The organism is Acinetobacter sp. YQ_14, from assembly GCF_043102985.1.
Lineage (GTDB): Bacteria > Pseudomonadota > Gammaproteobacteria > Pseudomonadales > Moraxellaceae > Acinetobacter > Acinetobacter venetianus.
Genome location: NZ_JBICJJ010000022.1, coordinates 57672 through 115342, shown reverse-complemented (window position 1 = coordinate 115342; position 57671 = coordinate 57672). Strand labels below are relative to the sequence as shown.

48 protein-coding genes, 1 tRNA gene and 1 other RNA gene (2 of these 50 cut by a window edge) are annotated in these 57671 nt (G+C 39.9%); 35 read left to right on the top strand and 15 right to left on the bottom strand.

Features of this window, described 5'->3' with window-relative positions; translation table 11 throughout:
* A protein-coding gene (locus ACF8D3_RS11380) for a YggS family pyridoxal phosphate-dependent enzyme (RefSeq protein WP_392471591.1) crosses the window boundary here: on the top strand, positions 1-353 show its 3' portion. The gene continues 340 nt to the left of window position 1, outside the view; the window shows 353 of its 693 coding nt (coding positions 341-693); its start codon lies off the left edge, out of view; the stop codon is at positions 351-353.
* 35 nt (positions 354-388) lie between these two features.
* On the opposite strand, the gene ACF8D3_RS11375 is transcribed toward ACF8D3_RS11380, so the two are convergent.
* The 5 genes from ACF8D3_RS11375 to ACF8D3_RS11355 all read right to left on the bottom strand — a co-directional run bounded on the left by ACF8D3_RS11375 (position 389) and on the right by ACF8D3_RS11355 (position 8479).
* Positions 389-1054 carry an HAD family hydrolase gene (locus ACF8D3_RS11375; protein WP_392471590.1) on the bottom strand — a complete coding sequence of 222 codons (666 nt, stop codon included), beginning with the start codon at positions 1052-1054 and terminating at the stop codon, positions 389-391.
* Between the two features lie 71 nt (positions 1055-1125).
* A complete protein-coding gene (locus ACF8D3_RS11370) occupies positions 1126-1398 on the bottom strand; it encodes a hypothetical protein (protein WP_023013959.1) in 273 nt (90 codons plus the stop codon).
* Between the two features lie 28 nt (positions 1399-1426).
* Positions 1427-5023 (bottom strand): AAA family ATPase, encoded by a 3597-nt coding sequence (locus ACF8D3_RS11365; protein ID WP_392471588.1) that lies wholly within the window; start codon positions 5021-5023, stop codon positions 1427-1429.
* A 9-nt stretch (positions 5024-5032) separates the two neighbouring features.
* Entirely contained in the window at positions 5033-6283 is a 1251-nt protein-coding gene (locus tag ACF8D3_RS11360; protein WP_392471586.1) for an exonuclease SbcCD subunit D C-terminal domain-containing protein, read from the bottom strand.
* Positions 6284-6436: 153 nt separating this feature from the next.
* Entirely contained in the window at positions 6437-8479 is a 2043-nt protein-coding gene (locus ACF8D3_RS11355; protein WP_392471585.1) for a BCCT family transporter, read from the bottom strand.
* Between the two features lie 504 nt (positions 8480-8983).
* Between ACF8D3_RS11355 and ACF8D3_RS11350 the strand changes: the two genes are divergently transcribed.
* Entirely contained in the window at positions 8984-9766 is a 783-nt protein-coding gene (locus ACF8D3_RS11350) for a crotonase/enoyl-CoA hydratase family protein (protein WP_392471584.1), read from the top strand.
* A 47-nt stretch (positions 9767-9813) separates the two neighbouring features.
* On the opposite strand, the gene ACF8D3_RS11345 is transcribed toward ACF8D3_RS11350, so the two are convergent.
* A complete protein-coding gene (locus ACF8D3_RS11345; protein WP_023013964.1) occupies positions 9814-10191 on the bottom strand; it encodes a VOC family protein in 378 nt (125 codons plus the stop codon).
* Between the two features lie 304 nt (positions 10192-10495).
* Here ACF8D3_RS11345 and ACF8D3_RS11340 point away from each other — a divergent pair, with 304 nt between their 5' ends.
* The gene (locus ACF8D3_RS11340; protein ID WP_004881025.1) at positions 10496-10948 is read left to right on the top strand and encodes an ABZJ_00895 family protein; all 453 of its coding nucleotides are present in this window, start codon (positions 10496-10498) and stop codon (positions 10946-10948) included.
* Between the two features lie 71 nt (positions 10949-11019).
* Complete coding sequence (locus tag ACF8D3_RS11335) at positions 11020-11928, top strand: TIGR01777 family oxidoreductase (protein ID WP_392471583.1); 909 nt, start codon at positions 11020-11022, stop codon at positions 11926-11928.
* Here the strand turns inward: ACF8D3_RS11335 and thiO are convergent.
* Both thiO and hemB read right to left on the bottom strand, forming a co-directional pair.
* Positions 11911-13032, bottom strand: a complete 1122-nt coding sequence (thiO, locus tag ACF8D3_RS11330) for a glycine oxidase ThiO (RefSeq protein WP_392471611.1) — start codon at positions 13030-13032, stop codon at positions 11911-11913. The two genes, ACF8D3_RS11335 and thiO, sit on opposite strands and share 18 nt — an antisense overlap.
* Before the next feature lie 326 nt (positions 13033-13358).
* Positions 13359-14372: a porphobilinogen synthase gene (hemB, locus tag ACF8D3_RS11325; RefSeq protein ID WP_392471581.1), complete on the bottom strand. Its 1014-nt coding sequence runs from the start codon at positions 14370-14372 to the stop codon at positions 13359-13361.
* 174 nt (positions 14373-14546) lie between these two features.
* Here hemB and ACF8D3_RS11320 point away from each other — a divergent pair, with 174 nt between their 5' ends.
* From ACF8D3_RS11320 to ACF8D3_RS11295, 6 genes are all read left to right on the top strand, one after another.
* Positions 14547-15044, top strand: a complete 498-nt coding sequence (locus ACF8D3_RS11320; protein WP_007481271.1) for a thioesterase family protein — start codon at positions 14547-14549, stop codon at positions 15042-15044.
* Between the two features lie 266 nt (positions 15045-15310).
* The gene (locus tag ACF8D3_RS11315) at positions 15311-16459 is read left to right on the top strand and encodes an HlyD family efflux transporter periplasmic adaptor subunit (RefSeq protein WP_019384988.1); all 1149 of its coding nucleotides are present in this window, start codon (positions 15311-15313) and stop codon (positions 16457-16459) included.
* A gap of 6 nt (positions 16460-16465) precedes the next feature.
* The gene (locus ACF8D3_RS11310) at positions 16466-17992 is read left to right on the top strand and encodes a DHA2 family efflux MFS transporter permease subunit (RefSeq protein WP_392471579.1); all 1527 of its coding nucleotides are present in this window, start codon (positions 16466-16468) and stop codon (positions 17990-17992) included.
* 252 nt (positions 17993-18244) lie between these two features.
* Positions 18245-18321, top strand: a tRNA-Met gene (locus ACF8D3_RS11305).
* A 185-nt stretch (positions 18322-18506) separates the two neighbouring features.
* Complete coding sequence (locus ACF8D3_RS11300; RefSeq protein ID WP_004881015.1) at positions 18507-18740, top strand: hypothetical protein; 234 nt, start codon at positions 18507-18509, stop codon at positions 18738-18740.
* 106 nt (positions 18741-18846) lie between these two features.
* A complete protein-coding gene (locus ACF8D3_RS11295; RefSeq protein WP_392471578.1) occupies positions 18847-19056 on the top strand; it encodes a cold-shock protein in 210 nt (69 codons plus the stop codon).
* 218 nt (positions 19057-19274) lie between these two features.
* On the opposite strand, the gene ACF8D3_RS11290 is transcribed toward ACF8D3_RS11295, so the two are convergent.
* Positions 19275-19907, bottom strand: coding sequence for a TetR/AcrR family transcriptional regulator (locus ACF8D3_RS11290; protein WP_392471577.1), 633 nt, complete (start codon positions 19905-19907; stop codon positions 19275-19277).
* 76 nt (positions 19908-19983) lie between these two features.
* On the opposite strand from ACF8D3_RS11290, the gene ACF8D3_RS11285 reads away from it, so the two are divergent.
* Together ACF8D3_RS11285 and adeE are read left to right on the top strand one after the other, a co-directional pair.
* On the top strand, positions 19984-21108 hold the full coding sequence (locus ACF8D3_RS11285; RefSeq protein ID WP_392471576.1) for an efflux RND transporter periplasmic adaptor subunit: 1125 nt from the start codon (positions 19984-19986) through the stop codon (positions 21106-21108).
* Positions 21109-21119: 11 nt separating this feature from the next.
* A complete protein-coding gene (adeE, locus tag ACF8D3_RS11280; protein WP_392471575.1) occupies positions 21120-24233 on the top strand; it encodes a multidrug efflux RND transporter permease subunit AdeE in 3114 nt (1037 codons plus the stop codon).
* A 435-nt stretch (positions 24234-24668) separates the two neighbouring features.
* Here adeE and ssrA read toward each other — a convergent pair.
* Positions 24669-25028: a transfer-messenger RNA gene (ssrA, locus tag ACF8D3_RS11275) on the bottom strand.
* Between the two features lie 216 nt (positions 25029-25244).
* Here ssrA and kdpA point away from each other — a divergent pair.
* The 14 genes from kdpA (at position 25245) to madM (ending at position 40636) form a co-directional block, all read left to right on the top strand.
* Entirely contained in the window at positions 25245-26957 is a 1713-nt protein-coding gene (gene kdpA / locus ACF8D3_RS11270; RefSeq protein WP_392471574.1) for a potassium-transporting ATPase subunit KdpA, read from the top strand.
* A 16-nt stretch (positions 26958-26973) separates the two neighbouring features.
* Entirely contained in the window at positions 26974-28983 is a 2010-nt protein-coding gene (gene kdpB / locus ACF8D3_RS11265) for a potassium-transporting ATPase subunit KdpB (RefSeq protein ID WP_392471572.1), read from the top strand.
* Positions 28984-28992: 9 nt separating this feature from the next.
* A complete protein-coding gene (kdpC, locus tag ACF8D3_RS11260) occupies positions 28993-29604 on the top strand; it encodes a potassium-transporting ATPase subunit KdpC (RefSeq protein ID WP_392471569.1) in 612 nt (203 codons plus the stop codon).
* A gap of 13 nt (positions 29605-29617) precedes the next feature.
* Positions 29618-32266, top strand: coding sequence for an ATP-binding protein (locus ACF8D3_RS11255; RefSeq protein WP_392471566.1), 2649 nt, complete (start codon positions 29618-29620; stop codon positions 32264-32266).
* Between the two features lie 9 nt (positions 32267-32275).
* Positions 32276-32977, top strand: coding sequence for a response regulator (locus ACF8D3_RS11250; protein WP_392471564.1), 702 nt, complete (start codon positions 32276-32278; stop codon positions 32975-32977).
* A 343-nt stretch (positions 32978-33320) separates the two neighbouring features.
* Positions 33321-35000, top strand: coding sequence for a malonate decarboxylase subunit alpha (gene mdcA, locus ACF8D3_RS11245; protein ID WP_392471561.1), 1680 nt, complete (start codon positions 33321-33323; stop codon positions 34998-35000).
* Positions 35000-35866: a triphosphoribosyl-dephospho-CoA synthase gene (locus tag ACF8D3_RS11240; RefSeq protein WP_392471558.1), complete on the top strand. Its 867-nt coding sequence runs from the start codon at positions 35000-35002 to the stop codon at positions 35864-35866. Before mdcA ends, ACF8D3_RS11240 begins: the two co-directional genes overlap by 1 nt.
* A 23-nt stretch (positions 35867-35889) precedes the next feature.
* Positions 35890-36189 (top strand): malonate decarboxylase subunit delta, encoded by a 300-nt coding sequence (locus ACF8D3_RS11235; protein WP_392471556.1) that lies wholly within the window; start codon positions 35890-35892, stop codon positions 36187-36189.
* On the top strand, positions 36182-37033 hold the full coding sequence (locus ACF8D3_RS11230; protein WP_392471553.1) for a biotin-independent malonate decarboxylase subunit beta: 852 nt from the start codon (positions 36182-36184) through the stop codon (positions 37031-37033). Before ACF8D3_RS11235 ends, ACF8D3_RS11230 begins: the two co-directional genes overlap by 8 nt.
* Positions 37030-37857, top strand: coding sequence for a biotin-independent malonate decarboxylase subunit gamma (mdcE, locus tag ACF8D3_RS11225; RefSeq protein WP_392471551.1), 828 nt, complete (start codon positions 37030-37032; stop codon positions 37855-37857). The genes ACF8D3_RS11230 and mdcE overlap by 4 nt, the downstream gene beginning before the upstream one ends.
* Positions 37848-38453: a malonate decarboxylase holo-ACP synthase gene (locus ACF8D3_RS11220; RefSeq protein WP_392471549.1), complete on the top strand. Its 606-nt coding sequence runs from the start codon at positions 37848-37850 to the stop codon at positions 38451-38453. The genes mdcE and ACF8D3_RS11220 overlap by 10 nt, the downstream gene beginning before the upstream one ends.
* 12 nt (positions 38454-38465) lie before the next feature.
* The gene (mdcH, locus tag ACF8D3_RS11215) at positions 38466-39395 is read left to right on the top strand and encodes a malonate decarboxylase subunit epsilon (RefSeq protein ID WP_392471546.1); all 930 of its coding nucleotides are present in this window, start codon (positions 38466-38468) and stop codon (positions 39393-39395) included.
* 49 nt (positions 39396-39444) lie between these two features.
* Positions 39445-39846, top strand: a complete 402-nt coding sequence (gene madL / locus ACF8D3_RS11210; RefSeq protein ID WP_004880978.1) for a malonate transporter subunit MadL — start codon at positions 39445-39447, stop codon at positions 39844-39846.
* A 28-nt stretch (positions 39847-39874) separates the two neighbouring features.
* The gene (gene madM / locus ACF8D3_RS11205) at positions 39875-40636 is read left to right on the top strand and encodes a malonate transporter subunit MadM (RefSeq protein WP_392471544.1); all 762 of its coding nucleotides are present in this window, start codon (positions 39875-39877) and stop codon (positions 40634-40636) included.
* Positions 40637-40697: 61 nt separating this feature from the next.
* Here the strand turns inward: madM and ACF8D3_RS11200 are convergent, their stop codons facing one another.
* Positions 40698-41612, bottom strand: a complete 915-nt coding sequence (locus ACF8D3_RS11200) for a LysR substrate-binding domain-containing protein (protein WP_392471543.1) — start codon at positions 41610-41612, stop codon at positions 40698-40700.
* A 794-nt stretch (positions 41613-42406) separates the two neighbouring features.
* On the opposite strand from ACF8D3_RS11200, the gene ACF8D3_RS11195 reads away from it, so the two are divergent.
* Entirely contained in the window at positions 42407-42625 is a 219-nt protein-coding gene (locus ACF8D3_RS11195; protein WP_004880972.1) for a hypothetical protein, read from the top strand.
* A 198-nt stretch (positions 42626-42823) separates the two neighbouring features.
* Here ACF8D3_RS11195 and ACF8D3_RS11190 read toward each other — a convergent pair whose 3' ends face one another.
* The 3 genes from ACF8D3_RS11190 to ACF8D3_RS11180 are packed head-to-tail and all read right to left on the bottom strand — an operon-like array spanning position 42824 to position 48715.
* A complete protein-coding gene (locus ACF8D3_RS11190) occupies positions 42824-44293 on the bottom strand; it encodes an efflux transporter outer membrane subunit (protein ID WP_392471542.1) in 1470 nt (489 codons plus the stop codon).
* 12 nt (positions 44294-44305) lie between these two features.
* Positions 44306-47485 (bottom strand): multidrug efflux RND transporter permease subunit AdeG, encoded by a 3180-nt coding sequence (gene adeG / locus ACF8D3_RS11185; RefSeq protein ID WP_392471541.1) that lies wholly within the window; start codon positions 47483-47485, stop codon positions 44306-44308.
* Between the two features lie 6 nt (positions 47486-47491).
* The gene (locus tag ACF8D3_RS11180) at positions 47492-48715 is read right to left on the bottom strand and encodes an efflux RND transporter periplasmic adaptor subunit (RefSeq protein ID WP_392471540.1); all 1224 of its coding nucleotides are present in this window, start codon (positions 48713-48715) and stop codon (positions 47492-47494) included.
* A 196-nt stretch (positions 48716-48911) separates the two neighbouring features.
* Between ACF8D3_RS11180 and ACF8D3_RS11175 the strand changes: the two genes are divergently transcribed.
* From ACF8D3_RS11175 to ACF8D3_RS11160, 4 genes are all read left to right on the top strand, one after another.
* Complete coding sequence (locus tag ACF8D3_RS11175; protein WP_004880964.1) at positions 48912-49943, top strand: LysR family transcriptional regulator; 1032 nt, start codon at positions 48912-48914, stop codon at positions 49941-49943.
* Between the two features lie 322 nt (positions 49944-50265).
* A complete protein-coding gene (locus ACF8D3_RS11170; protein WP_392471537.1) occupies positions 50266-50952 on the top strand; it encodes a glutathione S-transferase family protein in 687 nt (228 codons plus the stop codon).
* Positions 50953-50957: 5 nt separating this feature from the next.
* The gene (locus ACF8D3_RS11165; protein WP_392471536.1) at positions 50958-51716 is read left to right on the top strand and encodes an SDR family NAD(P)-dependent oxidoreductase; all 759 of its coding nucleotides are present in this window, start codon (positions 50958-50960) and stop codon (positions 51714-51716) included.
* Positions 51717-51726: 10 nt separating this feature from the next.
* Positions 51727-52407, top strand: coding sequence for an SDR family NAD(P)-dependent oxidoreductase (locus ACF8D3_RS11160; protein ID WP_392471535.1), 681 nt, complete (start codon positions 51727-51729; stop codon positions 52405-52407).
* Between the two features lie 62 nt (positions 52408-52469).
* Here ACF8D3_RS11160 and ACF8D3_RS11155 read toward each other — a convergent pair whose 3' ends face one another.
* Entirely contained in the window at positions 52470-53102 is a 633-nt protein-coding gene (locus ACF8D3_RS11155; RefSeq protein ID WP_007481328.1) for a TetR/AcrR family transcriptional regulator, read from the bottom strand.
* 105 nt (positions 53103-53207) lie between these two features.
* Between ACF8D3_RS11155 and ACF8D3_RS11150 the strand changes: the two genes are divergently transcribed.
* The 4 genes in view from ACF8D3_RS11150 to ACF8D3_RS11135 are tightly spaced (at most 10 nt apart) and all read left to right on the top strand, a layout consistent with a single transcriptional unit that may run on beyond the window.
* On the top strand, positions 53208-54206 hold the full coding sequence (locus ACF8D3_RS11150) for an HlyD family efflux transporter periplasmic adaptor subunit (protein WP_392471534.1): 999 nt from the start codon (positions 53208-53210) through the stop codon (positions 54204-54206).
* A gap of 10 nt (positions 54207-54216) precedes the next feature.
* Positions 54217-55989, top strand: coding sequence for an ATP-binding cassette domain-containing protein (locus ACF8D3_RS11145; RefSeq protein WP_392471533.1), 1773 nt, complete (start codon positions 54217-54219; stop codon positions 55987-55989).
* On the top strand, positions 55989-57110 hold the full coding sequence (locus ACF8D3_RS11140; protein WP_392471532.1) for an ABC transporter permease: 1122 nt from the start codon (positions 55989-55991) through the stop codon (positions 57108-57110). Before ACF8D3_RS11145 ends, ACF8D3_RS11140 begins: the two co-directional genes overlap by 1 nt.
* A 4-nt stretch (positions 57111-57114) precedes the next feature.
* A protein-coding gene (locus tag ACF8D3_RS11135; protein ID WP_392471530.1) for an ABC transporter permease crosses the window boundary here: on the top strand, positions 57115-57671 show its 5' end (the start). The gene runs 559 nt beyond the window's last position; only the first 557 of its 1116 coding nucleotides appear in the window; the start codon lies at positions 57115-57117; its stop codon lies beyond the right edge, outside the window.

The following is a 57671-nucleotide window of genomic DNA, read 5'->3' as shown; positions in this document are numbered from 1 at the left end:
TAGAGTCGCAAACGCCATTAAATATTTGCCTACAAGTGAATATTGATGGGCAAGATTCCAAAGATGGTTGTCAGCCAGAAGAAGTTAGTGAGCTAGTTAAACAAATTAGCCGACTTCCAAATATCCGTTTACGTGGTTTGATGGTGATTCCTGCACCTGAAAATCATGCTGCATTTGCAGATGCTAAAGTCCTATTTGAGCAAGTAAAATCTCAACATGCACAGCCACAAGACTGGGATACTTTAAGTATGGGGATGTCTGCTGATTTAGATGCTGCAATTGCAGCTGGTTCAACGATGGTAAGAGTAGGGACGGCGCTATTTGGTACAAGAGATTATTCAACCAAAAGCTAAAATGATTATTTGCTGATATTCGCTTGAAAGTATGGTTAGAGATTTTCCAGAATTTCAACGAGTCTTACATAATCATGTAAGTTAGCATCAGCAATAAATGACTCAACTTCTGGAATAGGGTGAAAGAATATGGTTTTCATGCCAACGTCCTTTGCTCCTTGTATATCCGCTATTTGATTATCGCCTACAAAGATACAATTTTGTGGTGGTGTATCAAGCTGTGCAGAAGACAAGAGAAAAATTCTAGGATCAGGCTTCCGAAAGCCTATAGCCTCGGAAACAATGATACTAGAAAAGAATTCTGTCAGACCTAGGGTATAAAAATTATGTTCTTGAAAAGGTGTTCTACCATTAGAAATTAAGCCAATTAAATATCCTTGCTGTTTTAATTGGGTCATCGTTTTTTCAATATGTTCAAAGCAACATGAAAATTTATTAAAATCATTTATATAGCTTTCTAATAGGATATCTCTTGAAACATGATCAATTGAAAACTCGTGAGTGAGTTGTTTATAAACACGATCTTTCCAAACTTTGCCATTATCATCAAGTTCAAGAAATCGCTGAATGAATAGCTCCTTTTTCATAGTAGGAACTAATTGAAAAAAATTGATCTGCCAACTTAAGAATTTTATTAAGGAGGTTGTTCTATCCAGTATGGTTTGATCAAGATCAAAGATAACGGCTTTCTTTTGATTCATTAGAGTTCGGTATTGTGGTTATTCAAGCATCATAAAATTTACTCATAAATGATTTCAATCTGAAATAGTAACTAAATAAACTCTAAATCGTGTTCATCAATCGCTTCTTCAATTGAAGAGAACCATTTACAACGAATCTGAGGAGACTCTTCTAGTAATAACTCAATGGTCTGTTTCTTGAAATAAGCATGATCTTCATTTGAGGAAGAGGGACTGTAAAAGTTAGTGCATAGAACAGCATACTCTTTTGTTTCTAAGCAGTATAAGCAACCGTATTCCGCAATTTTTTGATTCGAAATACGGTTGAATATTGGTATTAATTGAAACGAATTATTTTGTTCCATCTTTTATTTTCCATATGAATTATTAAATCTATCCAATCACCTCAACCCGACTTGAACCTGAACCAATGGGTTGTACCTGAATCTGTACAGGAATCCGTTCATGCATTTCTTGAATATGGGAAATTAAAATCACTTTTCGGCCCTGACTTTGTAGTTGATCAAGCGCATTCATGACCATATGAAGCGAAGATGCATCGAGAGTCCCAAAGCCTTCATCAATAAATAAAGATTCGATTTTCATTGAACCAGAAGCCATATTGGCAATCGCTAAGGAAATTGCCAAGGCAGTCAGGAACGATTCACCACCAGACAATGAAGCCACAGAACGAGTTTCACCATCCATATCATGGTCGATAATGGCGAGACTCAGCGAATTATCCAAGCGCTTTAGTGTATAGCGTTGAGACAACATCGCTAATTGTTGGTTGGCATATTCAAGTAAAATATCGAGATTGTATTGTTGAGCTAAATCTCGGAACTGTTTGCCATCACGTTTTCCAATTAATTCTGATATTTTGCTCCAGCGATGTTCTTGCTGTTGAACCTGCTGGATTTGCTCGGCAAATTGTTTTTGTTTCTCAATGCTAAGCTGATGTAACTCAAGTTGAACTTTTAATTGATCTCGCTGATCTGTTGCTTGCTGCAAAACTTCTTGATTGGTATTTATCAATTCAGTGAGTTGTTCAACCTGAATATTCGGTTCTGATTGAAGATGTGTATTCAACTGTTCTTGGATAGTTCTTAGTGCAGAATTTGCTTCACTGAGCGTACGATCTGCTTGCTGTATTGCACTCCGAATCTGCTGTTCTTGGGCTGATGAAATCGAAACTAATTCGTTCAATTGATCTTCTATAAAATTCGGATGTTGAGCTAACCAACTGTTAATTTCAGTTTTACATTGCTCCAAAGACGCATGATTCTGTTGCTGTTGTGATTTGAGTGGTTCGAGTACATTTTTCTGTTGCTCAAAATTTTGGCGAGCCTGTTCAAAACTCTGCTTTAACTGCTGATATTGGTTTTGTAATTGCTGACGTTGTTGATCATGCTGTTGTAACCATTCATTGGCTTTGATTTTAGTTGAACCTGTCATGGCCAAGATTAGTTGATTGGCAGCATCAGTATTTTGTTTGCCTTTAATTTCGATGTCTTTTAGCTGCTGTGTACATTCAACTTGTTGAGTGGTAAGTCCTGCCAAATTGCTCTTTAATAAAATTAGCTGCTGATCGAATTGGTCTTTCTGTTTGGTGAGTGATTCCGCATGTTCTATTTGTTGGCTGCGTTGCTGCAATGCTTGTAAGACTTGTTGTGAGAATGACACGCCTTGCTTAGACCAAGCCGTTTTATCGTCTGTATTGAGACAGTCCACGATATGCTGAATCTGTTGTTGTAAGTGCTGTACGGTCTCAAGTTGATGACGGGTATTCTGAATATTTTGATTGAGCGTATGCTGATCTTTATTGGCTTGGTTAAATTGTTGTAATTCCTTTTCAAGCTGTTGTTGAGCCTGCGTAGATTCTAAAAACAATGTTTGCATCTTATTCGTGATGTCATGCTCACTGAGATCGAAATCGAGTTGAATATTCGTCTGTGATACATGCTGTTGTAACACCTGATCATGTGTTTTTAATTTTTCATTCAACTGCTGTAACTGTCGTTGCAATTGAGTTTGTTCAGTATGGCTTTGGGTGAATTGTTGTTGTGTTTTTTGCCAAAGCTGGAAAAGCTGTTGTTCTTGTTGAGTTGCTTGTTGTTCTTGTTGTTGCTGTAGTTCATACAGCGCTTTAGAGATTTGGCTTTCATCATCACGATAAGGATGCTCGGTACTGCCACAGACTAGACAGGCTTCGCCGTGTTTGAGTTCAGCACGTAGATGTTCAATATTTTCAGCATGCAGTATACGTTGTTGTTGCAAAACCTGTTGTAGTTTCTCACGTTCAGTTTTAGCAGCATGATAATCTTGCTCAGTTTTTTTGCTGCGTTGTTCTAGCTGTTGAGATTGTGTTTGTATAGCGTCAAATTTGTTTTGCGAGGTAAGCACCTCATTTTTTAATTCAAAATAATGATGAAGTTTTTGTTGAATTACATCCAATTGATTAAGGCGAAGCTGTTGAGCTTCTTTTAATTTCGACTGTTGCTCAATACGCTGTTCAATGTGTTGGGTTGAGCCAAATTGCGCGATTAAACTGTCGAATGTATTTCGATCTTGCTCAAGTTTCGCTTGTGCTTGTTGAATAGAACCGAGCGCATTTTCTACTTTTTGATATTGCTGAATAAATTGCTTGAGTTGTTGAATATGGGCATTTAAACCTTTATCTAAAGGCGCGTATTGAGCACTGTATTTTAACTGTTCTAAGCAAGTCGTATGTTGCGCACCCAAGTTTTGGATGCTTTGTTCAAGCTGTTGTTGTTGCTCAATGAGTGGCTGCTGCTGGCTTTCCAGTTGAGTCAGTCGAGTTTTAGTTTTTTTATATTCTTCAGCAATATAGTCACGTTCTTGCACAAACTTGCGTACTTGTGTCAGTTCAGTTTGATGCTTTTGCTCGAAATTTTGAAACTGATTGAGTGTTGTTTCTGCTTGGGTATAAAGCGTTTTTTGCTGCTCAAATTGAGTGGTTAAAACACTAAACTCATTCAGCTTTTGTTGAATCTGTGGTGTGAGTTGTTGTAGTTTTTTTTGGAGCTGTTGCTGTTGAAATACAATAGGGCGTATCTCAGCAAACTGTTCTAATTGACCCAGTAATTGGCGATCTTTGGCAATGGTTTCTTGTGCTTTAAGTTGCTGATCAAACTGTTGTTGTTTTAATCCAATTTCATTGTTGATTTTATCTCGTTGCTCAAACCATTGCTGTTGTTGTTTGAATTGATTTTTTTCATTTTCCAAACTTTTAGTTTGTTCTTGAAGGTGTTGGAATTGCTTTTGTAGCTCAGCAAGTTCTTCATCAGAACGAATTTCAATATGACCTAACACATTTTCCAATTGCTTTCGTTGATCAGCGATTTCTTTGGTTTTGATATAAGCGAGTTGTCCAATCTTGGCGAAAATACTGGAGTTGGTGAGATATTCTAATAATTCACCACGTTCATTATCACGAGCTTTTAAAAATGCGGTTACTTCGGATTGCGCGAGTAAAACGGCACGGGTGAATTGTTCAAAACTAAGTTGGGTAATGTGTTGAATATGGGTTTCTACAGCTTTGGTTTTATCTGCAATAACCACACCATCAGTCAGGCATTTTAATGACCGTTGTACACTTTGTAGTTTGCCATTTGGGTTTTCACGGGCACGTTTAATTTCCCAACGTGCTTGATAATGTTTTTGATCCTGAGCAACAAAACACAGTTCAGCAAAACCATGTCCCGTCCCACGACGTAATACCGTCAAAGGGGAATTGGTCAGTAGCTCTGAACCATCAACATCGACCAGTTTGCCATCGCTCGATTTAAGACGAGGAATTTGATTGAACAAAGCTAAACACATCGCATCAAGTAGTGTAGATTTACCTGCGCCCGTTTTGCCGACGATGGCAATTAAACCAGCACTTGCCAGTGGGTCGCTTTCAAAATCAATAAAATGTTCACCTGCAAGTGATGCCAAATTTTTAAGTCGAATCGATAAAATTTTCACGGCAAATCCTTAAACAGTCTGATCATCTTCAAGTTGTTTTTGTGCTTCAGCAACGAGGCTTATAAAGTCTTTGATCACTTCACTATCGTTGTCATATCCTTTTTTCTCCCAAATTTGTTGGAAAAGCTTTTCAGGTGTTGGCGGTTCTAAATTGACACTTTGCTTAGTTTCAGTTGAGTTTTCAGTAGACAAATACTGTCTTGAAATGCGTACCAAGCGATAACGATCTTTAGGTAGCGCATCTTCAAACTGTTGTCTTAAATTGGGTTGTGGTGGCGTAGCGGTGTGGTATTCGATATCGACATATTCACGATGGTCAATGTTTTCGATGGGGTCTTTGGGCAAGTTTTTAAGACGCTGCATGACTTCATTTAATTCGCCTTTGATTTTATGCAACTGAATTGATCGTGGAATCGCAATGGCGTCAAAAGAAAATTTATTTTCAACATTTGCTGAGTCAATTGTGACATCAACTACTTGGTGCTTGTAGTTGATTTCACTAAATGAAAGTGGGATCGGTGAGCCGCTATAGCGAATATGCGGATGTTGAACTTTCTGTGGTTTATGCAAATGCCCAAGTGCCACATAATCAATACTGTCGTCGAATAAAGTAGTCGAAAGTGCTTCTTCATTGCCAATAATAATTGGTCGCTCTGAATCAGAGGTTTCTCCACCTTGCATATGTGCATGTGACATTAAAATTAGTGCTTGGTCATCGGTTTTACGACGTTTAGCTTCTTCGATTAATTGTTGATGTAAATAAGCAATCGCATTTTGGCTGTTGGTGGTGTGTTCATTAAACCCAGTGATTTCTGCTGAACGCAAGAAAGGTAGGGCAATACACCATGCCACAATCTGTTTTTGCTCATCATAAATTGGTAAAATTAAACGCTCCAAGTCGAGGCTTTTGTCTTGATTCCAACGAATCACTCCGACGGTTTTGGCATTATATTTTTCTAATAAAGGCTCAACTTGTTCGATGCGATAACCTGAGTCATGATTACCTGCAATCATTAAAGTTTGCATTTGTGGCGCAAGATCATGCGCATCTGCGAGAAATTGATAAAGTTGTTTTTGTGCTTGTGAGCTGGGATTGATGACATCAAAAATATCACCCGCGATCAATAGCGCATGTGGTTGTTTTATTTTGATCTGTTCCAGTAACCATGCAAGAAATTGTTCATGTTCATATTGGCGTGAGTGGTTATAAAAAAACTGTCCCAAATGCCAGTCAGACGTATGAAAAAAACGCACAGTCATGAAATAGAAAATCCCTATTTTTGAATAGGGATAAGGTAGCATAAATTGGTACTTAAAATAGGATCGTATTATCTGAATGTGTGAGGGAAGATCAAAACCATAAAAGTAAAAGCCCCAAATTATTTACATAATTTAGGGCATTTTGCTGTCAGATTAATGATGCATATCACTTTCCATTTTCCACGGTAAAGTGCTTGGTGAAATATGCAAGAAGTGAAGATATTTCTCAAACTGATTTAAAATATCATTGATGAGAGAGCTTTGATCAAAACCATACACATCATATGCCCGACCACCACGAAGTAAGAAAACCTCAGCGCGATAATATTTTTCTTGATCAGCGTATTCCTTACGCTTCAAGTCTTTCATGTAGCTTGGAATCGTATATTCACACATCCTAATCTCGTAGATAAATTCAACATTATCGAGTTCGGATAGTCTGAGTTGTACTCGGGTATTGACTTCATCGTAAATCACTTCAAATGGCCAATCTTTGTCTTGGAAACCTTGTTTTACTGCTTCCATACTTTGATAAGCCGTCGTTGCGATAAATTGGCTCACTTGTTGCTGAGTTGGGAACGTTACAAGACAGTGTAGACGACGTTGAATTAAGGATTCTGTATCATCACTTTTTTCAGGGGCGTGTTGGGTTGGTTGATGGTGAGTTAAGCTTGCATTGCGATGTTGTTCAATCACCAAGGCTCGGCACATTCCAATAATTGCAATCAACATAATGATGGTAAAGGGCAGCGCACTGACAATAGAGGCCGTTTGTAAAGCCGTTAAACCACCAGCAAGTAGTAATGCTGAAGCAATTAATCCTTGTGTGGTCGACCAGAAGATACGTTGCCAAATCGGAGTATCTGTTACTCCGCCAGAGGCAAGGGAATCAATCACTAATGAGCCTGAATCTGCTGAGGTTACGAAGAACGTAATAATTAAAATAACACTGAGAAAGGATAATAAAGACGTGAGTGGCAAATGTTCATAGAGCTTAAATAAGGCAATTGCTTTATCTTGTTGAACATCTTGCACCAGTGAGCGATAACCCTCGACCATAATCATATGCAGAGCGGTATCACCGAAGACTGAAAACCATAAGAACGTGAAAAAGGTTGGAATGAGCATAATACCGACAATAAACTGTCGAATGGTTCGTCCACGACTAATTTTCGCAATAAAGATACCAACAAATGGTGCCCATGAAATCGTCCAGCCAAAGATGAATAAAGTCCAGTTTCCGATCCAGTCATTTGATGTATAAGCTTGTAAACTAAAAGTTCGTTCAACTAAATTACTGAGATAGCTTCCTGTATTTTCAACAAATGTTTGTAAAATAAATAAGGTTGGGCCAACAATAAATACAAACAACATGAGCGCAACAGCAAGTCCAATATTAATAATGGAGAGTCGCTTAATGCCTTTATCCATACCTGCAACAACGGAAAAAGTTGCCAACAGCGTGATAATTAAAATGGTTGCAATCTGCACAGGCGTGCTAATTGGAATAGAAGGGAATAAGTAATTCATCCCCGTATTAATTTGCGTTACAGATAATCCTAAGGTTGTAGCTATCCCGAATAAAGTTCCTAAAATTGCAAAGGTATCAACGGTATGTCCCATCCAGCCGTTAATGCGATTTCCAATTAAGGGAAATAGCGTTGAGCGCATTGCCAGTGGTAAACCATGACGAAAAGTGAAATAGGCAAGTGATAAGCCAACTACGCCATAGATTGCCCAGATATGGAAACCCCAATGGAAATAGGCGATTTGCATGGCTTGTTTGGCGGCATCTACGCTTTCTGGTGTCCCTTGAGGTGGCTGACTAAAATGCAAAACAGGTTCGGCCACCCCAAAGAATAAAAGCGCAATACCATAACCTGCTGAAAATAGCATCGCGAACCATGATAAAAAACTATATTCTGGCTCAGCGTGATCAGGGCCTAATCTGATATTTCCCCAGCTACTCATTGCGATCCCAACAATAAAAATAAGAAATGTTGCGACGGCTAACATGTAGAACCAGCCAAAAGTATGGGTTACATAGTTAAGAACTTCTGAGAAAAATTGACCTGCTAATTCTGGATTACTGATTGTTCCAAATAGCACGAAGACAATGACGATAACGGCTGGAATAAAAACAGGAAGTAAGATTGCTGTTTTAAAAAATCCTTTTGTTTCTGTTGTGGAAGTCATACAAAACCTTTCCTTTCGATATTTTTCTTAAATTTTTTAAGTCGATAGAGGGTTCGTATAACATCATTGATAGATGATAATGCGTTTGAATCTATAAGAATAAGTGTGTGCTTTGCTCGACATCATTTTCTTCATATTGACTATAATAACGTCAAAATGATGATGCGACAAATCAGTGCACATGGTTGAAATGGTCAGGCGAAGTTAAAAGTTGATCCGTTTAGTTTGAGAATTCAGACATATTTTTATATTGATTTTATCGAGCTAAATTTTGAAAAGCTAAATTAAATCAGTATTTAATCAAGTTTCTGATTAAAAAAATTCACTGTTTATTCATTTTTCTAATCAATGCAAAAATACCTAAAATATGATGATTGAAATACTTTTAATTAAATCAAAAAAAGAGTTGTGTTTAAGCCAAAAAATCTACAAGACATACATTGAAGATATTTAAACCATCAATTAGTTTATTACCGAGATGATGATTACAAAGAGGAAAATAAAATGAGCTTAGGAAAAGTAAGCCGAGAAATAATGGGACATATTATGTTGATCGGCTTAGATCGGGTCGCAAAGCGTAATGCTTTTGACAGTCATATGATTGCCGACTTATCCCTTGCCTTAACTGAATATGAAAATAATCCTGAATTGCGTTGCGCCGTGATTTTTGCACATGGTGATCATTTCACGGCGGGTTTAGATCTGGTCGAATTACAACCGAAAATTCCACAAGGAATTTTTAATTTTGAGGAAGGTCAAGTAAATCCTTGGGGTGTGAGTGGACGACATAGAACGAAACCTATTGTTGTCGCCGTACAAGGCTTTTGTTATACCGCAGGCGTTGAATTATTGCTCAATGCTGATGTAGTGATTGCAAGTGAAGACACCATATTTGGACAGCTTGAAGTATTACGTGGAATTATGCCATTTGGTGGCGCGACGGTAAGATTTGTACAAGCAGCAGGCTGGCAAAAAGCGATGCCATATTTGTTAACGGGTAAAACCTTTGATACCCAAACAGCAGATAAACTTAATTTACTTTCGGAGATCGTTGAAAAAGGTAAACAGCTAGATCGCGCTATCGAGGTTGCTCAAGAAATTTGTATTGCCGCACCATTGGCAGTACAGGCCTTATTGGCATCAGCAACCGATGCTGTAACCGAAGGACAGATGTCTGCATTTCAGAAAATGGATAGTTATCTCAAACCGTTATTTTCATCTCAAGATGCCAAAGAGGGTGTAAGGGCTATGCTTGAAAGACGACTACCTGATTTTAAAGGAAAATGAAGTTTAAGTTTTTCTGATTGGTCATATAACATATTGGGATGACAGGTTTATTTGGCATTTTCATCGACCTCGCAAATCCCAAATACATTGTGATCCAAATCGACAAAATAGCCTTGCCAGCAACGATTTGGAATCGCAAATTTTGGCATAGCAACAGTACCGCCTAAATTTAAGATTTTATTTGCCGTTTCATCAAAGTTTTCAACTTGAATGGAGCAAGTAAAGGCATTGGTACCACATTCCATAGGTGGTATGGCAACAGGACGTTGTAATAGACCACCGTGAATTCCAGATGTTTCGATACGGTAATATTCAATTGGAAGCCCCTCAGTTTTTTCGAAGTGCCAATCAAACACAGATTGATAAAAATGGATGTCACGCTTTGGATTTGAAGACTGAATTTCAAAATAAATAAGATGATTCATATTTTTATCCTTGTTATTTTTGTTGATGATAAAAAATAAAAACCGACGATTCGAGTGATGAGAAATCGTCGGTCAAAATCTTTATTAAAGGTTTTGGCTGCTAACAAAACCTTTGCCAAAGATGGAGAGTCATAATGAAAGGTCACCGAAAAATATTGCGGATGCCGTGCAATGAACATTCGGTTGCTGCGACCTTGTACCCTATATAACGCTGCTCGATGAGGATTGGTTGACATAAAAATGAAAAAAAAGAGAAAAAAATTTATAATTATTTTTCAAAGCCGATTCTATTAGGTTTATCTTTATGATTTCATTGCGTTTGTACTATATTTGGTTTTTTATTATTTGTCTGCTTGCAACTTTGATAGCTGGTATCTTGGCTGCAATTTTACCGAATAGTGTAGGCGGTGTGTTAACAGCGATTCCTTATTTGATCGCGATAATTTTTGTTTTATTCAGATTTCTAAAAAAACAGCGTCGTGCGCCAACACCTCAAGAGAAAAAACGATTAACACTGGGCTTTACTTTGATCTTTTGGGGGTATAACGCTTGTGGTTTATTGCTTGGTTTATTTATCTTTGCACGTAAAGACCCTGAAATTTGGCAGAACTTTTTATTGTATTTAAAACAACCTGCATTTTTATTGACAGTTTTAGCCATGTGGTTCGTCATTGCCGTTCCATTATTTCTGATTACTTTTTGGTTTTATGGTCCACAAGCCCAACGAATGGCGAACAAGATGTTTAATACGCACTAAAAAAGTTCACTTGTAATTCACTTTTATTTTGCTAAGACTACAAATACACATAATTTTTGATAGGTCGTGAGATGCAAAAATTGACTGTATTGGTAACGGGAGCAAGTGGTTTTATTGGTTCTCATCTTTTAGCTTATTTATTGGAAAGACAATATAAAGTCATCGCATTGACGCGACAAAGGAATAAATCATCGGATCATCCTGATCTGTATTGGGTGAATCATTTTGAGCAAATAGAGACGACACAAATTGATTATGTTGTAAATCTGGCAGGGGAGAATATAGGCGCTAAGCGTTGGACTGAAAGTCGTAAACAACAGCTGATTGAAAGCCGTGTTGCAATGACGCAAAATCTGTATGAATGGCTAGATGTACATCAAATCTTCCCCAAGTGCATTATTTCTGGTTCTGCAATTGGTTATTACGGCATTGATCCAAATGAACAATGGGCGGTAAGTTGCGATGAAAATACACCGCCCCAAGCTATATTTATGTCTGAACTTTGCCAAAAATGGGAGCAAATGGCGCTCAAATTCACTGCACAAAACACCAAAATCATTCGTTTGGGGGTTGTGTTTGGTCATGGTGGAATTCTGCCGCAAATGTTACTGCCCATTCGGTTAAATACCGTGGGGCGAATTGCATCTGGAAGACAGCCGATTGTATGGATTCATATCCAAGATGTGCTTAGCGCAATCGAATTTTTATTCACATCTGATCAAGCACAAAAAGTCTATAATTTGGTTGCACCTGAGCAATCAAATCAGCAGCAATTTGTAAAAGTTGCGGCAAAAATTTTAAAGCGTAAGCCGCTACTGCCAATGCCTAAATGTATTTTTGAATTGATGTTAGGTGAACAGTCTCAATTGATTTTAAATGGTCAATTTGTTGAACCCAAAGCTTTGGTTGAGTATGGTTTTCAATTCCAATATCCAACACTTGAATCAGCCCTCAAAGACATTTTAGCTCGTCATCAATAATGTTTTTTCTAAGCGGCTAGGTGAATAGGCGCTGGAATTGACAATGGTATTTTGTTCTAAAATCAATTGGCGTAGTAAAAGGGCAGAGCCAGAACCCATACATAGTCCGTTGCGAAAATGTCCAAAGTTTGCCCAAAGGTTTTCGATATCAGGCATTTGACCAATATAAGGAATACCTTTAGGCGAGCTTGGACGTAGACCAGCCCAACGTTTTACAATTGGAAACTGCGCAAGTTCGGGCACCATTTCTAAGCAAGCGTCTAAAATATTCTGTTGCGTTTGCCTATCGGTACTTGTATTGAAACCAACTTCCGCCATGCTTGAGCCACATACGATATGCCCATCTTGGCGAGGAATCAGATACATCACACGATTCATGCACATGGTAGGTAACCAGTTTTCGGGTGTTTTGAATAACAACATTTGCCCTTGAACTGGATGAACTGGAATTTCTCGTTGCAGTTGTTCTAGCCAATGCTGACTCCATGCGCCTGAAGCCAGTACCACATGGTCTGCATAAAAACGCTGTCCATCATTGAGTTGTATGCCTTGTGCTTTATGATTTTGAATCAGTAGCTTTTCAATTGGACAATGTTCAAAAAATTGAACGAGGGGATGTTGTTTTAAATAGTGAATCAGTGATTGCAATAATCGTGGATTGCGTACATTGGATAGTTGTGGGAAATAAATCGCTTGTTGAAATTGTGCCGAAATATGCGGATTAACATGTTCTAATTTTTCTCTATTTAATAAATGAGCCTGTTGCATAGGTTCATTAAATTGAGTTGCATAATCAAGACCAACGTTAAAGTCTTCCTGATCGAAAATCAGCATACCTGTATCGTGGATTTGAAAGTCGATTCCTGTAATCGGCAGCAACTTTTCATTCCACTTTTGGTAGAGGGATTTACCATATTGAGCAAGTTGATTGACCTCTGGTGCATATCGCCAAGGGTACATCGGAGAAAGGATTCCTCCACCTGCCCAAGAAGCAGCTTGCCCCGCTTGCTGTTGATCAAAAATGTCGACTGAACAGCCTTGTTCAACAAGTTCTAATGCGGTCATTAATCCGCTGATACCCGCACCAATGATGGCAATATGCATGTTAACCAGTTTTATTTGCTTAATTTGGGTGAGCGCCCAAATTTGATCTAAATTAATAAGAATAAATACGGCGGAGTCTTGCCGAGTTCTCAATCTATTTTCTATGCTTAGCCTTCAGCTAGACTTACTTTGGTTTGCCCTGAGAAGCGTTTGAAGCTTCGTAAGAGCAAAGGCATTGTCATCCGCAAAACTCGTTGTTTACCATCAACTCGTTTAGTTAATCGCAGAAACATCATTCTTTTAATGTTGTCCTGTCTCAAACAATTGCGGATGACGTTTCCGAGTATCCAATTTCAGTATAAGGTTTTATACCAAAATCAGATCAATCATTTCATCTCTTTCAGTTTACGCGCTGCATCTTCAGCGAAATACGTCCAAATCCCATCAGCACCAGCACGACGGCAGCACATTAACGACTCTAGAATGACACTTTCAGATAACCAGCCATTTTGAATCGCACCCGCAAGCATGGCGTACTCACCACTGACTTGATAGATGAAAGTTGGCACACTAAAAGTATCTTTCACTTCACGGACAATATCTAAATAAGGCATACCTGGTTTGACGATCACCATGTCTGCACCTTCTTGAATATCAAGGGCGATTTCATGCAGTGCTTCTGCACGGTTGCCGACATCCATTTGGTAATTATATTTATTGCCGCCTTTTAGATTGCTGGCAGAACCAACTGCATCACGGAATGGACCGTAGAAACTTGAGGCATATTTAGCCGAATACGCCATGATATTGGTATAAATAAAACTATTTTGTTCAAGCGCTTGGCGAATTGCACCAATACGACCGTCCATCATATCACTTGGTGCAACGACATCTGCACCCGCGGCTGCATGGCTAAGTGCTTGCTTCACGAGGCATTCAACTGTTTCGTCATTGAGCACATAACCTGTCTCATCAATGATACCGTCCTGACCATGTGTTGTATAAGGATCAAGTGCACCATCAGTAATGAGTACCATTTCTGGCAATTCTTTTTTTAGTAAGCGACAGGTTGTTTGTACTAAACCATTTTCATCCCATGCCGCTTCCGCTGTTAGGCTTTTGTCTTCTTGTGGCGTGACTGGAAATAATGCAAGCTTTGATACACCCAGTTCCAGTAAGCTTTCTGCTTTTTTTAACAGCAAGTCAGCTGATAAGCGTTGCACATTTGGCATGCTTGGAATGTCTTGCGTTTGTTGCTGTCCCGGTAATACAAATACTGGATAAATCAGATGATTTGCTGTGAGTTGTGTTTCGCTGACCATGGCACGAAGTTGGTCATTTTTACGGATACGGCGCATGCGCGTCGCTGGGAAAGCTGGGCGATTGAACGTATAAGTCATAACAATCTCGATGTTCAGTATTACACTATATGAATAATTGAATCATTTAAGTCATGCTAGGGGAGAAAACTTAGCGGCTTAGATCAATTGAAAAACCTAGCTATTGTAGCCCCATATTTTAAAGTTTGTGCAAAATAATGGGGCATTTATCGTTCCCTTGGATGTTAGCAGCGTATGAATGATGTAAAGAGAAACTGGACTGGAAATATTCAATTAGGTGCAAAGGCAGATCATGACGTGGTCTTGAAGCAGCTTTGTAAAGCATTTAATGCCTGTCCTTTTTTTAAGTACAGTGGCATGGTCATGCGTGTCGTTGATGATCAGATCGAAGGATATTTTGAAATGCAGCCTGAGCTGGTAGGAAATGTCGCATTTCAAATTTTACATGGTGGAGTTGCTGCAACAATGTTAGATAGCATTGGTGGTGTTGTTGCAATGGAACAGCTCTATCGCCGTGCAACGCCTGAGGATTTACCTGATACCATCAAAAAAGTGTCACGTTTGGCGACAGTTGATATGCGTGTGGATTATCTTGCGCCGGGTCGTGGAAAATATTTTATTGCTCGAGCAGAAACTTTACGTTTAGGACGTAAAGGTTGCACGATGAGAATGACGATGGTCAATGATGAAGGGAAACCGATTGCCACAGCAATTGCTTCATATGCATTTTAAAAAATAGACCAATAATTAAAGCGTCTCAGACGCTTTTTTTATATTTGTATATAAGTTTTACCGAAAATAATTATCAAAATATAAGAATTGAACGCACCAGTTATTTTTTTTATTCTCGCTATGTGATTTTTTGTCGTTAGAATGCTTTTAAATTTTTTGCTCGAATTTTGACCTATGCTTTTAACATTCGGTTAAGTTTTTAAAAAAAGACTGATCGGCTGATTAAACCAAAAGTTAAAATTTTCTTTAATTTTCAGGAATAACTTATGAGTGACGCCCAAGCGAATCAACAAGATGCTGCTTTAAATTCGGCATCAGATGATGCAATGAAAGCAAAACGTAAAAAGTTTTTAGGATTTTTTGCACTCATTCTTATTCTTGCAGCAATTTTGTATGGCATTTGGGCGATTTTCTTCAATCATTCTGTGACCACAGATAACGCTTATGTAGGGGCGGAAACTGCACAAATCACTTCGATGGTGAATGGTCAAGTTGCCGATGTTTTGGTTAAAGATACGCAACAAGTGAAACAGGGTGATGTACTGGTTCGCATTGACGAGCGTGATGCCAAAATTCAATTGGCACAAGCTCAAGCTGAATTGGCAAAAGCGCAACGTCAATATAAACAGAGTCAGGCAAATAGCAGCTCACTTAACTCGCAAGTTGTGGTTCGTAATGATGAAATTACCAGTGCCCAAGCGCAAGTAACTAAAGCACAAGCTGATTTTGATCGTGCAACGCTAGAATTAAAACGCCGTAATGAACTGGCAGCTTCTGGTGCAATTTCAAAAGAAGAATTAAGTAAAGCGCAAAGTGCTGTGTCAACGGCAAAAGCAAGTTTGGATTTAGCGCAGGCTGGATTGGCTCAGGCAACTTCAAGCCGTAAAGCAGCTGAAAGTACTTTGGCCGCAAATGAAGCATTGATTCAAGGAGTCAATGAATCATCTACGCCTGATGTTTTGGTTGCTCAAGCCCATGTTGAACAAGCCAAATTGGACTTAGATCGTACGGTGATCCGAGCACCAGTCGATGGTGTTGTAACACGTAAGAATATCCAGATTGGACAGCGTGTAGCACCTGGTACAGTGATAATGTCAGTTGTTCCTGTTGCTGCACTTTATGTTGATGCAAACTACAAAGAAAGCCAACTTGCGAAAGTAAAAGCAGGGCAGAAAGTTACACTCAAATCCGATTTATACGGTGATGATGTTGTTTACCATGGTGTAGTTCAAGGCTTCTCTGGCGGTACAGGCGCCGCATTTGCTTTGATTCCGGCTCAGAACGCAACTGGTAACTGGATTAAGGTGGTACAACGTTTACCTGTACGTATTTCTCTAGATCCAAAAGAGCTTGCTGAACATCCACTGCGTGTCGGCTTGTCGATGGAAGCGGATATTGACCTTGCATCGAAGTAATTAGCCATGAAAACGCAAACACCTTTTGCAGAACTGAGTGGTGGACGATTGCTGCTTGCAGCATTTGTTATTGCACTCTCAAACTTTATGGTGGTTTTAGATACCACCATTGCCAATGTATCTGTACCACATATCACAGGAAACTTAGCTGTTTCAAGTTCACAAGGGACTTGGGTTATTACGTCCTATGCTGTTGCCGAAGCAATTTGTGTTCCTTTAACTGGCTGGTTGGCTGGACGCTTTGGGACTGTTCGGGTCTTTGTCTTTGGACTGATTGGTTTCACTATTTTTTCATTCCTCTGTGGTTTAGCGACCTCACTGGAAACGTTGGTATTTTTCCGTATAGGTCAAGGTCTTTGTGGTGGTCCGCTGATGCCACTCAGTCAAACCTTGCTCATGCGTATTTTCCCTCCAGAAAAACATTCACAAGCCATGGGAATGTGGGCAATGACCACTGTCGTTGGCCCAATTTTAGGTCCGATTTTGGGCGGCTTAATCAGTGATAATTTGTCGTGGCACTGGATTTTCTTTATCAACATTCCTGTCGGTATTTTCTGTGTCTTAGCTGCGATACGCTTGCTATCTGTTGCTGAAACCAAAACTGAAAAATTACGTATTGATGCAATTGGCTTGGGCTTATTGGTGTTGTGGATTGGCGCATTGCAACTCATGCTTGATCTTGGGCATGAGCGGGATTGGTTCAATAGCAGCAGCATTATTATGCTTGCTCTGATCGCTGTTGTTGGCTTTGTCGTGTTTATGATATGGGAGCTGACTGAGAAGCATCCTGTGGTCAATCTCTATGTATTTAGGCATCGGGGATTTGCAGTTTCTGTGCTCGCACTGGCTTTTGGCTTTGGCTCATTCTTTGGCAGTATTGTCTTGATCCCGCAATGGTTACAGATCAATTTAGGCTATACCGCAACATGGGCAGGTTATCTCACCGCCACGATGGGATTTGGTAGTTTAACCATGTCGCCTATCGTTGCGAAACTGGCAACGAAATACGATCCACGAGCATTGGCAAGTTTTGGTTTAGCTTTGCTCGGTGTCGTTACCGTCATGCGTATGTTTTGGGTGACCGATGCAGACTTTATGGCCTTGGCATGGCCGCAGATTTTGCAGGGCTTTGCTGTACCGTTTTTCTTTATTCCGCTGTCGAATATTGCAATGGGATCGGTATTACCATCAGAAATGGCTTCTGCCGCAGGTTTGATGAACTTTTTACGGACAATGGCAGGGGCTATTGGTGCATCGATTGCGGTGACGATTTGGGATGATCATACCAAAGTGGCACGCAGTGAAATGGTTAATTCTTTACATCCGCAAGAAGTACAAAATAGCTTGCTTCAAAATGGATTCTCTCCAGATGCAACACTGGGTGTGATTGCGAATTTAGTCGATAAAGAGGCAATTACCATATCAGCCAACCATGTATTTATGCTTTTGGCATTGGTATTTATATTTGCGAGTGCATTCATTTGGTTGAGTCCAAAACCGAAACCGATCTCAGGTGGACCTGCACCACATTAACTTAGATGAAAATAGGTTGTTGACTATAAAAAAACTCGGATATTTAATCCGAGTTTTTTATTTTTCTACTTTTTATTTTCATTGTAATTTTTTTATCAAAAAGTACTTTTTGAGAGAGGAAAATCAAAAGACTTGGAAAGTGTTTTTTAGCGTCAATTTAAAGGTTTTGGATATAAAATATACTTAATTTGCAGTTTTTTAGTGAAAAGCTTGATTAATCGAAATTATAGGCGTATAAAGCATAACCTCTGGTGCGGGATGGAGCAGTCTGGTAGCTCGTCGGGCTCATAACCCGAAGGTCGTTGGTTCAAATCCAGCTCCCGCTACCAATTTATTTATTTGAATTTTGCTCTGTGATGTTTTAAATATTGCTGATGGTCATAATCACTTTGGCAATGAAATTAGCTTAAATAACCCTAAATAAAGCTAAAATTATTAGATTCTAGAAATGTTGTTATCCTCTCTCATTTGTCTAATCTTGTAGTAAATCAAAATCGATCACTTGAGCTCAGTAATGAGTGATTCTGTCGTGAAAATTATCAATGAATGGCGTATAGCCAAAGCCGTGAATGGCAATGAAATATCTGTACAAATTATCCCACTTAAACGTCAACAAAATACGTTGGAAGGTTTTAAATGGGTTGAAGTTGGGAAAAAAGTTCTACTAGAGTCTGGTCAAGAAATTGACTTTAATTTAGATGGAAATAGCTTCTATACTTCGGTGAATCAGCTTTATCGATTGACATAAAAATTTCACATAGCTGTAGTACTTATTAAATGAAAATAGGCTGATTGAAAGCATCACGGTCTAATTTTATTTATATTCAAACAAGATATTTGAAGGTACAGCAGGCATGAGTGAAACAATCAATGGTACAGTAAAATGGTTCAATGAAAAGAAAGGATTTGGATTTATTCAATCTGATTCTGGCCAAGAAGTGTTTGCCCATTTTAGTGAAATCCAAAGCAAAGGCTTTCGAGCACTGCAAGAAGGGCAACGCGTAACATTTACGTTAGGTGAGGGGCAGAAAGGGCCAGTAGCTAAAATGATTACGGTGATCTAAGACATTAGATCACAATAAAAAAGCTCACATTAGGTGGGCTTTTTTTATCGTCTGTAGTGTAAATATTTAGTCAATTTGGCGATTATTAAGTTGTGATACGAAGATAGCTGATCATAATAAAATATTTTTTCCAACTGATCATTGAGGTGTTCAATAGATTTAAGCTTTATATAGTGAACAATTAAATCTAATGAACTGTGAATATTAAAATTATGGCATTAGCTCTTAGTCTTATGTTCCCAAGCCTTTAAAAATGTTTCGCAGATTTCTTTGTTAAGTTGTCGAAACTCTTGTTGGGATGGTGTTGTACCACCTATTAGTGTTGCTGGATATGAGTATCCCATAACAGCACCCAAAAATACTTTTGCTGCTGCTTCAGGATTTAATACTTTGATGATCCCAGCATTGTTTGCTTTTTCTAGAATATTGATTAGAGATTTTTTAACACTTCCATGAGTCCGTTGTTGGACTTGCTCAAGAATTTCAGGCATTTCTACTAAAGCAATAATTAGAAGTCTTTGAATTCGAATTACATCGTGATCATAAAAGTGTTTTTGAACAGATTGGCAAATTTCTAACAATAACTTATCTAAATGATTGATCTTATCTAGGTTTTTATTATCAATGAAAGGAGCATCCATTTCAGCTTTGAAATCTTCAAATATTTCAATAAGTAGTGCTGTCTTTGTTGGGAAATGGTTATATAGCGTTTGTCTTGTAGTTCCTGCCTTAATTGCAATGTTATCTAAACTTACATCTAAACCATGCTCAAGAAATTGCTCACGTGCGGCTAAGATGATTTTTGGGCGAATATTTGAAGGCCTTCCTCTAGGTTTTTTTAATTTCAACATAATTACAATTTCTAACGGATTAATATTTATTTTACAGTAAAGTAAATAAATTATCTATAGGTCTAGGATTCTAGATATGTCTGATTTGAGATTTTCAAGTTATAAAATTTTTTTTTACTTTCTTTTACTCCCTTTTTTAAATGGATGTGATTCAGATCAACCTATAAAAAAAGCTATTCAACAGGTGAGCGTGATGACTATGACACCTGAAACTATTGAAACTAACAACCTATTAGCTGGAAGAACAGTTGCATCAGAAATTTCACAAGTCAGGCCTCAAGTAAATGGGGTAGTCATTGCACAGCTTTTTCAGGAAGGTTCATATGTAAAAAAGGGCCAACCACTTTATAAAATTGATTCAACACTTTATCGAGATAGTTTTGAGGAAGCGCGAGGAAATCTCGAATTGGCTCAAGCAACAGTAAACTCTACTCGTCTTCAAGCTGAACGTTACGAACAATTAATTAGTGTCAATGGTGTTAGTCGTCAGGAATTAGATGATGCACGGGCTGCTTATGCACAAGCAAAGGCTGCTGTAAATGTTAATAGAGCATTACTAAAAACTGCACAAACCAATCTTAATTACACTCAAATTACGGCTCCAATTTCGGGGCGAATTGGTCGATCAACGATTACACGTGGCGCTCTTGTAACGTCTAGTCAAGTAGATGCTCTAGTAACAATTCAGAATTTAGATCCTATGTATGTGGACTTAACACAATCCAGTGATGAGTTTATGGCACTTCGGAAACAACTCACAGAGGATGGAATACAGCCTGAAGAGTTAAGTGTTGATTTGCAGATGAATAATGGAATGAACTATCCAGAAAAGGGCACTTTTAAGTTTAGCGATATTACAGTAGATGAAGCGACTGATAGTGTTACGTTACGTTCTTCATTTGCTAACCCCAATCAATCTTTATTGCCAGGAATGTATGTGCGGGCACAACTTGGTACAGGACCACGTCCAAAAAGTTTATTAATTCCCCAAGGGATTGAAATGAGAAATGCTGATGGTGAAGCATTTGTGTGGGTTGTTGTACAGGGGAATAAAGTTGAACAAAGAGCGATTACTTTAGGCGAAGCCATAGATAATCGGTGGTTAGTATTATCTGGTTTGCGTTCTGGAGACAAAGTTGTTGTTGAAGGTCTGCAAGGGTTAAGTGCTGGTCTGGTCGTTGAACCTACACCAATTCGCTGAGGAATTTTCGTATGCTATCTAGTTTCTTTATCGCGCGTCCGATATTCGCTTGGGTATTGTCCATATGCATTATGGCGCTGGGTGCAATTTCTATTTTCACTTTATCTGTTGAGCAATATCCTGATATTGCACCTCCCGGTGTAAATGTAACAGCAAATTATCCTGGTGCTTCAGCCAGTACAGTTGAAGATAGTGTTACTCAAATATTAGAGCAACAAATTAAGGGTATTGATGGTCTACTTTATTTTTCTTCTACAAGTAGTTCAGCTGGTCAGGCTCGTATTAGTTTGAGTTTTGATCAAAATACGAATCCAGATACAGCTCAAGTTCAGGTACAGAACGCAGTAAATCAAGCCTTGAGCCGTTTACCACAAGAAGTTCAACAACAGGGCATAACCGTTACAAAGTCTCAAGGAGACAGTCTGTTGGTTTTTGCTCTTTATGATGAAAGTGGTGCAAGATCAGATGTTGATATATCAGATTACATGGTAAGTACACTTCAAGATCCATTAAGTCGGGTAGATGGGGTGGGTGAGATTACAGTATTTGGTGCGCAGTATGCGATGCGGATATGGCTTGATCCGCATAAGCTAAATAGTTATAGCTTAATGCCATCCGATGTCAGAGCAGCTATTGAAGCTCAAAATACTCAAATTACAGCAGGTGAGCTTGGAGCTTTACCAACTAAAGAAAACCAAGCTTTAAATGCAACTGTGACAGCACTTTCACGTTTACAAACGGTAAGTCAATTTGAAAATATCATTTTGCGGACTGAGCCAAATGGTAGTGTGGTGCTGCTAAAAGATGTTGCTCGAGTCGAACGAGGTGCAGAAAGTTATCAGACAACCACAAGATTGAATGGTAAATATGCTTCAGGTATGTCAATTCAGTTAGCTTCAGGTGCAAACGCTCTTGAAACTGCCGAACGTGTTAAAGCCGAAGTTTCCAGATTAACAGCATCGATGCCAGCAGGTTTAAAGGTGGCCTATCCACGTGATAGTACTCCATTTGTAGAGGCTTCTGTTCAAGGTGTGATTAAGACCCTCGCTGAGGCAATCGTACTTGTTACTATCGTGATGTTCATATTTTTGCAAAGTTGGCGTGCAACTTTAATTCCTGCTATCGCAGTTCCAGTAGTTTTGCTAGGTACATTTGGAGTTCTGAGTGTATTGGGTTATACCATTAATACGTTGACATTGTTCGCGATGGTCTTAGCAATTGGACTCTTGGTTGATGATGCCATTGTCGTTGTAGAAAATGTTGAGCGTGTGATGCATGAGCAAGGTCTTGACCCAAGAGAAGCCACACTTCTTTCTATGAAAGAAATTTCAGGTGCTTTAGTTGGTATCGCGATGGTCTTGTCTGCTGTATTTTTGCCGATGGCATTTTTTGGCGGCTCCGTAGGTATGATTTATCGGCAATTTTCTGTGACATTGGTCGCAGCGATGGTGCTTTCTGCAGTGGTTGCCTTAACGTTATCTCCAGCCTTATGTGCGACTTTACTTAGACCAACAAACCATCAGCATAAAAAGAGACGTTTCTTTACTTGGTTTAACCAAAAAGTAGATCAGAGTCAATCTAAATACCGCAATTTACTCACTAAGATCATCAGTAAACCTAAAATATTTATGGTTTTATTTGTAGTGATTACTGCTTTATTAGGATGGCAATATACACGAATGAATACTGGTTTCCTTCCGCAAGAAGATCAGGGTTCCGTCATGGTTCAGTTTAGTACGCCTGTGGGCACGACTTTAGCTGAAACTCAAAAGATAGGTAATCAAATTTCAGAGTATTTCATGACGAATGAGAAAGATAACTTGAACGTTATTTTTATGGTTATGGGGCGAAATAATGCTGGTAGTGGTCAGAATGTTGGTATGGCATTTGCCAGTCTAAAGCATTGGAATGATCGTAAGGGTGAAGATAATACTGCTGAGGCAATTATTTCTCGTGCAAATGCACATTTTCGATCAATGAAACAAGCGCGGGTTCAAGTTCTTTCTCCATCGGCGGTACGTGGACTTGGTCAATCTAGTGGTTTTGAATTATGGATGCAAGATGTGGAAGGTAAAGGGCGAGATGCTTTATTAGCCGCGCAAAATGCAGTTTTAAAAGAGGCAACCGCAGATTCTAGCCTTGCTGCAGTCCGATTAAATGGACTCGAAGATAAGTCTCAATTACAGGTTAATATTGATCAACGTAAGGCAAGTGCATTCGGTTTGGCGCAGACAGATATTAGTAGTACGTTATCCACTGCATGGGGCGGTTCTTATATCAATGACTTCATTGATAGAGGACGTGTTAAACGCGTTTATTTACAAGGTGATGCAGCATATCGGTCATTACCACAAGACATTAGCCAGTGGTATGTGAGAGGAACGACAGGAGAAATGACGCCATTTGCTAGTTTCTCATCTGTTAATTGGCAAATGGGACCGCAGATGTTGCAGCGTTTCAATGGCCTTTCATCTGTTCAGCTTCAAGGTTCTGCCGCAACTGGGGAAAGTTCAGGGGGGGCTATGAATAAAATGCAACAGTTAATTGATCAACAACAAGGCTTTAGCCTTCAATGGAGTGGTTTGTCTTATCAAGAAAAGTTAGCGAGTGGTCAGACGATCTGGTTATATCTGGCATCTATCATATTTATCTTTTTATGTTTGGCTGCATTATATGAAAGTTGGTCAATTCCATTCTCCGTTTTACTTGTTATTCCTCTTGGATTAATTGGTGCTGTTATTGCTGCAAGTATTGCAGGATATGTTAATGACATTTATTTTCAGGTTGCGATGCTCACGACTATTGGTCTTTCAGCTAAAAATGCGATTCTTATCGTGGAGTTTGCCGCAGCAAAACTAGCTGAAGGTCAGTCATTAATAGAGGCTGTTATTGAGGGTGCAGGCCAAAGGTTAAGGCCCATTATCATGACCTCATTGGCATTTGTTGCTGGTGTTTTACCTCTGGCAGTTTCAACAGGAGCTGGTGCTGCGAGTAGAAGAGAAATTGGTATCGCTGTGACAGGAGGGATGATATCTGGAACGTTGCTTTCAATTTTCTTTGTTCCTTTATTTTTCTTTTTGGTTCGTCATATCTTTACTAGAAGAAAAATGATGCCTAAAACATGAGTTGAATAAAAATTTCTAATCGAAACATCTAGAGTGATTTCGATTAGAGATTTCTAAACATGATGTTCCTGAAAACTATATACAGTGTCTTGGTATATTGCTATGAAATTTAAAAGAGAATCGGATTCATATTCCTGACTTATGTTAAGCATCAAAGTTTAATGACGATTTCATTACAATGAATGGCAAAAGATCTATGTTTTCCATTTGAAATACGGCGCATCTTTTTCTGTAGGTGGGCTGCTGCATTCCAAACTTGTAAATTATATTTGTTAATTATAAAGAATCGCCTTCGTTAGATTTTTATTGATCTTATCTACGTGAAGTAATAAAAAAGTCAAATGAGATTGTACATAATGAGTCAAATAAAAAAGCCTTTAAGTTCAATGCTTAAAGGCTTTTTTATATTTCATCGGATTGCTCCGAATCGAATTTTGGTGGAGATGGCGGGAGTTGAACCCGCGTCCGCCAGCACTACACTCGAGAATACTACATGCTTAGATATCGTCTATTGTTTTAACACCAAGTGACCCGACGAACAGGGTACAAAGTGCGATCCTCTAAGTTTGGTATAAAGCCCCGAGGCTTGACTCTATACGGACTTGTGTGCGTGCGCTTCGGTCGGGTTCCTAGACCACAAGTATTCTAGGAAGCGGACAAGCTGCCCTTAGGCAGCTAGAGCGTAAGTTTCGTCGTTTGCGACTATTTAAATGCAAATTTTATTTACGAGAGAAAATGCGCTCTCGGCATGCATCTATGAGCTTCATCACCAGCGTCGAAGCCAATAACATCCCCATATATGAACGAGCATCATAACACAAATATAGGAAATTTAAATCTAAATCTCTAATGGAATGTATTTGTGATTGAAAAGTAGGCATCCCAAACATACGGTAGTTAAATACAGAATAATTTACAGAAAATTTACGCCTTACTCTTATTTCAATATAGAGAATTTACGCAGTCAATTTCCATACTAGTACTGACTTATTTTTTTAAATGGCATGTGCTATGTGGGAATTTATTTCCGTATTTATCCTTGCATTGGTTTTAGCCTATCCATTAGGACGCTATCTTGCAGATGTGATGCAAGCTCAACCAATGAAAAGCGATCGTTTCTTTAAATGGATTGAGCAACCAATTTATTCCATTTTGAATGTGAAACAAGTGGGTATGAATTGGCGGCAATATCTTGCTGCTTTTGTCATCAGTAATCTTTTGTTATTAGGCATCAGCATCGCGATCTTGATGACGCAAGCTTGGTTACCGCTGAATCCTGATCATATTCCAAATATGAATTGGGATTTAGCAGTACACACAACGATTTCATTTCTAACCAATACCAATCAGCAGCATTATTCAGGCCAGGCTCAATTGTCTTATCTGTCGCAAATGACTGTGATTGTTGGTTTGCAATATTTATCTCCAATTATGGGTTTAGCTTTGTTAACAGCCATGTTAAGAGCTTTATTTTTACAGCCCAAAGATCAAGCTTTGGAAAATATTGAACCAAAAAATGCATCACAAATTAATCTTGGAAATTATTGGATGGATATGATCCGACCATTATTCCGATTCTTTATTCCTTTGGGTTTAGTTTTTTCTCTATTACTGACTTTTCAAGGTGTGCCATCAACACTTTCTGCTGGTCCAACTGCGCAAGTTTTAGATCGAAGCACTGAAGTTCAGACCCAGCATATTCCTCTTGGACCTGTTGCACCGATGGTGGCGATCAAGCAATTAGGCAGTAATGGTGGTGGTTGGTATGGTCCAAACAGTAGTGTGCCTTTAGAAAATCCAACGCCATTATCAAATGTGCTGGAGATGCTTGCGATCTTGCTGATCCCAATGTCGGTTGTATTTATGCTTGGTCGTTTTGTGCAACGCAAAAAATTAATGTGGATGATTTTGGGTACGATGTTGTTGATGTCATTGGCTTCCACTGTATTCACATTATGGACTGAAAAATCTTCATTGGTTCCAAATACGGCGCTAATGGAAGGTAAAGAAGTCCGTTTTGGTGCTGAAGCTTCTGCTTTATGGGGAAGTTTAACCACACAAGTGAATAATGGTTCGGTCAATATGATGCATGACTCAGCTTCACCATTAACGGGTTTGGTTGAGCTATGTAATATGCTGATTAATGCCATTTGGGGCGGAATCGGTTGTGGTTTATTACAGTTCTTTATTTATCTATTTTTAGCTGTATTTATTGCAGGTTTGATGACTGGTCGCACGCCTGAATTATTTGGACGAAAAATTGAAGTCACTGAAATTAAGTTATTGGCATTGGTCATTCTCTTACAACCAGTGGTAATTCTTGGTTTAACTGCAATCGCCATTGCTTTCCCATCTTTAACAGGTAATTCGAATCCTGCATCGCATGGTATTAGCCAAGTCTTTTATGAATATGTGTCTGCGTTTGCCAATAATGGTTCTGGTTTTGAAGGCTTAGCCGACAACACTATATGGTGGAATCTAAGTGCCAGTGTTGCGTTATTAGCAGGTCGTTATAGCGTGTTGATCATTCCCGTTTTAATTGCAGTCAGTCTAGCAACCAAACCTAAAGCAGATGAGACCAAGGGTTCTTTACAGATTGAGTCGCCTACATTTGCGCTGACTTTAATCGGAATTGTACTGATTTTAACGCTATTGCAATTTATGCCAGTGTTGGTGATTGGACCAATTGCCGATTATTTATCTGTGCTATCTGTGAAAGTTTAAGCGTGGAGCGACAACAATGAAACATTCAAATGCTACACATATGGATATCTTGAATAAAGAAATTATTCAGCAAACCTTTTATAAATTATTACCGCAGCATGCCTTTAAAAATCCCGTAATGGCATGTGTATGGATTGGAACAGTATTAACCATCGTGGCAACGTTGATGGGGAGTACCAGTTTTGGATTTGGTATTTTACTGAGCTTGATCTTATTGGTAACCGTTTTGTTTGCCAATTATGCAGAAGCAGTAGCAGAAGCCAAAGGACGTGGACAGGCATCTTCTTTACGCCAAGCTCGTGAAAACTTAATGGCAAATAAAATTGCTGATCTAAATGCTACTCCAATGGTGATTTCTGCAAATTTATTAAAAAAAGATGATTTGGTGATCATCAAAGCTGGTGAAATCGTGCCTGCAGATGGTGAAATCATTCAAGGTTTTGCCACCATTAATGAGTCGGCGGTGACAGGTGAGTCTGCACCTGTATTACGTGAAGCCAATACGGATCGGTCAGGTGTGATTGGGGGTACCAAAGTTTTATCAGATCAAATTATTGTTCGTGTCAGTAATGAGGCAGGCAATAGTTTTCTAGATCGCATGATTGCTTTGGTTGAGGGTGCAAACCGTCAAAAAACACCGAATGAAATTGCGTTAAGTATCCTACTCAATATCATGACCATTACTTTTATTGTTGTGGTTGTCACATTACCGTTTATTGGTTCTATGGTGGGCATCAAAATCAGTCTGGTGATGTTGATTGCATTATTGGTCTGTCTCATTCCAACTACTATTGGTGGTTTGTTGCCTGCGATTGGGATTGCAGGAATGAACAGAGCCTTAAAAGCCAATGTGTTGGCGAAGTCAGGTAAAGCTGTTGAGGTTGCTGGTGATATTGATGTATTGCTGTTGGATAAAACAGGAACGATTACCTACGGCGATCGCCAAGCAACAGCTTTTTACCCATTGGCTGGTGTGAGTCCAAGTGAATTACGCCAAGCAGCAATGCTCACGTCATTTGCTGACCCAACGCCTGAAGGTAAATCGATCGTGAGTTTAGGTAAAGAAATGGGTGAAAGTATCCGTGAACCTAAAGATGCAGAATTTATTCAGTTTAGTACTTCAACACGGTTATCTGGAGTTGATTTAGCGATAGGGCAAAAGATTCGCAAAGGCGCAGTGGATGCGATTCTAAAATTTACCCAACAAGAGATTAAAGACAATATTGAGCTGAAAGCCCGTGTAGAACAAGTCGCTTCTAAAGGCGCAACACCATTAGTTGTAGCATCGAATCATACAATTTTAGGTGTGATTGAACTTTCAGATGTGATTAAACAAGGAATTAAAGAACGCTTTGCATTGTTACGAGAGATGGGGATTAAAACCATCATGGTAACAGGGGATAATCCTTTGACCGCTGCCGCAATTGCCGCTGAAGCAGGTGTAGATGATTATATTGCTGAAGCTCGACCTGAAGATAAATTAGCTTGTATTCGTAAAGAGCAAGCCGCAGGAAAATTGGTCGCAATGGTTGGCGATGGAACCAATGATGCACCCGCTTTGGCACAAGCAGATATTGGTTTGGCGATGAACTCAGGTACGCAAGCTGCAAAAGAAGCAGGAAATATGGTCGATCTAGATTCTGATCCAACCAAACTGCTTGATGTAGTAGAAATTGGCAAGCAGCAGTTGATTACTCGAGGCGCTTTAACCACATTTTCTTTAGCAAACGATGTGTCTAAATACTTTGTGATTTTACCTGCATTGTTCGCCGTTGCGATTCCTCAGCTTGATGTCTTGAATATTTTACAGTTGAGTAGTCCAAGTAGTGCGGTGATTTCTGCATTGATTTTCAATGCACTGATCATTCCGATGTTGATTCCTTTAGCGCTGAAAGGGGTGCAGTTTAAACCTGCCAGTGCCTTACAGCTATTGCGTCGTAATATGCTGATTTATGGCGTAGGTGGTGTGGTTTTCCCTTTTATTGCGATCAAATTGATTGACCTTATTGTGTCGTTGTGGATTTAGGAGTACGTCATGAATACATTAGAAAATCTTCCCTTATCGACTGAAGCGCAATCCTTTTTTCGGTCTAGTCTGGGTTTAGTACTGGTTGGGTTCTTGGTCGCAGGTGTATTGTATTGCAGTGTGAGTGTATCTTTGGCTCAATTGTTATTTCCAAAACAGGCCAATGGTAGTGTCATCGAGTTAAATGGAAAAATTGTTGGGTCAAGCTTGGTGGGACAGAGCTTTGTGAGTGAACAATATTTCCATAGTCGTCCCAGTGCTGTGAATTATAATGTGGATGGTGTGGCTGGAAGTAACTTGGCAGTGTCTAATCCTGAATTGCAAAAACAAATTAAAGAAAGAACCTTGCAGTTTGCTCAAAACAATCAAATTGTTGAGCAACAAGTATCACCAGAAATGATCACTGCATCGGGTAGCGGGATTGATCCAGATATTTCACCTGAAAATGCGCTATTACAGGTGAAACGTGTGGCACAACAACGTGCTTTACCCGAGCAGAAAGTCAGAGATTTAGTGCAACAACAGATTCAACCTGTTCAATTGGGCTTGTATGGGCAGGCACGAGTCAATGTGCTTCAGCTCAACATCGCTTTAGATCAATTATCATCAACCTCACGTTGATAGAGCTTAACCTATGCAGATCGACCGAAATAACAAAGCAGATGCATGGTTGGCACATAGCCAACGTGAACAATCTGGACGTTTAACCATTTTCTTGGGGGCGGCACCTGGCGTGGGCAAAACCTTTGCCATGTTGTCGAGAGCACATGAGTTGATGCGACAAGGTCATCATGTGCTGGTGGGCGTGGTCGAAACGCATGGTCGAGCTGATACAGAAGCTTTGATTCAAGGGCTGAATGTTGTTCCTAAAAGGACTGTTGAATATCAAGATCGATTTTTAGATGAAATGGATCTTGATCAAATTCTGAAGTTAAAACCTGAAATTGTTTTGGTTGATGAACTCGCACATCGAAACGTGCCCAATAGTCGTCATGAGTATCGTTGGCAAGATGTGAATGAGTTATTAGATGCAGGTATTGATGTGTATAGCACATTGAATATTCAGCATCTGGAAAGTTTGAATGATGTGGTCTATCAAATTACGGGCATTCGGGTAACAGAAACCGTGCCAGATGCATTATTAAAAAGATTAAAAGATATTCGCTTGGTTGATCTGCCTGTACCTGAACTATTGGAGCGTATGAATCATGGCAAAATTTATTTAGCGGATGTTGCCCCACATGCCTTGCAAGGCTTTTTTAAGCCAGCCAATCTCACAGCTTTACGAGACCTTGCGATTCAAACGGTTGCAGGACAGGTGGATATTGATTATCGGGAGAAATTTGTAGCTCAAGGACAAATTATTCCGATTCAAAATCATGTGATGTTAGCCATTGATGGAACTGAGTTTTCAGAGGATTTAGTCAGACGAGCACATCGAATTGCCGAAAGGAGAAATGCGACTTGGAGTGTGATTTCAATTCAAAAAAGCAAAATTGAAAACAGGCAAACTTTTGCTGTTACTAAAGCATTTAATTTGGCACGTAAGTTGGGTGCAGATACCTATTTATTGTATAGCAATCAAATTGCAGCAACGATTTTACAGGCTGCTTATGATTATGGCGCATCTAATATTTTATTGGGCAAGAGCGCTAAAAAATCATTATGGCAACGCTTATCTTCAGATCATATTGCTGATCAGCTTTTAGAAAAACAACATCCTTTTGAGATTACTTTTGTTCAGCCGTTAAAAGCCAAAAATAATGAATCTAAAACGCGAATAGATAACTCAACCTCTGATTGGTTAACGCAAGGTTTTGGTTTCAATCCGCGTGAGATCACGGAAAGTATTTTAATTGTATTACTCGGTTTTCTTGTTGCACTGGTGAGTGATCACTTTATTGGTTATAGCGAACTGGCTTTGATTTTTGTGGTGACAGTGCTGATTGTTGCGATGCGGACAAGAATGCTGATTACGATTATGAGTGTCTTGATTTGCTTTCTACTTTATAACTATTTCTTTATTGAACCACGATTTACCTTTCGAATCAGTGCCGAGCGTGGCGTGATGACGATTATTATGTTTATCGTTTCTGCTTTATTAGTAGGACGATTGGCCAATCAACTACGCGCTCAAGTGCTGAGTTTGCGCGCTGCAAATTCGATGTCACTCCAATTGCAAGAGTTAGAGCGAAAGTTATCTACTTGTGTTGATGTTGAGCAAGTTTTAAACATATCCAAGCAGCATTTGGAAAGTTCGCTCAATGCTACTGTGTGGTTGAGAGTGAGTGGACAATCAGTAGGCGATACACTAATTTTGAATGAAAAAGATCAAATAGCAGCAGATTGGACACAAAAGAATGCTAAACCATGTGGGCGTTTTACCAATACTTTGACCCATTCAGAATGGTGGTTTAACCCAGTAAATTTAGTGGCAGATTTTGGTGTGGTTGCCATTCGATTTAACCGTAATTTGCAAAGTATTCACTTCGAGCAGCAACGTTTGGCTGAGTTAATGATTGATGATATTGCACAAACGCTTTCTAGGGTGCAGCTATCGTTGCAGTTGGAAAATTCTAGAGTCGTTGCTGAAACTGAAAAGCTTCGTTCTGCTTTATTGTCATCCGTATCACATGATTTGCGTTCGCCGTTGGCTGCGATGATTGGTTCAGCAGATACGCTTAAATATTATGGCGAACAAATGCCTGAGACAGATCGCCATGAATTATTAGATACCATTCATATAGAAGGTGAGCGCTTAGATCGCTATATTCAAAATCTTTTGGATATGACGCGTTTGGGCCATCAAGGATTAACGCTCAGTCGTGCTTGGATTGGTGTTGATGAGTTAATTGGTTCTGCTACTGAACGTTTAAAACGATATCAACCGCATGTGAGCATTAAGATTTCATTTGCTGAAGAGCTGCCTGCGTTATATGTACATCCCGCTTTAATTGAACAAGCTGTTTTTAATGTTTTAGAAAATGCAGCCAAATTTTCTCCAGAAAATGTGCCTATAGAAGTGAATATTCAGCAGATCGAAAGCTATTTACAGATCGAGATTGAAGATCAAGGTGTTGGTATTCCTGAAGATGAGCGTGAGCAGATTTTTGATATGTTCTATACCATGCAAAGGGGAGATCGAGGTAAAACAGGAACAGGGTTGGGTCTTTCAATTGTAAAAGCGATTATTGGCGCGCACATGGGGAGTATTGAAGCTTTTAGTGGGAAACATGGTCAAGGCACTTTAATTAGAATACGATTACCTTTACATCAGGATTAAAATGATTTCATGCCTCATACATTAAACGCCCAAGCTTCAATTCTTATTATTGATGATGAACCACAAATTCGAAAATTTTTGGACATTGCTTTGCGCGCGCAAGGCTATAAAGTGTATGTGGCTGAGAATGGTATGAAAGGACTTGAGACTTTGGCGAGTCGAGGTGCAGATTTATTGATTCTTGATTTGGGTTTACCTGATATGGATGGTCAAGAGGTTTTGACTGAGTTAAGGCAATGGTCTGACATTCCTGTAATCGTACTTTCTGCGCGTCCTGATGAAAATCAAAAAATTAAATTGCTTGATGCTGGCGCGAATGATTATGTCACGAAACCATTTAGCATTCAGGAATTGTGTGCACGCATTCGAGTGATATTTCGCAATAAACCGCAACAGGTTGAACAGAAAATTGTCTTTGATGATGGTCAATTATCTGTGAACGTGGCTGAACATATGGTTAAGTTAGCGAATGAAGAAATTGTTCTCACCAAAAAGGAATTCCAGCTTTTAGCACTACTGATTCGCCATCAGGGTAAGATAGTTACGCAGAAACAAATCATGACCGAGTTATGGGGTGTTAGCCATGAAGAAGATACCCATTATTTGCGAATTCTCGTCAAAAAACTCCGAACCAAAATCGGAGATTCAGCACTCACACCCGCTTATATTTTTACAATAGCAGGCGTTGGATTACGCTTTAAGGAAAGCTAAATAAGAACTCATAATATTTTAGAATAATAAAAAATTAGTCGAAGATAAACAAATGAATTTTATATATCTATTTAAATAATAAAGTATTTATTCAAATGAAACTCTTTTCAGATCATTTTTATTGCCTAATTTTTTAAATTTATTTTTTTTAATTTTTGCTGAATAAAAATTAACTAAAGAGAAAATTTGAGGAATCAGTAACCTCAAGCATAGGAATAGCCAATTCGGATTTTTACTAAATAACATTAACCTGAAGTTAATGAACTGCAATTGGGGTTGATTGATTGGAAACTTGAAAAAGCTTTTTATAAGAGAAGATCAAGACATAACCAAGGAAATACACATGGAAGGTTCTGTTCAGCATAAAGAACGACTTTGGACAAAGCGTCGACATAGTAAACAACTAAAATTGGAAATAGCAAGCAAATACACAGATGGTGTGGTCATTCCAACAGCAGATATTATCAAAGTGTTAGAAACGCTGATTGCTCCCGGAGATCGAGTTGTTTTAGAAGGGAATAATCAAAAACAAGCCGACTTTTTATCTCGTTCTTTGGCAAAGGCCAATCCTGAAGTTTTACATGACTTGCACATGATCATGCCAAGTGTGGGACGTGCCGAACATTTAGATTTATTTGAAAATGGAATTGCTCGAAAACTCGATTTTTCTTTTGCAGGTACACAAAGTTTACGTATTAGTCAGCTGCTAGAGGATGGACTGCTTGAGATCGGTGCGATCCATACTTATATCGAACTGTATTCACGTTTATTGGTTGATCTGATTCCCAATGTCGTGTTATCGGCAGGTTTTATGGCAGATCGACAAGGGAATATTTACACAGGCCCAAGTACGGAAGATTCACCAGCGTTAATTGAACCTGCGGCTTTTAGTGATGGCATTGTAATCGTGCAGGTTAATGAACTTGTAGATGATGTGACTGATTTGCCAAGAGTAGATATTCCTGCATCTTGGGTCGATTTTGTTGTGGTTTCCGATAAACCTTTTTATATCGAACCATTATTTACACGTGATCCTAAACACATTAAACCAGTGCATGTCTTAATGGCAATGATGGCAATCCGAGGTATTTATGAAAAGCATCAAGTGCAGTCATTGAATCATGGTATTGGTTTTAATACGGCTGCGATTGAGCTGATTCTACCAACTTATGGCGAGTCATTAGGCCTAAAAGGAAAAATCTGCCGAAACTGGACGCTTAATCCGCATCCAACCTTAATTCCAGCAATTGAAACGGGTTGGGTTGAAAGTGTGCACTGCTTTGGTACAGAACTCGGTATGGAGAAATATGTCGCTGCGCGCCCAGATATTTTCTTTACTGGTCGAGATGGTTCATTACGCTCCAACCGAATGATGTGTCAGCTTGCAGGTCAGTACGCCGTCGATTTATTTATTGGCGCGACTTTGCAAGTAGATGGTGATGGGCATTCATCAACTGTAACGAAAGGGCGCTTAGCGGGATTCGGTGGAGCACCGAATATGGGACATGATCCTCGTGGGCGTCGTCATGCAACGCCTGCTTGGATTGATATGCGAGTCGCAGGAAATACGGATACAGATACGTATTTAGCCCGTGGTAAAAAGTTAGTTGTTCAAATGGTTGAAACTTATCAAGAAGGTGGTAAGCCAACATTTGTTAAGACTTTGGATGCTGTGGATGTGGCTAAGAAATCAGGAATGAATTTAGCGCCAATCATGATTTATGGCGATGACGTTACGCATTTATTAACAGAAGAAGGTATCGCCTATTTATACAAGGCGCGCAGCTTAGAAGAGCGTCGAGACATGATCGCTGCGGTTGCTGGGGTGACTGAAATTGGACTAAGCCAAGATCCTAAAAAGACACAAAAACTACGTCAAGAAGGCCTAGTCGTGTTCCCTGAGGATTTAGGAATTCGACGAACAGATGCGACACGCGAGTTGTTAGCCGCAAAAAATATTGCTGATTTGGTGACTTGGTCAGATGGACTATATGAGCCTCCTGCAAAATTCAGGAGCTGGTAATGAATGCAATCCTAAAAACAACCAGTTTCTTCAGTACCTCAGAGCATCTTGCTGATATGGCAGTTGCGGCATTGTTAGATGAAGTGAATCTAACCCCAAAACCAGCACTGGTTGATCAACGTGGAAGCGGTGCTCACGATGACCTTACGCTTGAGCTAATGGAGCGATCTGCACGCAGTCTAGCACCTATGTTCAAAGCAATGGCAGAAGCAGCAGAGCATCATGGGCAGGTTTGTCAGGCGTTAAGAGAAGACATTGGGCAATTGGGGCGACAAGGCGAGCAACGTATGTTGCAAGTCACGCAAGGTGTAAATACTCATCGAGGGGCGATTTGGTCGATTGGACTTGTGGTGACTGCTACAGCACTCAGAGTTTTCAATAAACAACCATTTTTTATTGAAAATATTTGCACGACAGCGAGTGAAATTGCACTGATCGAAGATCGTTTCGTTCCTCAACAAAAGACGAGTCATGGTGAGAAAGTCAGACAGCAATTTGGTGTAAATGGTGCTAAACAACAGGCTCAACTTGGTTTTCCAATGATCATGCAACATGGTTTGCCTCAGTTAAGACATAGTCGCGATCAGGGGGGTACAGAGTCGGAAGCACGCTTAAATGCCCTCATTTCGATGATGGCACAGCTTACGGATACCTGTGTGATTCATCGTGCTGGACTGGATGGTTTGAACAAGATGCAAATAGGTGCTCAACAGATTTTAGCACTAGGTGGTTGTTCAACTGCTCAAGGAAAACAAAGGCTTGAAGAACTAGAGCACGACTTATTAGCCATTCGGGCATCAGCAGGCGGAGCGGCAGATTTATTGGCCACGCTTTTGTTTCTCGATGAAGTTGAACAATACAACTGAGTTCGATAACAGGGAATATATCAATGGAAATACTTAATTTTGAATTTGCAGCGAGCCATTCGCCAGAAAAATCAGCTTTAGTGGGCTGTGTTGGCTCTGGTGATTTAGAAATTTTGATGGAACCAAGTCATTCAGGAAAAACCACCATTCAAGTGATGACATCGGTTTATGGCAGTGAGCAACGGTGGAAAAATTTATTCGATCGCATTTTTTTAGAATCAAATACACCCGCAGTTCATATTGATATTCATGATTTTGGTGCGACACCTGGCGTGGTGAGATTACGTTTAGAGCAGGCTTTTGAGGAGGTGCAACGTGGTTGATATTGATTACTTACTCAGCAAGCAAAGTTTTATTGAGCTAGATGCACGTGAACGGGCTAACTCTTTGTTTGATCAAGGTAGTTTTAAAGAGTTACTTGATCCTTTTAGTCGCATGATGTCGCCGTGGCTACCGAAGCAAAATATTGTTCCTCAAGCCGATGATGGTGTTGTTGTTATTAAAGGAACGATTCAGCAAAAACCTGTGGTGGTGATTTCTATTGAAGGCATGTTCCAAGGCGGCAGTTTAGGCGAAGTTGGTGGCGCTAAGATCGCTGGTGCTTTGGAGTTGGCGATAGAAGATAGCCAAAATAATATTCCTACTACTGCGATTTTGTTACTTGAAACAGGTGGCGTTCGTTTGCAAGAAGCGAATTTAGGACTCGCCGCGATTGCTGAAATTCAATCCGCGATTGTGGAACTCAGACAATATCAACCTGTGATAGGCGTTGTTGCTGGCAGTGTAGGATGTTTCGGAGGAATGTCGATTGCAGCAGGTTTATGTAGTTACTTGATCATCACGCAAGAAGGCCGTTTAGGGCTGAATGGCCCCCAAGTAATTGAACAAGAAGCTGGTAGCAATGAATATAACGCCAAAGATCGACCATTTATTTGGAGTATCACGGGTGGCGAACAACGTTTTGCGAGTGGGCTTGTTGATGCATTTGTTGAAGATGATCGTGAGCAAATTAAGCAACAAATTATTAGTTTTATAGCGCAAGGTATTCCAGCTGTGCAACGCAGTACACAAGCTGAATTTTATCTATCTAAGCTGACTCAAGTGGATACCTCTCAACAGATTTCACCGACTGAAGTCCAAGAATTATATCGAGGAGAAAAAGCATGAACATGGATGTAAATGCAATTAAAAACTCATCAAGAGGACGACACTGGTTTGGTGCTTTAACAGATCAGTTTCAGGTAGTTGATAGCGGAATAGCATCGTTACTTATTGCTGATGGACAATTAAATGGTAAACCGACTCGTGTTTTTTGTGTCGTGAATAATGAACAGAACCTATATCCAAGAGCACGTCAAGGTGAGGTTGGATTATTAGAAGGATGGTCATTAGCTCGTGCGGTTGATCAGGTCATTGAAGTTGATCGAGATCGTGCAGAAAAACGCGGAATCCTATGTATTGTTGATGTACCAAGTCAGGCCTATGGTCGTAGAGAGGAAGTGCTCGGTATTCATCAAGCGCTTGCAGGAGCTGTAGATAGCTATGCGCGTGCCCGTTTAGCAGGTCATCCGATTGTTAGTTTGCTGGTTGGAAAATCAATGTCAGGTGCATTTTTAGCACATGGTTATCAAGCAAATCGTATTCTCGCCTTAAAAGATCAAGGTGTGATGGTACATGCGATGGGCAAAGAGTCTGCGGCACGCGTGACTTTACGGACCGTTGAGGAGTTAGAACGATTAGCAGCCAATATTCCACCAATGGCGTATGACATCGAGAGTTATAACTCTTTAGGATTGTTATCAGATATTTTAGACGTGAGTAATGCTGATCAACCTTCTGTTTTAGATATTCAGCAAATACAACAGGCATTAACAGCAGCTTTTGCGGATATTAAACAGCAAGGAACCCATGATCTAAAACATCGCTTGAATGCTGAAAACCGTAGTGCGTCCAAACGCGTGCGTGAACTGTTACGTGAGCAATGGTCATGACCACGTTCCAACCTCACGATTTGCTGTGGGGAATAACTCCAGAACTTTTGCCAGATGATGTGTCGCAATGGGTGGTTGAAGCTGTGTCTGAGCAAAGACCCGTGGTGGTTAGACGTGCAGTAACCAATCCTAGAAATATTGCGGTTGGGATACGCGGTAAGCAACGGAGCCATCGGTTGGCATTAGAAATGCCAGTAAACGCCATAAGCAAATGCGTGAAACCTGAAAGTTTAATTGATACAGATTTGAGCCAATTTCCACATCTTCAGGGGAAATTAGCCGCTGTTTATAACTTGATGCAAGGTTTAAATTTGTCATGGGGATATACGGGAAGCGTGGGGTTTGAACTGGCAACTGGGCTGAAAACGGTGAATGAAAATAGTGATATTGATTTATTAATTCGCGCTCATGAACCAGTTTCAAAGTTGGATGCTCAAAATATCTTAGGGCTATTAGATCAATTGAACTTGAAGCTCGATGTGCAGTTACAAACTCCACAAGGTGGTGTTGCCTTGAGAGAATGGGCAGGGACAACAGGGAATGTCTTACTAAAACGCAATGATAAGGCTGTTTTGGTAGACAATCCTTGGGGCTAAGGGAATAGCAAAATGAGCTCGATATGGGTATATCCAGGGCAAGGTGCTCAAAAGGTCAATATGTTGCACGATCTTCCGCAACATCCTTTGGTCAATCAGTACCTTGAACAGGCCTCTGATGTTTTAAAAGAAAACGTCATGTTATTAGATCAAGCTGAGGCTTTAAAGTCTACTTATTCAGTTCAACTTTGCTTATATATCGCGGGTGTTGTGAGTTCTGCATTGTTACAGGAACAAGGATTTCAACCCAAGTTTGTCGCTGGTTTATCCATTGGGGCTTGGGCAGCAGCAACAGTAGCCAATGTCATTCAGTTTGAAGATGGTGTGCGCTTAGTGGCGAAACGTGGTCAATTGATGCAGCAAGCTTATCCAAGTGGATATGGAATGACGGCCATCATTGGAGCTGATCGCTCTCAGGTTGAAAACTGGGTTTCAGAGGTTCATGAGCAAGATGCAGAAGTTTTTATCGCAAATCTAAATGCCGAAAATCAAATCGTAATTTCGGGATCATTGGATGCTATGCAACGGGTTGGATTATTGGCAAATCAACAAGGTGCCATAACGAAAAAAGTAGAGATCAGTGTGCCATCACATTGTGTGTTATTGGAAAAACAAGCACAGCAGCTCGCTGGCTTCGTGGAGGGAATCAATTCACAGCAACCTACAATTCAATATTTAAGTGGTACATCTGCACGGCTACTGAGAACAGATACTCAAATTATTGATGATCTTGTTTTTAATATGAGTCGGATGATTGATTGGCAAAACACTGTTCAAGCCGCTTGGGAACGAGGCGCACGCTTACAGATCGAGGCTTTACCAGGAACGGTCTTAACAGGTTTAGCACGTAAAGTATTTAAAGAAGGAACACTATTATCCTTTCAAAATACACAACTTGAAAATCTGATTATGGCAATGCAAAAGGATAACGATTTTGTATAACGCCTAATCAAAAAAAATGATGTCACTCAAAGGATAGAGGAAATTTAAAATGATTATATACGGAACAGCTATTTTAGCGATTTGTCATTTATTAGGTGATTACTTTGGTAATACGTTGGGTATGTTACTCGGCGTAAAAGCAAATGTCGGTGGTGTGGCGATTTCCATGCTTTTACTGATATTGGCCAAAGAACTATTGGCAAAAAAAGGTTATTTACCACAAGTCACTCAATTCGGAATTTTATATTGGTCTGGTATGTACATTCCAATCGTAGTGGCAATGTCAGCAGGTCAAAATGTCGTTGCTGCACTATCAGGTGGTTTACTTGGAATTATTGTATCCGTTGCATCGCTGATCGGAACAGTACTTGTAATTCGATATTTAAATCGTATTAGTGGCGACTATGAAACTTATGAATGGTCTATCGAAACAACGGAAAAAACAGCGTAAAACGATAAAATCATAAAGGAATTATGAGATGGAAACTTTAATAGCGGTTCTCAGTAAAAATGCACTTGTGACAGCACTTGCTGTAACTGGGCTAATGATGTTTGTTTCACACTTACTGTCTAAATATTTAACCAAAGGAAAATTACAGAGTTCAGCGATTGCGATCTCTTTGGGATTGGTGGTTGCCTATTTTGCAGGTGTTTATACAAACGGGACCAAGGGTATATCTGATATTGCAATTTTCTCGGGATTTGCATTATTGGGTGGGGCAATGATTCGTGATCTCGCGATTGCTTCAACAGCTTTCGAGGTTGATGTTAAAGAGGTAAAAAAGGCGGGTAAAGTTGGATTAGTTGCCTTGCTTTTAGGATGTGTAGTGCCCTTTGCAATCGGCGTTGTGGTTGCTTGGTTCTTGGGATACAAAGATCCTGTGTCAATGACAACGATTGGTGCGGGTGCCATGACCTATATCGTTGGGCCAATTACGGGTTCGGCTATTGGAGCGAGTTCAGATGTGATTGCATTATCTATCGCAATCGGTCTGATTAAATCGGTATTTTTTATGATTGGCACACCCTTGCTTGCAAAGTTTATGTATCTCAAAAGTCCGCGTTCTGCGATGGTCTTTGGAGGTTTGGCAGGTACAACCAGTGGTACAGCGGCAGGATTGGCGGGTACAGATGTTAGATTAGTTCCTTATGGTGCATTGGTTGCGACATTTTATACAGGACTCGGATGTTTGCTCGGACCGTCTATATTCTTCTTGACCGTAAATGCGATTTTCAGTTAAACAAATTTTGATTTAATCGATTAGGGGAGGTGGTTCAAACAGAATCATTTCCCCTCAATATTTATAGATACTGTCGCGCAAACATTCTGCATTCAGCAATTAATGCTAAGAGGTTCGGATCTCGCTCCTTACTCTTTAGAAAGACCAAGCCAATTTCTTGTTTGATTTGATACGGTGCTTGCAAAGGAATCAACTTGACTGAACTTTCATAAATGGTTGAGATACGACCGGGCAATAAAGCTAGCCCCACTCCTGTACTCACCATGCTGATTAAGGTGAAAATATCACTGACTTGTAAAAAAACTTTTGGATCTATACCTGCTTTTTCAAATACGACGTCACTGTCATGACGTGTTGCAAAGCCTTTGGATAGGGTTAAAAACGTTTCATCTTTTAATGTACTTAAGTCGATTTCTTTGAGACTCGCAAGCGGAGAATTCTTATTCACAGCTAAATAAATATCATCTTGAAACATTGCTAAACTTTCAAAATCAGCATCAGATGTTGTTTCATTTAAAGCAACGATAATGGCATCTAATTCAGTCGTTTTTAATTTTTTAACTAAATCGAGATTAGAGCTGAGCAAGAGTTGAATATCCAACTCACCACGCCTCAACTTCAGACCACTAATCACGTTGGGAATGGTATTGACCGTAAGTGAATATAACGAACCTAAATGCAATACTTTTGCCGCGAAACCTGCTGCTTCTCTGGTTTTATTTACAGCGGTAACAATGTCTTGAACAATTTTCTGTGAGTTCTCTTGTAAAACATATGCACTTTTTAGGGGAATTAAATTCCGTCCTTCATTTTTGAATAAAGGACACCGCAAGCTATTTTCTAAAGAGTGCAATGCTTTATGTACGCTGACATTACTGATTTGCATTTCGGCGGCTGTTTTTGAAAGGTTGCCATAACGCATAAATGCGAGGAATATTTGAATTTTCCGTAACGTTAAATCTTCATCGATTTCCATATCAATAATGCCTGTACCAGATGAGGTCTTAGAAAAAATATTTCTAAGTATTTGAACCTTTTTAGCTTCAGTTCATATTAAGGGTAAAATTTAGCTCAATGCTCCATGTTAGACTAAAATCTGTCAAAAAATTAGATGCTTTAATATTCAGGGTTTTAGCGTGCATTGACGATTAATCAGCAGCTTGATGATGGCATATAAATGAGTTAAACCGCCCATTAAAATCAAAAAGTTTAAAAATTCAGATTTCTTTAAGTTTAGTACATTAATTTAAAGATACGGCAAACACCGTAGCAAGCAAAGCAATACCCTTGGCCACATTCTCCAGATGTGGCTTTTTTTATATTTATCACTTAATCTCAGTCTTACTATTGTGAACATCTAAAAAGTGATTGAGATACTTTTAGCCACTATGATCAGATAAAAATTTAAAAAATCTATAAGTTTTTAGAATGAAAAACAGAGACATATAATTGAAAAATTTTATATTAATATGTGATCTAGTATGCATTTTAAAAAAGGTTGACGTCATGTGTTGAACTCATGAGTTCTTATTTAAGATTTTGTTTTTAATATATAAATTATTTTTAATATTTTTTGTTACAACCATTTTGTCGACAAGTTTAGCTGTAATTTGCCATATTTTCTTTGCAAAATTTAGCACAAGACTCCTTTATGGAATCAACTTAACCTTACATCGCACAGCTGCTTTTATTTTCACTTTATTGTCACTTTTTTCATTTAAACCTTAGTTCAGCTGTGTTTTTCAAATTTTTAAAATGGAAGTTTTTTCAATGAAAAATATACAAATCAAAGTAAAGGATCAGTTTGAAACCGAAAATGTTGCAATTGCTTTAATTAGCAAGGTAAATGATCTAGAGATTCCTTTATTTAAACGCATTGAGCATATTGAAATTGAAGGTGAGATTTTGCGACCGAATATGGAATTGCTCTATGAAAATCCAAAAGATGGCCGTATCTATCGTTTTATTGATATCGTTCATTCAAATTAATTTGAGTGTTGAGTGTGAAGAACTGAACTTTTGGGTTTGTTCTCGGTTTTGCACAATCGATTTGATACATTTATTTTGAGTAATTTAAAAGAAATTCCATAACTATAATTGTTGTGGGGTTTTCGTCGTTCAAGTAGGACGCTTTATAAAAAAGCACTAGACAAGTCCAAAACTTATCTAGTGCCATCGATCAAAAGATTATAACGCTGTTTTAGCAGATACAGATTCCCAACCACCGCCTAAAGCACGGATTAAATCTACGCTTGCAAGCATACGATCTCCATTCAGTTGTGCAGCGCGTTGTTGCTGTTGTAATAGATTTCGATCGGAATCAATCACATCTAAATAGCTCACAGCACCTTCACGATAACGTAAATGTGCCAGTTGATTGGCATGCTTACTCGATTTTAGTGCTAAATGTTGAGCCTGTATTTGTTGATCTAGGATGCGTTGATCAGACAAGCCATTTTCAACTTCACGAAAGGCATTTAAGACGGTTTGCCGATAACCAGCGGCGCTTTCTTCATAAGCTGCACGCGCTTGAGCAACGCCAGCCTTACGTTGTCCACCATCAAACAAAGGCAAAGATAAAATCGTGCCCGCAACAGGACCTAATAAAAAGGTGCGGCTTGACCAGTTCCCTAAGCTCCCTAAACTTGCTGACTCGTATCCGAGTGCACCTGTGAGATCTAATTTGGGGAAAAATGCAGCGCGGGCTATACCAATGCGTGCATTATTTGCTGCCATAGCTCGTTCCGCCGCAGCGATATCAGGGCGACGTTCAAGCAGAGAGGATGGAAGTCCAGCAGGCAAAACAACGAGATCCGAATTCACAGGTTGAGTTGTTAAACTGAATTCCGCTGGCGTTTTACCCAACAATACTGCGAGTGCATGTTCAACTGTCGCTCGACTACGCGCAATATTTAATGCGTCACTTTGCGCAGTTGATAATTCGGTTTGGGCACGAGAAAAGTCCAATTCACTGACTAAGCCATTGCGATAACGAAGTTGCATTAAATCACGTGTTTCAGTGAGCAGTTTGATATTCTGCTGATAAATCACTTGCTCGGTATCTAATTGTCGAATCAAAAAATAGGTTTGAGCAACATCTGCTTGAAGTGCAAGTAGAGCAGAGTGATACAACGCTTCTTGTTGCTGAACATCTGCTGTTGCAGCATTCACACTACTTGCGATCCGTCCGAATAAATCTAATTCGTATGAAACGTTTGCTTGTGCTCGCCATAGAGTACGTGCTGAGGTTGGTGCATTCGCATCCAGTCCTAATGATGCAGGAGATGGTTTCTGGCGCGTCGGTCCAAAACCTGCACCAATACTCGGTAAGCGCTCGGCTTGTGCTGCTGATCTTAGTGCACGCGATGATTGAATATTTGCTGCCGCTCTTTTTAGATTCTGATTACCTGAAATAGCTTGCTGTTCAAGTTCATTCAATTGAGGATCATTAAAGACACGCCACCATTCACCTCGAATGTGTTCATCGGCGGGTTGAGCAATTTTCCATTGTTCATTTTCAAGTGTTGAATTTGCTTCTTTGAATTTGATAGGAATAATCACTTGCGCTGGTTGGTATTCAGGCGCAAGGGAGCAGCCTGCGAGCAGCAGGCTTCCTATCAGTGAGGACAATAACCATTTTGGCGTAGATGCTTTCATCAAATGTCCTCCTTATCGATGATTCGAATTATGTAAAGGTGCTTCGTGTACCACAGCAGAATGCAATTTATGTTTGCTATTCAATGTACGAATCAGGACATAAAATGCTGGGGTGAGGAATAGACCGAACAACGTGACCCCGATCATGCCAAAGAATACCGCTACACCCATGGCATGGCGCATTTCTGAACCAGCACCTGTCGATGTTACGAGTGGAATTACACCCATAATGAAGGCAATCGAGGTCATCAAAATTGGGCGTAAACGTAAACGACTTGCTTCAACGGCTGCTTTAAATGCCGTAGCACCTTGCATTTCGAGTTCACGAGCAAACTCGACAATTAATATCGCATTCTTACATGCCAGTCCGACGAGTACCATGAGTCCAATTTGGGTAAAGATGTTATTATCGCCACCCGTGAACCAGACTCCAGCCAGTGCTGCCAAGATACCCATTGGAACAATCAAAATAACAGCCAAAGGAAGCGTAAGGCTTTCGTATTGTGCAGCTAAAACCAAAAACACGAGTAAGACGCTGATTGGAAATACCCACAATCCTGCATTACCCGCTAAGATTTTTTGATAGGTTAAATCTGTCCATTCAAATTTTACCCCACGCGGCAAGGTTTCTGCTGCAATGCGTTCAACAGCGGTCTCTGCTTGGCTTGAAGAATATCCCGGCGCAGGACCGCCGTTAATATCTGCCGCAGTGTAGCCGTTATATCGCACGACCATTTCTGGACCGTAGGTTTGTGTGACTTTCACCAATGAAGAGAGTGGAACCATTTGCCCAGCATCATTTCGTGTTTTGAGCTGTGAAATGTCTTCTGGATTGGCACGGAACGGTGCATCCGCTTGAGCACGCACTTGATAGACACGACCAAAACGGTTGAAATCATTGACGTATTGCGAACCCAAGTAGATTTGCATGGTATTAAATACATCGGTGATTGCAACACCTTGTTGTTTGGCTTTAACACGATCTAAATCTACATTTAATTGTGGGACATTGATCTGATAACTCGAGAACATTGGCCCTAATTCGGGTGCGGATTGTGCTGCTTTCATAAAGGATTGCGCTGCATCATTTAGGGCTGAGTAACCTAATGCACCACGATCCTCAAGTTGTAGTTTAAAGCCACCCATCGTACCTAAGCCCATCACAGGTGGTGGTGGGAATACCGCAATATAAGCATCTTGAATCGCAGCATATTTTTGATTTAATGCACCAGCAATCGCATTGGCTGAAAGATCAGCGCCTTTACGTTCATCAAATGGTTTTAAGGTGACAAAGACGATTCCTGCACTTGAGCTGTTGGTAAAGCCATTTATGGATAAACCGGGGAATGCCACGGCACTTTCGACGCCGGGTTGTTTGAGCGCGGCATCACTCATTTTTCGGATCACAGTTTCAGTGCGATCGAGTGAAGCACCATTTGGTAATTGGGCAAAACTAATCAGGTATTGTTTATCTTGAGCAGGAACAAATCCTCCGGGAACGATATATGAAATCCCAATGGTCAGACCAAGCAATGCAGCATAGACACCCATTGCTGAAGCTTTATGGGAAATGACGCGGTTCACGCCTCGACCGTATTTGTCCGAAGCACGAGAGAACACGCGATTGAATAATGCAAAGAAGCGTCCAAAGACACGATTCATAAAACGTGTTAATGCATCAGGTTTGGCATCGTGACCTTTCAGCAACATCGCTGCTAAGGCAGGCGAAAGGGTAAGTGAGTTGAATGCTGAAATGACAGTTGAAATAGCAATCGTCATTGCGAATTGCTTATAAAACTGACCTGTTAAACCTGTCATGAATGCAAGAGGGACGAACACGGCAACAAGAGTCAGGGCAATCGCAATAATCGGGCCGCTCACTTCACGCATGGCACGATAAGTCGCATCTCTTGGGCTTAAACCCGCTTCAATATTCCTCTCAACATTTTCCACCACGACGATCGCATCATCGACTACGATTCCGATAGCGAGAACCATCCCGAATAGCGAAAGTGCATTGATGGAATAACCAAACGCCAGCATCAGTGCAAATGTACCAATAATCGAAACAGGTACAGCGAGTAAAGGAATGATGGATGCTCGCCATGTTTGTAGAAATAGGATTACAACCACGACAACCAGAGCAATGGCTTCAAGTAAGGTATGAATAACTGCTTTGATGCTGGCACGTACGAACTGAGTTGGATCGTAAACAATGTCGTATTTAATCGAGGATGGAAAATCTTTAGAAAGTTCCTGCATGGTGCTACGCACTTGATCAGAAACTTGTAAGGCATTAGCACCCGGTGCTTGGAAAATTGGAATTGCGACTGCTTGCTTATTGTCCAGTAATGAACGTAAGCCATATTGAGATGCTGCAAGTTCAACGCGCGCGACATCGCCGAGTTTGGTCACAGCACCATCAGCAGCCGTTTTTAAAATAATATCGGAGAACTCTTGTTCAGTACTTAAACGACCTTGAGCATTCACAGAAAGTTGCAAGGGTGAATCATTTGGTGCAGCCCCGATAGTTCCCGCTGCAACTTGAATGTTTTGTTCACGAATTGCATTGACGACTTCAGTGGCGGTGAGATTTCGTTGAGCGACTTTCTGTGGATCTAGCCAAACTCGCATCGCATAATCGCCAGAACCAAACAGCCCAACTTCGCCAACACCCTGCAAACGAGCCAAACGATCTTTGACGTTGAGGACTGCATAGTTCCTCAGATAAGTCATATCGTAGCGGTTATCTGGAGATGTTAGATGCACAACCATGGTTAAAGTGGGCGAGCTTTTTAGTGTTGTAACACCTAAACGTTGCACATCTTCTGGGAGACGGGGCAACGCTTGCGAAACACGGTTCTGTACCAGTTGTTGTGCTTTATCAGGATCAACACCTAGTTTGAAGTTCACTGTAATCGTTAGATTGCCGTCACTGTTTGCTTGAGACTGCATGTACAGCATGTCTTCAACGCCGTTAATAGATTCTTCTAACGGAGAAGCCACGGTCTCTGCAATCACTTTAGGGTTTGCCCCTGGATATTGGGCACGTACCACAACTGAGGGCGGCACAACTTCGGGATATTCGGAAATTGGAAGTTTAAAGACAGAAAGTAGACCCGCCAGCAAAATCAATACTGACAGCACGCCAGCAAAGATCGGCCGATCAATGAAAAACTTAGATATATTCATATTGGATTAACCTTTGGCCGAAGTTGAGTTTTTGTCTGTAGGCTGAGGTTGTGAGGTGGTATTCTCTGCAATAATTTGCGCGTTTGGCATAGCAACAAGGTGTGGTGTAATTGGATCTCCGGGACGAATTCGTTGTAGACCATTGACCACGATACGTTCGCCAGCTTTTAAACCGCCATCAACGATTTGTAAGCCATCTTGTTGAGCACCCAGTTTAACTTCACGATATGCAGTTTGATTTTTTGCATCTACCACAACCACAAAGCGCTTGTCTTGATCTACGCCAATTGCAGTCGGATTGATGAGAATGGCTGAGCGAGGTTGTCCTCCACCAAGACGAATACGAGCGTAAAGTCCTGGGAGCATAACGTCTGTAGGATTTTCAAAAGTAGCGCGAACACGGATAGTGCCTGAAGTACTATCGAGGTTATTGTCGATGGAGCTGATATAACCTTCGCGAGAAAAACCAGACTCATTTGCAAGTCCCATATACACTGGCACTTGAGCTGAGTTTCTTTGGTTACTGATATATTTTAAGTAGGTTTGTTCATCTACATCAAAAGAGGCATATAAGCGCGAAACAGAGACCAGTCGAGTTAACACTTGTGCGCCATTTCCAGCTGAAACTACGTTTCCAACTGTCACTTCTGCTCTAGAAATTCGACCACTGACAGGTGCGGTAATTCGGGTATATTCCAGATTCAATCGAGCAGATTCTACGGCAGCTCTAGCCGCTTGTAAGTTCGCATTTGCTGAGCGAGCTTCATTTTGAGCTTGATCAAGCTCTTGACGAGCAATGGCATTGCTTTCGATTAAGCGTTGGTTACGGCTGAGGTTTGCAGAGCTATACGTTACTTGAGCCTCGGCTGAGGTAAGTTGAGCTTTGGCGCGGTTGAGTTCTGCTTCAAATGGTCGAGGATCGATGCTAAATAGCAAATCGCCTTTATTGACTAAACTACCATCTTTAAAGTGGACAGCAATTAGTTTGCCTGAAATTTGTGGGCGTATATCGACTTGATCAATCGCCTCTAAACGTCCTGAGTATTCTTGCCAATCGGTAATGGTTTTATTGACAACTGGGGCTACATCTACTGTGGTTGCGGGTTGAGAATTCGCTGCTGGGGTAGCTTTTGCATCTGCATTTTCTTGAAAGAGAAGAAAACTGCCACCTGTAGAAAAAATGGCAATAATGACAGCAGACAGCGTCAGCTGTTTGCGAGAAAGTGACATGAGGTGCTCCTAGTTATTTGGATCCCTGTTTTCAGACTTTTAGTTATGGTCTGTATGGGAGAAACAGGATTTATGGAATGAAAGGAGCATAAAAGTTTGTCAATAATGAATAAATACATTAAATTTGATAACACTATTCGTATTTTTATAATAATCGTTAGATAATTGTTTAGATTATTCGATTGGGAGTGGGCTTGTGGATTTATTTCATGCGATGAAAGTTTTTAATAAAGTTGTTGAAACCAACAGCTTTAGTTTGGCTGCCGATACGCTGGGTTTGCCACGAGCTTCTGTGACCACAACGATTCAATCTTTAGAAAAACATTTACAAGTTCGCTTGCTTAATCGAACAACGCGTAAGCTGAGTTTAACCCCAGATGGTGCTGTGTATTATGACCGTACCGTGAGAATCTTAGCAGATGTTGAAGATGTTGAATCTTCCTTTAATGATGCTGAAAGAGGGCCGCGCGGACGATTAAGGATTGATGTTCCTGTCTCGATTGGCAGATTGATCTTGATTCCTCGACTACGTGAGTTTCATGCACGTTATCCTGACATTGATCTTGTGATTGGGTTGAATGATCGTCCAGTTGATTTGGTCGGCGAAGCTGTCGATTGTGCAATTCGAGTTGGTGAGTTGCAAGACTCTAGTTTAATTGCAAGACGTATCGGAACTTTTCAATGTGCAACAGCTGCATCACCTTGTTATTTAAATAAAAAGGGTGTACCAACTTCTATTGAGGATTTACAGAAAAATCATCAAGCGATTCATTTCTTTTCAAGTCGTACAGGTCGTAATTTTGACTGGGATTTTATGGTTGATGATTTGATTAAAAGTGTCAGTGTCAATGGGAACGTATCGGTTAATGATGGAGATGCCTATATTGATTTGGCGTTACAGGGATTTGGGGTGATTCAAGGGCCTCGTTATATGCTTACTGATCATTTAGAGTCTGGAGCATTAACAGAAGTACTCCCGCAGTGGACACCTGCGCCGATGCCGATTTCAGCGGTATATTTACAAAGCCGCCATTTATCACACAAGGTTAGAGTCTTTGTTGATTGGGTTGCAGAGTTATTTGCTGCCTGTCCGTTATTGGGCGGCAGTGCGATGCCACTCGATCAGAAATGTAAATTTGCATGTGATCAAAAGACTAATCATGAATATACGATTCGTACTTTAGTGGAGCAGCATAATATTGCAGAAGCGAGAGCATTGAAAACTTAATTTAAAAACAATGTCACATTGTTTTTATCGATATTATTCTAAAGCTCAATAATTATATTGATCAATTTCTTCATTTATCTTTTAGGGGTAAATGCTGTCATTTCAGGACAACTTTAGATTTAAGCTTAGTCAATTGATTGACAGTTTTCTGATTCATCGCTACCTTGCTTAGGTTAGTTCTTTTTTGAGACTGACTAGCTTCCCATCATTTAAGATGTAAAGCATTTATGGGAAATAGTGAGGAGATGGAGTGAGCTAGTTATTGGCTAATCAAAAATCCATCAAATTTATTATTTAAATAGATATAAAAGAGAAACAAGAAATGAGTTCAGTTGTTCTGCATCAATGGGAAATTTCGCCGTTTTGTCAAAAAGCAGCGAGAATGCTTCGCTTCAAAGGAATTGATTTTGAGACCATAAACTACAATGGAATTTTAGGGGCAAAAGTGCCATTGCTGAGTAAGGTTGGCAAAGTTCCTGTGGTAGATATTCATCAGCAACGCATCCAAGATAGTACTCGGATTGCGCGCTACTTAGATGAGGCTTTTCCCGACCAAGCTTTACTTTATCCCAAAGATCCGATGCAAAGAGCTTTGGTTGAATTATGGGAAGATTGGGCTGATGAATCTCTGTATTTCTATGAAGTTTATTTACGTGTCAATGATTCAGAGGCTTTGGCGGAGGCTATTCGGATCAGTAGCGAAGGTCGTCCAGCTTATGAACGAGTGATGGTTAAAGGCTTTATTTTAGCGGAACTCAAAACTCAATTGTTTTTTCAGGGCACTGGTCGAATGAAAGCTGAAGATGTTCATGCAGAATTTAGACGGCACTTAGATCGAATCGAACAGGTGCTTTCAGCGACAGGTTGGTTAGTTGGGGATAGCCAAACAATTGCAGATATTGCTGTGGTCTCACAGTTAGGCGAAGTGATTCGCACGAGCCGTCAGTTTGGTAAAGAAATATTAAGCCGACCTGCAATTAAAGCTTGGTATGACAAGCAAGCTGAGTAATCGCTATGACCATTTCCCTTTCAGAAAAACAGCAATGTGTTGTGGTGGTTGGTGTCGGTGCATCGCAAGGTATTGGAGCTGCAGTGAGCCGCCGTTTTGCTCAAGAAGGTTTAAAAGTCTATGTTGTGGGTCGCACACTGGAGAAAGCAGAGCAGATAGCTATTGAGATCAAAAACAATCATGGTGACGCCGTGGCTTACTGTTTAGATGCTGAAGATCCAATACAGGTACAACAATTGTTTCAATCAATTTCGCTTAGCCAAGAGCAATTGGTCGCAGTGATTCATAATGTGGGTGGAAATGTTCCTTCGATTTTCTTGCAGTCATCATTGAAATTTTTTAGCAAAATGTGGCATTCAACTTTTTTATCAGCATTTTGGGTTTCGCAGAGTAGTTTAAAAATTTTTCAGCAACAACAAGCGGGCACATTAATCTTTACGGGTGCAAGTGCCTCGTTGCGTGGTAAGCCATTTTTTGCTGCTTTTACTATGGGTAAATCTGCTTTGAGAGCTTATGCTTTGAACCTTGCCCAGCAGTATAAAGCTCAAAATATTCATATTGCTCATGTGGTGATTGATGGCATGGTGGATGGGGATCGTGTCAATAAAGCACTGTTCGGTTTAGGTCGTTTGGCTCGAATGACGCGTGGGACTGGTGGTTTGAATATTGATGCAATTGCTGAAAACTATTGGATGCTTTATCAACAGACGGCTGATCTATGGACGCATGAGTTGGATCTTAGGCCACATCAAGAAAAATTTTAGGATGATCATCATGAGCAATAAACTATTTCGATGGGGCAAGAAAGCGACAGGTTGTATGCTAGTTGTTGGCAGTGACATTCAACAGCTCAGCCAAAGTTTCGCTGAGACCAATCTGATCGATGCTTTGCATGTTTATCACGTTGTGAATGATTTAAATCAAGAAAAAATTCATATTGAAAAATTGCACAATCAATTGACCGTAGTCCGCATAAATTTGATTGATTCGCATGCATTAAAGAAACTACTTTCGCATATCACAAGTTCAAAGCATCAAATTGAATTGTGTATTTTCCAAGCTTACTTTAGTCATGCCCGTGAAATGAATAGTTTGTTATCTCAAGAAGCTGAGCATGAATGGAACAATAATGGCTTGAGTGCTGTCAGTTTATCTCAGGTGATGATCCGTGAAATGTTGATGCGACAAGGCGGAACTATGATTTTTCTAGGTTCACAGTATCAGAGTTCAGCATATTATGATCCTCTCAGCCAGAGTTCATTTGCGGCAATCCGCGCACTGTCTCAGTCATTAGCAAGAGAGTTTCATCCCAAGGGAATTCATGTGTGTTATTGCATGTTAGAGCAATGGCAAGGTCCTCGCGAAGATTTCGTGAATTCGGTTAAAAAAGCTTGTTTGCATTTGCATCAGCAACCGAATTCAACGTGGAGTCAGGAATTGAGTTTAGGGATATAGCATCTTATAGCTAAAATATTTTAAGCTTTAAATCACTTTGTTTTTGCTACATTCGCTTGGGTTTACTGCTGTTGTTTAATTGCTTCTAAACCAGCTAAGGAAAATGTCATCAGGTGTTTAACCAATTGTTGAGCATTCATTTTTGAAATATCTTGTATGGGTGCAGGGAGATTACTCCCGACGATCAGTAGCATCATACATGGCGCAACGACACTTAGAACACAAGGTAATAGCGCTGGGTGATTTTCATCTAGCCCTGAAACCTGACTAATAATTTTTCGGACGGCTTGAAACTTTCTAGCACCATCACTTTGCATAAATGCTTGCAGATGCGATGTAGGGGAAAATAATTCGCGAATAAAAACTTTACTATGCCAGACATCTTTTTCAACGAGCTTACTCACCAGCGTTGCAAAAAATGTTTCAAGTTTTTGTGTCGGAGGGAGAGGGCTATCCACGAGCGCCAATAACTGTTGTTCGTTGATATAATGTGTATGTGCTTCAGCCAACACAGCGCTATATAAACCATCACGACCAGCAAAATGATAGTTAATCGCAGCTAAATCGACCTCTGCCAATTTGGCAATTTCTTTGTTTGTTGTCTGAGCAAAACCATTTTGGGCAATTAATTGACCTGCTGCCTCAAGAATTTTTGATTTGGTAATATCACCATCACTGCGCCTAGCTCTAGACATTTTTTACTCTGAATCAAACTTTAATTTTAAGTATATCTTTTTTCCTTAAATTGATATAGTTTAAATTTAAATTGAATTTAAACTTTAATAAAAAGGTCTGATTCCATGAACAAGAAAGTCATTGCTGTTGCTGTGGTCAGTATCATTGTTCTTTTAGCAGTTGTGCTTTTGTTCTTTAATAAAGATAAAAAGACCGAACAGGAACTTACACTCTATGGAAATGTCGATATTCGCCAGATTTCACTCGCTTTTGAACAAACAGGAAGAATCCAGTCCTTATCAGTGCAAGAGGGGGATAAAGTTAAAAAAGGGCAGGTATTGGCAGAATTAAAAACAGATGCTTTGAAGATTCAAGAACAGCAAGCGGAAGCGCAGTTGAATGTACAAAAGCAGGCAATGATTGAGCAAGAAGTAGGAACTCGACCTGAACAAATTACACAGGCAAAAGCACAGCTGGTATCAGCCCAAGCCCAACTAGACAAAGCAAATAAAGATTATCAACGCTTACAGATTTTGAATAAAAGTACCTCTGGCCAAGCGATTAGCAAACAAGAACTAGATTTTGCACAGAGTAATCAAGCTACAGCAGCAGCTTCAGTGAAAGAGCGTGAAGCGAATTTAGCATTACTAGAAAAAGGGGCACGTGCTGAAGATCGTGCTGCGACTAAGGCGCAATATCAGGCAACGCAAGCAAATTTAGATTTAATCAAATACCAACTTACACAAAGTGAGTTGCGTTCACCAGTAGATGCAGTGGTGCGTGCTAGGTTGCAAGAAGCGGGAGATATGACCAACCCTCAGAAAGCAGTTTATACCTTGGCGCTGACTAATCCGAAATGGGTGAGAGTATATGCAAATGAAAAAGATTTAGACTGGATTAAAATGGGATCAGTTGCCCAAATCATTCGAGATACTAAGCCTGATCAACCCATCCAAGGAAAAGTTGGTTATATCTCATCTGTTGCAGAATTTACCCCTAAAACAGTGCAAACAGAAGATATTCGAACAACCTTGGTGTATGAGGTTCGTGTTTATGTAAATGATCCAAATGATCAATTAAAAATGGGGCAGCCTGTCACCGTTAAAATTGCCAAGGACAAGTGAGTGAACGCTGATGAATACTTTGTCTCAAGTGGTGGTGGCGCGTGACTTAACCCAAGTCTTTCCGTCTGAAAATAAAAAAGGGAAAGACATAAATGCACTCCAAGATTTAAATATTACAGTCAAAGCAGGACAGCTTACGGCATTGGTTGGACCCGATGGTGCGGGTAAAACAACTTTTTTGCGCTTGATTGCAGGCTTGTATCAGCCAAGTTCAGGTTCTTTGGAAGTACTTGGAATTGATGTTGCTAAAGATCCTCAATCAGTACAAGACCGAATCAGCTATATGCCACAACGGTTTGGTTTATATGAAGATTTAAGTATTCAAGAAAATTTAGATTTGTATGCAGATTTGCATGGCGTACCTCATGCTGTGCGGAAACAACGATTTGCTCGTTTATTAGAAATTACCGATTTAACCCATTTTACTGAACGCCCAGCAGGGAAACTTTCAGGTGGAATGAAGCAAAAATTAGGTTTGGCTTGTACCTTAGTTCGCTCACCAGAACTGCTATTACTCGATGAGCCGAGTGTCGGTGTTGATCCTTTATCGAGACGAGATTTATGGATCATTATCAAACAATTGGTTCAGGAAGAAAATTTAAGTGTCATCATTAGCACAGCATATATGGATGAAGCAGAACGTTGTTCAGAAGTGTATGTGATGTATGAAGGTAAAATTTTACAACAAGGCACGCCATCTGAGCTTAGTGAAAAAGTAAGAGGTCAAACTTGGCAAGTTGAACCACCAAAACATATGAAAGCAAGGGTCTTACAAGCCCAGTTATTAGATAATCATAAATATATTGTAGATGCCGTTCCTAAAGGCGATGTTGTTCGTTTTATTACTCAACCTATTTACCCTGAATTACCAATAGAATATTTACCTTCAAATGCAGTGGTTACATCTAGAAAACCTGAGTTAGAAGATGCATTTATGAGCTTTTTACATCAAGCTCAACAACAAAAAATTGAAGTTAAAAATAGCAATGACAATGCTTTGCTTGAATCCCAAAAGCAGTTCGCTGAAACACCGCAATCAGCAATTATCGTCAAAGACTTAGTACGAAAATTTGGTGATTTTACCGCAGTTGCAAATACATCCTTTAATGTGCAACGCGGTGAAATTTTTGGGTTATTAGGGCCAAATGGCGCGGGGAAGACAACAACTTTTAGAATGCTATGCGGTTTATTGCCTGCAAGTAGTGGCACTCTAGAAGTTGCTGGAATGAACTTACGCACAGCACGTGCACAGGCGAGGGCAAAAATTGGTTATGTCTCTCAGAAATTCGCTTTATATAGCAATTTAACGGTACTTGATAATTTAAAATTTTTTGGTGGTGCTTATGGTTTATCTGGAAAGAAGCTTAACCAACAAATAGACAAAGCACTGCATCAATTTCAATTACAGCCACATGCTAAAAGTGGTGATTTACCGAATGGATTTAAACAGCGTTTGTCGATGGCTGCGGCTTTATTGCATCAGCCTGAGATTATCTTTTTAGATGAGCCTACTAGTGGGATTGACCCTTTGGCAAGGCGTTCTTTTTGGTACAGCATAGGAGAGCTCGCTAATCAAGGGATTACCATTATTATTACTACGCATTTTATGGAAGAGGCTGAATATTGTGATCGAATTGCGATTCAAGATGCTGGAAAATTATTAGCACTTGGTTCACCAAAACAAGTTCGGCAAATGGCAGGTGAAACGAGCCATAGTGATATGAACCGTGCATTTATGTCTATTGTTGAACAAGCACGTTCTCGTAAGCAGGAGCATACATAATGAGTATCTCTGTAGCTCGCTTGATGGCATTAATCAAAAAAGAAACACATCAATTATTACGAGATAAAAGCAGTTTAGCGATAGGACTGATTTTACCGATTATCCTGATTTTACTGTTCGGTTATGGCTTATCTTTCGATTTAAATAACGGACGTGTCGGTGTGGTCGTCCAGAACGTAACGCCACAGAGTAATCAGTTAATTTCAGGCTTGAATGGAACGCGATATATAACAGCAGTGCCTTATACAAGTTTTGCCCAAGCTGAACAAGCGATGGGACGGGCTGAGATTGATGCGATTGTAAATGTTCCTGCTGACTTTGCTCAAGCCAGTACCAATCAAGCTGCGACCATTCAAATCATTACTAATGGGCGATCGACCAGTATTGCTTCAGCTTTGCAAGGCTATATTTCTGGTGCCCTAACAACAGCTCAAGCGATCCAGTCTGATCGTCAAAATATGCAGGTTTCAAATGGAGTGATCAGTGTTGAACAAAGGATTTGGTTTAATGAATCTGCAAATAGCACTTGGTTTTTAGTTCCAGGCTTGATTGTTCTGATCCTCACTTTAATTGGTGCTTTTTTAACAGGTTTATTAATCGCAAGAGAAAGAGATCGCGGAACGTTAGAGGCATTATTTGTCACACCAGTACGGCCACTAGAAATTGTACTTGCCAAATTAACGCCTTATATCGTGATTGGCATGATAGATATTGGCGTGTGTTTATTGGCAGCGGCATTTATTTTTGATGTGCCGATTCGAGCTTCATTGACGTCAATTATCAGTGCTTCATTTTTATATTTATTGGTTTCGTTGTTAATGGGACTGACGATTTCAGGCGCTTCTAAAAGCCAATTTCAAGCCAGCCAAATTGCTTTGTTGGCGAGTTTTATGCCTGCCATGATGCTCTCAGGATTTGTATTTGATACGCGAAACTTACCTTTTTTAGTACAGCTCATTAGTCAAATTATTCCTGCAACGCACTTTATGACCTTGATCAAAACGTTGTTTTTAGGTGGCGATGATTGGTATTTATGGACGAAAGAATGTGCAATCTTACTGCTTTATGCCGCACTATTTACATTTGCATCATGTTTATCATTAAAAAAGAGATTGAGGTAATAACATGATTCAAAAAATAGTCGTGTGGTTAAATTATCTCTTGGTTTTAGTGAAGAAAGAATTCTTCACTATTTTTAGTGATCCTGCAAATCGAATTATTTTATTTGTGCCAGCGCTGATGCAGGCATTATTGTTTGGCTATGCTGCAAGTTATGATGTCAATCATGTGGACTATGCCGTCTTAGATCAAAGCAAAGGACAAGTTTCACAGCAATTATTATCTCATCTTGATGGTTCAGGTATTTTTAATCGAACGGCTACGCTCGATAATGCCACTCAGATCAAAACTGTGGTCGATGATCGTACTGCTTTGGCCGTCATTAGTATTCCTTCAGATTTTGAAGACAAACTAACTCAAGGCGAAGTTTCTCCGATACAGGTGATTTTAGACGGTCGAAATTCATCAACGGCAGCTATGGCTTGGTCTTATATCAATAGTGTCGTTGCAAAAGTAAATCAGGAGCGCTTAGGGCAAGCATCAGTCAACTTAGAGGTACGAACTTGGTATAACCCAAATCAGGAATCACGTTGGGGGATTATGCCATCGTTAATTGCCGCATT

Excerpts from the sequence above, each read along its gene's own strand:
- ACF8D3_RS11315 (WP_019384988.1), top strand. The coding sequence starts at position 15,311 with ATGAGTGACGCCCAAGCGAATCAACAAGATGCTGCTTTAAATTCGGCA.
- madM (WP_392471544.1), top strand. The coding sequence starts at position 39,875 with ATGGAAACTTTAATAGCGGTTCTCAGTAAAAATGCACTTGTGACAGCA.
- ACF8D3_RS11240 (WP_392471558.1), top strand. The coding sequence starts at position 35,000 with ATGAATGCAATCCTAAAAACAACCAGTTTCTTCAGTACCTCAGAGCAT.
- ACF8D3_RS11235 (WP_392471556.1), top strand. The coding sequence starts at position 35,890 with ATGGAAATACTTAATTTTGAATTTGCAGCGAGCCATTCGCCAGAAAAA.
- madL (WP_004880978.1), top strand. The coding sequence starts at position 39,445 with ATGATTATATACGGAACAGCTATTTTAGCGATTTGTCATTTATTAGGT.
- mdcE (WP_392471551.1), top strand. The coding sequence starts at position 37,030 with ATGAACATGGATGTAAATGCAATTAAAAACTCATCAAGAGGACGACAC.
- ACF8D3_RS11200 (WP_392471543.1), bottom strand. The coding sequence starts at position 41,612 with ATGGAAATCGATGAAGATTTAACGTTACGGAAAATTCAAATATTCCTC.
- ACF8D3_RS11195 (WP_004880972.1), top strand. The coding sequence starts at position 42,407 with ATGAAAAATATACAAATCAAAGTAAAGGATCAGTTTGAAACCGAAAAT.
- ACF8D3_RS11155 (WP_007481328.1), bottom strand. The coding sequence starts at position 53,102 with ATGTCTAGAGCTAGGCGCAGTGATGGTGATATTACCAAATCAAAAATT.
- ACF8D3_RS11340 (WP_004881025.1), top strand. The coding sequence starts at position 10,496 with ATGATTTCATTGCGTTTGTACTATATTTGGTTTTTTATTATTTGTCTG.
- ACF8D3_RS11290 (WP_392471577.1), bottom strand. The coding sequence starts at position 19,907 with ATGTTGAAATTAAAAAAACCTAGAGGAAGGCCTTCAAATATTCGCCCA.
- ACF8D3_RS11355 (WP_392471585.1), bottom strand. The coding sequence starts at position 8,479 with ATGACTTCCACAACAGAAACAAAAGGATTTTTTAAAACAGCAATCTTA.
- kdpC (WP_392471569.1), top strand. The coding sequence starts at position 28,993 with ATGAATACATTAGAAAATCTTCCCTTATCGACTGAAGCGCAATCCTTT.
- ACF8D3_RS11285 (WP_392471576.1), top strand. The coding sequence starts at position 19,984 with ATGTCTGATTTGAGATTTTCAAGTTATAAAATTTTTTTTTACTTTCTT.
- ACF8D3_RS11300 (WP_004881015.1), top strand. The coding sequence starts at position 18,507 with ATGAGTGATTCTGTCGTGAAAATTATCAATGAATGGCGTATAGCCAAA.
- ACF8D3_RS11350 (WP_392471584.1), top strand. The coding sequence starts at position 8,984 with ATGAGCTTAGGAAAAGTAAGCCGAGAAATAATGGGACATATTATGTTG.
- mdcH (WP_392471546.1), top strand. The coding sequence starts at position 38,466 with ATGAGCTCGATATGGGTATATCCAGGGCAAGGTGCTCAAAAGGTCAAT.
- ACF8D3_RS11345 (WP_023013964.1), bottom strand. The coding sequence starts at position 10,191 with ATGAATCATCTTATTTATTTTGAAATTCAGTCTTCAAATCCAAAGCGT.
- ACF8D3_RS11255 (WP_392471566.1), top strand. The coding sequence starts at position 29,618 with ATGCAGATCGACCGAAATAACAAAGCAGATGCATGGTTGGCACATAGC.
- ACF8D3_RS11220 (WP_392471549.1), top strand. The coding sequence starts at position 37,848 with ATGGTCATGACCACGTTCCAACCTCACGATTTGCTGTGGGGAATAACT.
- ACF8D3_RS11310 (WP_392471579.1), top strand. The coding sequence starts at position 16,466 with ATGAAAACGCAAACACCTTTTGCAGAACTGAGTGGTGGACGATTGCTG.
- mdcA (WP_392471561.1), top strand. The coding sequence starts at position 33,321 with ATGGAAGGTTCTGTTCAGCATAAAGAACGACTTTGGACAAAGCGTCGA.
- ACF8D3_RS11165 (WP_392471536.1), top strand. The coding sequence starts at position 50,958 with ATGACCATTTCCCTTTCAGAAAAACAGCAATGTGTTGTGGTGGTTGGT.
- ACF8D3_RS11160 (WP_392471535.1), top strand. The coding sequence starts at position 51,727 with ATGAGCAATAAACTATTTCGATGGGGCAAGAAAGCGACAGGTTGTATG.
- ACF8D3_RS11295 (WP_392471578.1), top strand. The coding sequence starts at position 18,847 with ATGAGTGAAACAATCAATGGTACAGTAAAATGGTTCAATGAAAAGAAA.
- ACF8D3_RS11370 (WP_023013959.1), bottom strand. The coding sequence starts at position 1,398 with ATGGAACAAAATAATTCGTTTCAATTAATACCAATATTCAACCGTATT.
- thiO (WP_392471611.1), bottom strand. The coding sequence starts at position 13,032 with ATGCATATTGCCATCATTGGTGCGGGTATCAGCGGATTAATGACCGCA.
- ACF8D3_RS11145 (WP_392471533.1), top strand. The coding sequence starts at position 54,217 with ATGAATACTTTGTCTCAAGTGGTGGTGGCGCGTGACTTAACCCAAGTC.
- ACF8D3_RS11360 (WP_392471586.1), bottom strand. The coding sequence starts at position 6,283 with ATGACTGTGCGTTTTTTTCATACGTCTGACTGGCATTTGGGACAGTTT.
- ACF8D3_RS11170 (WP_392471537.1), top strand. The coding sequence starts at position 50,266 with ATGAGTTCAGTTGTTCTGCATCAATGGGAAATTTCGCCGTTTTGTCAA.
- ACF8D3_RS11320 (WP_007481271.1), top strand. The coding sequence starts at position 14,547 with ATGAATGATGTAAAGAGAAACTGGACTGGAAATATTCAATTAGGTGCA.
- kdpA (WP_392471574.1), top strand. The coding sequence starts at position 25,245 with ATGTGGGAATTTATTTCCGTATTTATCCTTGCATTGGTTTTAGCCTAT.
- ACF8D3_RS11140 (WP_392471532.1), top strand. The coding sequence starts at position 55,989 with ATGAGTATCTCTGTAGCTCGCTTGATGGCATTAATCAAAAAAGAAACA.
- ACF8D3_RS11180 (WP_392471540.1), bottom strand. The coding sequence starts at position 48,715 with ATGTCACTTTCTCGCAAACAGCTGACGCTGTCTGCTGTCATTATTGCC.
- ACF8D3_RS11335 (WP_392471583.1), top strand. The coding sequence starts at position 11,020 with ATGCAAAAATTGACTGTATTGGTAACGGGAGCAAGTGGTTTTATTGGT.
- ACF8D3_RS11150 (WP_392471534.1), top strand. The coding sequence starts at position 53,208 with ATGAACAAGAAAGTCATTGCTGTTGCTGTGGTCAGTATCATTGTTCTT.
- ACF8D3_RS11190 (WP_392471542.1), bottom strand. The coding sequence starts at position 44,293 with ATGAAAGCATCTACGCCAAAATGGTTATTGTCCTCACTGATAGGAAGC.
- kdpB (WP_392471572.1), top strand. The coding sequence starts at position 26,974 with ATGAAACATTCAAATGCTACACATATGGATATCTTGAATAAAGAAATT.
- adeE (WP_392471575.1), top strand. The coding sequence starts at position 21,120 with ATGCTATCTAGTTTCTTTATCGCGCGTCCGATATTCGCTTGGGTATTG.
- ACF8D3_RS11375 (WP_392471590.1), bottom strand. The coding sequence starts at position 1,054 with ATGAATCAAAAGAAAGCCGTTATCTTTGATCTTGATCAAACCATACTG.
- hemB (WP_392471581.1), bottom strand. The coding sequence starts at position 14,372 with ATGACTTATACGTTCAATCGCCCAGCTTTCCCAGCGACGCGCATGCGC.
- ACF8D3_RS11250 (WP_392471564.1), top strand. The coding sequence starts at position 32,276 with ATGCCTCATACATTAAACGCCCAAGCTTCAATTCTTATTATTGATGAT.
- adeG (WP_392471541.1), bottom strand. The coding sequence starts at position 47,485 with ATGAATATATCTAAGTTTTTCATTGATCGGCCGATCTTTGCTGGCGTG.